General features: G+C 56.5%; 53 protein-coding genes, 1 tRNA gene, 1 rRNA gene and 1 riboswitch (1 of these 56 cut by a window edge). Of the genes, 22 read left to right on the forward strand and 33 right to left on the reverse strand.

Annotated features, from left to right (window positions below; genetic code table 11):
- A 5S ribosomal RNA gene (gene rrf, locus WG934_RS06460) occupies positions 1–80 on the forward strand; the annotation flags it as partial.
- A gap of 155 nt (positions 81–235) precedes the next feature.
- On the forward strand, positions 236–1,369 hold the full coding sequence (locus tag WG934_RS06465) for an alpha/beta hydrolase (protein WP_339989270.1): 1,134 nt from the start codon (positions 236–238) through the stop codon (positions 1,367–1,369).
- Positions 1,370–1,381: 12 nt separating this feature from the next.
- Here the strand turns inward: WG934_RS06465 and WG934_RS06470 are convergent, their stop codons facing one another.
- The 3 genes from WG934_RS06470 to WG934_RS06480 are packed head-to-tail and all read right to left on the reverse strand — an operon-like array spanning position 1,382 to position 6,193.
- A complete protein-coding gene (locus WG934_RS06470) occupies positions 1,382–2,020 on the reverse strand; it encodes a DUF3239 domain-containing protein (RefSeq protein WP_339989272.1) in 639 nt (212 codons plus the stop codon).
- 43 nt (positions 2,021–2,063) lie between these two features.
- Positions 2,064–3,743, reverse strand: coding sequence for a DNA repair helicase XPB (locus WG934_RS06475; protein ID WP_339989274.1), 1,680 nt, complete (start codon positions 3,741–3,743; stop codon positions 2,064–2,066).
- 53 nt (positions 3,744–3,796) lie between these two features.
- Positions 3,797–6,193, reverse strand: coding sequence for a helicase-associated domain-containing protein (locus WG934_RS06480; RefSeq protein ID WP_339989276.1), 2,397 nt, complete (start codon positions 6,191–6,193; stop codon positions 3,797–3,799).
- A 65-nt stretch (positions 6,194–6,258) separates the two neighbouring features.
- On the opposite strand from WG934_RS06480, the gene WG934_RS06485 reads away from it, so the two are divergent.
- Positions 6,259–6,450, forward strand: a complete 192-nt coding sequence (locus WG934_RS06485) for a hypothetical protein (RefSeq protein WP_339978909.1) — start codon at positions 6,259–6,261, stop codon at positions 6,448–6,450.
- 234 nt (positions 6,451–6,684) lie between these two features.
- On the opposite strand, the gene WG934_RS06490 is transcribed toward WG934_RS06485, so the two are convergent.
- The gene (locus WG934_RS06490; RefSeq protein ID WP_339989277.1) at positions 6,685–7,389 is read right to left on the reverse strand and encodes a resuscitation-promoting factor Rpf1 domain-containing protein; all 705 of its coding nucleotides are present in this window, start codon (positions 7,387–7,389) and stop codon (positions 6,685–6,687) included.
- Between the two features lie 18 nt (positions 7,390–7,407).
- A riboswitch (cyclic di-AMP (ydaO/yuaA leader) is annotated at positions 7,408–7,603 on the reverse strand.
- A gap of 490 nt (positions 7,604–8,093) precedes the next feature.
- Between WG934_RS06490 and WG934_RS06495 the strand changes: the two genes are divergently transcribed.
- Complete coding sequence (locus tag WG934_RS06495; RefSeq protein ID WP_339989278.1) at positions 8,094–8,528, forward strand: cold-shock protein; 435 nt, start codon at positions 8,094–8,096, stop codon at positions 8,526–8,528.
- Positions 8,529–8,603: 75 nt separating this feature from the next.
- Here WG934_RS06495 and WG934_RS06500 read toward each other — a convergent pair whose 3' ends face one another.
- Both WG934_RS06500 and WG934_RS06505 read right to left on the reverse strand, forming a co-directional pair.
- Complete coding sequence (locus WG934_RS06500) at positions 8,604–9,134, reverse strand: DUF2771 family protein (RefSeq protein WP_339978917.1); 531 nt, start codon at positions 9,132–9,134, stop codon at positions 8,604–8,606.
- A gap of 68 nt (positions 9,135–9,202) precedes the next feature.
- On the reverse strand, positions 9,203–10,111 hold the full coding sequence (locus tag WG934_RS06505) for a glutaminyl-peptide cyclotransferase (protein WP_339989280.1): 909 nt from the start codon (positions 10,109–10,111) through the stop codon (positions 9,203–9,205).
- A gap of 23 nt (positions 10,112–10,134) precedes the next feature.
- Here WG934_RS06505 and WG934_RS06510 point away from each other — a divergent pair, with 23 nt between their 5' ends.
- The 3 genes from WG934_RS06510 to WG934_RS06520 all read left to right on the forward strand — a co-directional run bounded on the left by WG934_RS06510 (position 10,135) and on the right by WG934_RS06520 (position 13,405).
- Positions 10,135–10,863: a DUF3027 domain-containing protein gene (locus tag WG934_RS06510; RefSeq protein WP_339989282.1), complete on the forward strand. Its 729-nt coding sequence runs from the start codon at positions 10,135–10,137 to the stop codon at positions 10,861–10,863.
- Positions 10,864–11,026: 163 nt separating this feature from the next.
- Complete coding sequence (locus WG934_RS06515) at positions 11,027–12,544, forward strand: NCS2 family permease (protein WP_339989283.1); 1,518 nt, start codon at positions 11,027–11,029, stop codon at positions 12,542–12,544.
- Between the two features lie 9 nt (positions 12,545–12,553).
- Complete coding sequence (locus WG934_RS06520; RefSeq protein ID WP_339978925.1) at positions 12,554–13,405, forward strand: TrmH family RNA methyltransferase; 852 nt, start codon at positions 12,554–12,556, stop codon at positions 13,403–13,405.
- A gap of 3 nt (positions 13,406–13,408) precedes the next feature.
- Here WG934_RS06520 and WG934_RS06525 read toward each other — a convergent pair whose 3' ends face one another.
- The 3 genes from WG934_RS06525 to serC all read right to left on the reverse strand — a co-directional run bounded on the left by WG934_RS06525 (position 13,409) and on the right by serC (position 16,782).
- Complete coding sequence (locus WG934_RS06525) at positions 13,409–14,299, reverse strand: DUF6928 family protein (protein ID WP_339989285.1); 891 nt, start codon at positions 14,297–14,299, stop codon at positions 13,409–13,411.
- A 14-nt stretch (positions 14,300–14,313) separates the two neighbouring features.
- On the reverse strand, positions 14,314–15,507 hold the full coding sequence (gene sepH / locus WG934_RS06530; protein ID WP_339989286.1) for a septation protein SepH: 1,194 nt from the start codon (positions 15,505–15,507) through the stop codon (positions 14,314–14,316).
- A 138-nt stretch (positions 15,508–15,645) separates the two neighbouring features.
- Entirely contained in the window at positions 15,646–16,782 is a 1,137-nt protein-coding gene (gene serC / locus WG934_RS06535) for a phosphoserine transaminase (RefSeq protein WP_339989288.1), read from the reverse strand.
- A 669-nt stretch (positions 16,783–17,451) separates the two neighbouring features.
- Here serC and WG934_RS06540 point away from each other — a divergent pair.
- Together WG934_RS06540 and WG934_RS06545 are read left to right on the forward strand one after the other, a co-directional pair.
- The gene (locus WG934_RS06540) at positions 17,452–18,747 is read left to right on the forward strand and encodes a citrate synthase (protein WP_339978935.1); all 1,296 of its coding nucleotides are present in this window, start codon (positions 17,452–17,454) and stop codon (positions 18,745–18,747) included.
- Positions 18,748–18,963: 216 nt separating this feature from the next.
- Positions 18,964–19,323 (forward strand): FKBP-type peptidyl-prolyl cis-trans isomerase, encoded by a 360-nt coding sequence (locus tag WG934_RS06545; RefSeq protein WP_339978937.1) that lies wholly within the window; start codon positions 18,964–18,966, stop codon positions 19,321–19,323.
- Positions 19,324–19,419: 96 nt separating this feature from the next.
- Here the strand turns inward: WG934_RS06545 and WG934_RS06550 are convergent, their stop codons facing one another.
- Positions 19,420–20,910 carry a carboxyl transferase domain-containing protein gene (locus tag WG934_RS06550; protein ID WP_339989290.1) on the reverse strand — a complete coding sequence of 497 codons (1,491 nt, stop codon included), beginning with the start codon at positions 20,908–20,910 and terminating at the stop codon, positions 19,420–19,422.
- 108 nt (positions 20,911–21,018) lie between these two features.
- On the opposite strand from WG934_RS06550, the gene WG934_RS06555 reads away from it, so the two are divergent.
- Together WG934_RS06555 and WG934_RS06560 are read left to right on the forward strand one after the other, a co-directional pair.
- Positions 21,019–21,966, forward strand: coding sequence for a nucleoside hydrolase (locus WG934_RS06555; protein ID WP_339989291.1), 948 nt, complete (start codon positions 21,019–21,021; stop codon positions 21,964–21,966).
- Complete coding sequence (locus WG934_RS06560; protein WP_339989293.1) at positions 21,967–22,971, forward strand: ribokinase; 1,005 nt, start codon at positions 21,967–21,969, stop codon at positions 22,969–22,971.
- A gap of 15 nt (positions 22,972–22,986) precedes the next feature.
- Here the strand turns inward: WG934_RS06560 and WG934_RS06565 are convergent, their stop codons facing one another.
- The 4 genes from WG934_RS06565 to WG934_RS06580 are packed head-to-tail and all read right to left on the reverse strand — an operon-like array spanning position 22,987 to position 26,175.
- Positions 22,987–24,318, reverse strand: a complete 1,332-nt coding sequence (locus WG934_RS06565) for an ABC transporter permease (protein ID WP_339989296.1) — start codon at positions 24,316–24,318, stop codon at positions 22,987–22,989.
- A complete protein-coding gene (locus WG934_RS06570; RefSeq protein WP_339989297.1) occupies positions 24,315–25,238 on the reverse strand; it encodes an ABC transporter ATP-binding protein in 924 nt (307 codons plus the stop codon). Before WG934_RS06570 ends, WG934_RS06565 begins: the two co-directional genes overlap by 4 nt.
- A 34-nt stretch (positions 25,239–25,272) precedes the next feature.
- On the reverse strand, positions 25,273–25,842 hold the full coding sequence (locus tag WG934_RS06575; RefSeq protein WP_339978950.1) for a hypothetical protein: 570 nt from the start codon (positions 25,840–25,842) through the stop codon (positions 25,273–25,275).
- 3 nt (positions 25,843–25,845) lie between these two features.
- The gene (locus WG934_RS06580) at positions 25,846–26,175 is read right to left on the reverse strand and encodes a helix-turn-helix transcriptional regulator (protein WP_445228211.1); all 330 of its coding nucleotides are present in this window, start codon (positions 26,173–26,175) and stop codon (positions 25,846–25,848) included.
- 118 nt (positions 26,176–26,293) lie between these two features.
- Between WG934_RS06580 and WG934_RS06585 the strand changes: the two genes are divergently transcribed.
- The 4 genes from WG934_RS06585 (at position 26,294) to WG934_RS06600 (ending at position 31,919) form a co-directional block, all read left to right on the forward strand.
- Positions 26,294–27,067 carry an enoyl-CoA hydratase gene (locus WG934_RS06585; protein ID WP_339989300.1) on the forward strand — a complete coding sequence of 258 codons (774 nt, stop codon included), beginning with the start codon at positions 26,294–26,296 and terminating at the stop codon, positions 27,065–27,067.
- Positions 27,006–29,576 carry an HAD-IC family P-type ATPase gene (locus WG934_RS06590; RefSeq protein WP_339989622.1) on the forward strand — a complete coding sequence of 857 codons (2,571 nt, stop codon included), beginning with the start codon at positions 27,006–27,008 and terminating at the stop codon, positions 29,574–29,576. Before WG934_RS06585 ends, WG934_RS06590 begins: the two co-directional genes overlap by 62 nt.
- 310 nt (positions 29,577–29,886) lie before the next feature.
- On the forward strand, positions 29,887–30,264 hold the full coding sequence (locus tag WG934_RS06595; RefSeq protein WP_339978959.1) for a DUF485 domain-containing protein: 378 nt from the start codon (positions 29,887–29,889) through the stop codon (positions 30,262–30,264).
- A gap of 2 nt (positions 30,265–30,266) precedes the next feature.
- Positions 30,267–31,919, forward strand: coding sequence for a solute symporter family protein (locus WG934_RS06600; RefSeq protein ID WP_339978961.1), 1,653 nt, complete (start codon positions 30,267–30,269; stop codon positions 31,917–31,919).
- A gap of 13 nt (positions 31,920–31,932) precedes the next feature.
- On the opposite strand, the gene WG934_RS06605 is transcribed toward WG934_RS06600, so the two are convergent.
- Positions 31,933–32,076 carry a hypothetical protein gene (locus tag WG934_RS06605; RefSeq protein ID WP_339978963.1) on the reverse strand — a complete coding sequence of 48 codons (144 nt, stop codon included), beginning with the start codon at positions 32,074–32,076 and terminating at the stop codon, positions 31,933–31,935.
- Positions 32,077–32,133: 57 nt separating this feature from the next.
- Between WG934_RS06605 and gcvT the strand changes: the two genes are divergently transcribed.
- Complete coding sequence (gene gcvT, locus WG934_RS06610) at positions 32,134–33,312, forward strand: glycine cleavage system aminomethyltransferase GcvT (protein ID WP_339978965.1); 1,179 nt, start codon at positions 32,134–32,136, stop codon at positions 33,310–33,312.
- Between the two features lie 74 nt (positions 33,313–33,386).
- On the opposite strand, the gene WG934_RS06615 is transcribed toward gcvT, so the two are convergent.
- The 4 genes from WG934_RS06615 to WG934_RS06630 form a co-directional block, all read right to left on the reverse strand.
- Positions 33,387–34,148: a hypothetical protein gene (locus WG934_RS06615; protein WP_339989302.1), complete on the reverse strand. Its 762-nt coding sequence runs from the start codon at positions 34,146–34,148 to the stop codon at positions 33,387–33,389.
- Positions 34,149–34,352: 204 nt separating this feature from the next.
- Complete coding sequence (locus tag WG934_RS06620; RefSeq protein WP_339978970.1) at positions 34,353–34,688, reverse strand: hypothetical protein; 336 nt, start codon at positions 34,686–34,688, stop codon at positions 34,353–34,355.
- 199 nt (positions 34,689–34,887) lie between these two features.
- On the reverse strand, positions 34,888–35,751 hold the full coding sequence (gene ygiD, locus WG934_RS06625) for a 4,5-DOPA dioxygenase extradiol (RefSeq protein ID WP_339978972.1): 864 nt from the start codon (positions 35,749–35,751) through the stop codon (positions 34,888–34,890).
- Between the two features lie 270 nt (positions 35,752–36,021).
- Positions 36,022–36,094: transfer RNA gene (locus tag WG934_RS06630), tRNA-Arg, on the reverse strand.
- A 208-nt stretch (positions 36,095–36,302) separates the two neighbouring features.
- Here WG934_RS06630 and cobF point away from each other — a divergent pair.
- Positions 36,303–37,061, forward strand: coding sequence for a precorrin-6A synthase (deacetylating) (gene cobF / locus WG934_RS06635; protein ID WP_339989303.1), 759 nt, complete (start codon positions 36,303–36,305; stop codon positions 37,059–37,061).
- Positions 37,062–37,094: 33 nt separating this feature from the next.
- Here cobF and glpK read toward each other — a convergent pair whose 3' ends face one another.
- From glpK to WG934_RS06660, 5 genes are all read right to left on the reverse strand, one after another.
- Positions 37,095–38,612 carry a glycerol kinase GlpK gene (gene glpK, locus WG934_RS06640; RefSeq protein ID WP_445228223.1) on the reverse strand — a complete coding sequence of 506 codons (1,518 nt, stop codon included), beginning with the start codon at positions 38,610–38,612 and terminating at the stop codon, positions 37,095–37,097.
- A 60-nt stretch (positions 38,613–38,672) separates the two neighbouring features.
- Positions 38,673–39,056: a hypothetical protein gene (locus WG934_RS06645; protein ID WP_339979080.1), complete on the reverse strand. Its 384-nt coding sequence runs from the start codon at positions 39,054–39,056 to the stop codon at positions 38,673–38,675.
- Between the two features lie 115 nt (positions 39,057–39,171).
- The gene (locus tag WG934_RS06650) at positions 39,172–40,989 is read right to left on the reverse strand and encodes an acetyl/propionyl/methylcrotonyl-CoA carboxylase subunit alpha (protein ID WP_339979083.1); all 1,818 of its coding nucleotides are present in this window, start codon (positions 40,987–40,989) and stop codon (positions 39,172–39,174) included.
- Positions 40,990–41,293: 304 nt separating this feature from the next.
- A complete protein-coding gene (locus WG934_RS06655) occupies positions 41,294–42,220 on the reverse strand; it encodes a sulfurtransferase (RefSeq protein ID WP_339989305.1) in 927 nt (308 codons plus the stop codon).
- 113 nt (positions 42,221–42,333) lie between these two features.
- Positions 42,334–42,684, reverse strand: a complete 351-nt coding sequence (locus tag WG934_RS06660) for a hypothetical protein (RefSeq protein ID WP_339979088.1) — start codon at positions 42,682–42,684, stop codon at positions 42,334–42,336.
- A gap of 380 nt (positions 42,685–43,064) precedes the next feature.
- Between WG934_RS06660 and WG934_RS06665 the strand changes: the two genes are divergently transcribed.
- Positions 43,065–44,123 (forward strand): Cj0069 family protein, encoded by a 1,059-nt coding sequence (locus WG934_RS06665; RefSeq protein WP_339979091.1) that lies wholly within the window; start codon positions 43,065–43,067, stop codon positions 44,121–44,123.
- A 183-nt stretch (positions 44,124–44,306) separates the two neighbouring features.
- Here WG934_RS06665 and WG934_RS06670 read toward each other — a convergent pair whose 3' ends face one another.
- From WG934_RS06670 to WG934_RS06700, 7 genes are all read right to left on the reverse strand, one after another.
- A complete protein-coding gene (locus WG934_RS06670; RefSeq protein WP_339979093.1) occupies positions 44,307–45,026 on the reverse strand; it encodes a nucleoside triphosphate pyrophosphatase in 720 nt (239 codons plus the stop codon).
- Positions 45,027–45,089: 63 nt separating this feature from the next.
- A complete protein-coding gene (locus WG934_RS06675; RefSeq protein ID WP_339989307.1) occupies positions 45,090–45,860 on the reverse strand; it encodes an ABC transporter ATP-binding protein in 771 nt (256 codons plus the stop codon).
- Positions 45,857–46,873 carry a FecCD family ABC transporter permease gene (locus WG934_RS06680; RefSeq protein ID WP_339989309.1) on the reverse strand — a complete coding sequence of 339 codons (1,017 nt, stop codon included), beginning with the start codon at positions 46,871–46,873 and terminating at the stop codon, positions 45,857–45,859. The genes WG934_RS06675 and WG934_RS06680 overlap by 4 nt, the downstream gene beginning before the upstream one ends.
- A gap of 55 nt (positions 46,874–46,928) precedes the next feature.
- Positions 46,929–47,852 (reverse strand): ABC transporter substrate-binding protein, encoded by a 924-nt coding sequence (locus tag WG934_RS06685; RefSeq protein ID WP_339979100.1) that lies wholly within the window; start codon positions 47,850–47,852, stop codon positions 46,929–46,931.
- A gap of 127 nt (positions 47,853–47,979) precedes the next feature.
- Positions 47,980–48,246, reverse strand: coding sequence for an acyl-CoA carboxylase subunit epsilon (locus tag WG934_RS06690; RefSeq protein ID WP_339989311.1), 267 nt, complete (start codon positions 48,244–48,246; stop codon positions 47,980–47,982).
- Positions 48,243–49,871, reverse strand: a complete 1,629-nt coding sequence (locus tag WG934_RS06695) for an acyl-CoA carboxylase subunit beta (protein ID WP_339989313.1) — start codon at positions 49,869–49,871, stop codon at positions 48,243–48,245. Before WG934_RS06695 ends, WG934_RS06690 begins: the two co-directional genes overlap by 4 nt.
- Positions 49,872–49,975: 104 nt before the next feature.
- Positions 49,976–51,571, reverse strand: a complete 1,596-nt coding sequence (locus WG934_RS06700; RefSeq protein WP_445228224.1) for an acyl-CoA carboxylase subunit beta — start codon at positions 51,569–51,571, stop codon at positions 49,976–49,978.
- Between the two features lie 207 nt (positions 51,572–51,778).
- Here WG934_RS06700 and WG934_RS06705 point away from each other — a divergent pair, with 207 nt between their 5' ends.
- The 4 genes from WG934_RS06705 to purE all read left to right on the forward strand — a co-directional run bounded on the left by WG934_RS06705 (position 51,779) and on the right by purE (position 55,052).
- The gene (locus tag WG934_RS06705) at positions 51,779–52,639 is read left to right on the forward strand and encodes a biotin--[acetyl-CoA-carboxylase] ligase (protein WP_339979110.1); all 861 of its coding nucleotides are present in this window, start codon (positions 51,779–51,781) and stop codon (positions 52,637–52,639) included.
- Positions 52,639–53,100, forward strand: coding sequence for a hypothetical protein (locus WG934_RS06710; protein WP_339979112.1), 462 nt, complete (start codon positions 52,639–52,641; stop codon positions 53,098–53,100). Before WG934_RS06705 ends, WG934_RS06710 begins: the two co-directional genes overlap by 1 nt.
- An 87-nt stretch (positions 53,101–53,187) precedes the next feature.
- Complete coding sequence (locus WG934_RS06715; RefSeq protein ID WP_445228212.1) at positions 53,188–54,459, forward strand: 5-(carboxyamino)imidazole ribonucleotide synthase; 1,272 nt, start codon at positions 53,188–53,190, stop codon at positions 54,457–54,459.
- Positions 54,460–54,527: 68 nt separating this feature from the next.
- Complete coding sequence (gene purE / locus WG934_RS06720) at positions 54,528–55,052, forward strand: 5-(carboxyamino)imidazole ribonucleotide mutase (RefSeq protein WP_339979116.1); 525 nt, start codon at positions 54,528–54,530, stop codon at positions 55,050–55,052.
- 6 nt (positions 55,053–55,058) lie between these two features.
- On the opposite strand, the gene WG934_RS06725 is transcribed toward purE, so the two are convergent.
- Both WG934_RS06725 and WG934_RS06730 read right to left on the reverse strand, forming a co-directional pair.
- Entirely contained in the window at positions 55,059–56,669 is a 1,611-nt protein-coding gene (locus WG934_RS06725) for an FMN-binding glutamate synthase family protein (RefSeq protein ID WP_339989317.1), read from the reverse strand.
- A gap of 85 nt (positions 56,670–56,754) precedes the next feature.
- Positions 56,755–56,923 carry the end of a TIGR03089 family protein gene (locus WG934_RS06730; protein ID WP_339989318.1) on the reverse strand. Its footprint extends 557 nt past the window's final position, so only the last 169 of its 726 coding nucleotides appear in the window; the start codon falls outside the window, past its right edge; its stop codon occupies positions 56,755–56,757.

The following is a 56,923-nucleotide window of genomic DNA, read 5'->3' on the forward strand; positions in this document are numbered from 1 at the left end:
TTCCGAACCCGGAAGCTAAGTCTGCCTGCGCCGATGGTACTGCACTCGGGAGGGTGTGGGAGAGTAGGTCGCTGCCGGCATTGTTTTTGTGGGGGTCTGGTCCTTGTGGGCTGGGCCCCCTTTTTTTTGTGTGGCTACTCGAACACACAAGCGAAGGCTGTAGTAGTGGCCTGCCTTGTTGGTGATTGCTGCCTGGTGGGTTAGCCGTGATAAGTGGTATGGCAGTATGTACCGTATGAATCAGCCGACTAGCACTACTGGCTTCACTCCGGTGACCACGGATGAAGGCAAGCTTCAGCAGCTCATTGAGTATCTTGAAGAGCATGTGCCCGCTTATCGTTTTATGTCGACTCCAGTGCCGTGGCAGGGCAGTGAAGACGAAGTTCGTGTAGCGCGAGCGGAAGCGAATACTCGAGCCGCTCGTTTGCCGGACGCTATTGTTCACGCGTCAATGCTGGTTCTTGGTGCTGGAGTGAACCACACGCTGCCCTTCGTCGCATTCGCAGACCCCGCGAGCCTCGTTTTCGACGAGACGACGATCGCAGGAGTTCCGGTGACGGTGTATGTCCCCACAGCTGCTTCTGGGGCGGTCGTGGTTGCTGCACATGGTGGTGCTTGGTGGATGGGTAATGGCGTGCTCAGGGAGAATTCTTTTGGCCCTGACTGCGCTGCACTCGCAGAACGTTCCGGTGCGGTGGTCGTCGATGTTGACTACCGTTTGGCTCCTGAACATCCGATGCCAGCGGCCGCAGAAGACGTCAGCGCGGTAGTAAATGAACTGCGCAATGCTGCCTCTGGCTCAGCAGAGTTCCCAGCTGTCTTTCCTGAGGAAGTTCGGGTTCGGACCAACTTGGACGACATTGTCCTTTGGGGTGTGTCTTCTGGCGGGCATACGTGTGTCCGAGCACTTGATTTCATTACTGGCGAGTTGCCGGTCCTTGCGCTCACAGCGCCAGCGTTGGATCTCACTGGCTACTCAGAGGAGCTGTTGACTGCTGTTTTTGGCACTACCGACGCTATCGATCCAACTGTGTCGCCCGTACGACGCACTATCCCGCAGGGACTTCAGGTCTTGGTACAGCTCGGCAGCAAGGACGATACTGTCCGTGGTGGTGCCGAGTTCGCTGAGTTGGTCAATGCACATGGCGGTAGTGCGATGGTCGAGACATACCTGGCAACTCATCTAGTCGCTGTACCTGCGGTTCAGCGTGATCGCATCACAGATCTTGCGCGCTTCATTGTGAAGGTTACGCAGACAGAGCGGGAGCTTCCCGACGTCGCGGTAGGCGAATACGACAAAGAAGCGATCGACAAGGCCAATGAAGATTCGTGGGACTGGTCCCAGCAGGCTGGTCGCTACTCCAACTAATCCGGGAGACTGCTAGTCAATAATTAGTAGATCGTGCTTCGTCGCGCGGATATCTGGAACGCGGTCGAGATTGTTCTGCAGCAGCATCCAGTCGGCGTGTGCGATAGTTCGTTCAGCTTCCCGCACAACCTTGGTGTCGCGTGTGCCCCAAGCGATTGGCACGGGCGTGACCTGGTCAAATGAAGCCGAATTCTCCTGGTGATTGCCGCCTACAGCCACCGCTGGCACTCGAGCCCCACGACGACGCGGAACGCCTGAAACTTTCGTGACAGTCCTTAGGGTCAGTGCTCGCTGCGGAGTTCCCCAATTCTGATCCTTGCGCGTATCGACGAGCGCCATGAGCGTCATCGTCCGTGGCTCAACTTCTGCGATCACAGCAGGGCATAGTGGCGACTCGTCGTAAAGCTGTTGAGGTGCGGTGACTGCGGAGCCGAGCTTGACTGATACGAAGAGGTAGAAGACACCGACGACGATCAGGAAGATGGCGAGGTACAGGGTCCATCCGGCACTGCCGAGCCACAACATCACTCCGGCTGCAATGAGGAGTAGTATCGAAAAGACGATGCCCGAAGTTTTGAGTCGACGGCCGTCGCGGTAGTACTCGTTGTTTTCCTTGTTGTGGTTTTCATCAACGGGAAAAGTAAAGCTCATTGTGCTGAGTGTCCTTGGTAGGTCAGTGCTGATAGTTCGACGTCTAAGAGAGTTCGTCGCCGGGAAGCGTGGGGCCAAGCAGCTCGTCGGCATCGACGATGCGATACGCGTAGCCCTGCTCTGCGAGGAAACGCTGCCTGTGTGCCGCATATTCAGTATCCAGGGTATCCCGCGTCACCACTGAATAGAAGATTGCGCCACCGCCGTCGGCCTTCGGCCGGAGCAACCGTCCGAGGCGCTGTGCTTCCTCCTGGCGAGAGCCGAAGGTTCCAGACACCTGGACTGCGACGGATGCTTCAGGAAGGTCGATGGAGAAATTTGCGACCTTACTGACGACGAGAGTTGTTAATTCTCCACTGCGGAACTGATTGAAAAGCTTCTCGCGCTTGGCGTTGGGAGTCTTGCCATCGATGACCGGTGCGTTTAGTGCTTCGCCGAGTTCTTCAAGTTGGTCAAGGTACGCGCCAATGACAAGTGTGGGTTCGCCCTTGTGGCGCTCCAAGATCTTCGTGACCACGGGGATCTTCGTCGGTGTGGTGGCAGCCAGGCGGTACTTGTCATTTGCTTCGGCGACGGCGTAGACCATGCGCTCGGCCTCTGTTGCAGTGACGCGGACTTCGATGCAATCGGCGGGAGCGATCCAGCCTTGGGCTTCGATGTCTTTCCACGGAGCGTCGTAACGCTTTGGCCCGATTAGGCTGAAGACGTCGCCTTCGCGGCCGTCCTCGCGAACCAAGGTGGCGGTCAGACCGAGGCGTCGACGCGACTGCAGATCTGCGCTCATGCGGAAAACTGGGGCAGGGAGAAGGTGGACTTCGTCGTAGATGATGAGGCCCCAGTCGCGGGAATCGAAAAGTTCGAGGGCACGGAACTCGCCCTTGGTTTTGCGCGTGACCACTTGGTAGGTCGCGATGGTGACCGGACGGATTTCCTTGCGTTCGCCCGAGTACTCGCCGATTTCGTCTTCGCTTAGCGACGTACGCTTGAGCAGCTCATCGCGCCACTGACGTCCAGCGACAGTATTAGTGACCAGGATCAGCGTCGTGCGCTGTGCATCGACCATGGCAGCAGCGCCGACGATGGTTTTGCCCGCACCACAGGGCAAGACAACGACACCAGAGCCACCTTCCCGGAAGGAATCCGCTGCGTGACGCTGGTAGTCGCGGAGCTCCCACACGTCACCGTTGCCGTCCCACGAGATGGAGTGTGCCTCGCCGTCGACGTATCCGGCGGTGTCGCGGGCTGGCCAGCCAACCTTCAGCAGTTCCTGCTTGATGCGTCCTCGTTCGGAAGGGTGGACGGTCCACGTATCGTCGTCGATCTGCTCGCCGAGCATCGGGCGAATTTTCTTGTGACGAGTCACTTCAGTCAGCACGGCAGGATCCGTCGACTCCAGCACAAGGCCGTGAGCCGGATGCTTGAGCAAGGTCAAGCGTCCGTAGCGGTCCATGGTTTCTGCGACGTCGACAAGTAGAGGCTGCGGAACCGGGAACCTGGAGTAGGTTTCGAGTACATCGACGACTTGCTCCGCATCGTGACCAGCAGCGCGGGCGTTCCACAGCGCCAGCGGTGTGATTCGGTAAGTGTGGATGTGCTCGGGAGCGCGCTCCAGTTCAGCGAACGGCGCAAGCGCGGCACGGGCAGCCTCGGCTTCAGCGTGATCGATTTCCAGCAGGACAGTCTTGTCCGATTGCACAATGAGTGGACCAGTGCCGAAAGCCATAAGCCACCAAACCTCTCTAATAGAGCCAAAACTCCATTATGGCCTGCTTCGGGCTAATCGTCTAACACGACTTCTGTTACTCGGTGCAGCAGGAAGCGTAAAACTTGGCCGGTTGCCGGATCGATCGCGTCGACTTGCCCACCGGATACGGTAGCGGGGCGCACTTTACGACGTCCCTTGTGCCCATTTCGATCCACGTAACCGATAGTGACATCACGGCCAGCTCGGCATGCTCGCTGCAGAAGCGATAGGGCAGCGGCGCCGCTTGCAGGATCGTCGTCCATGTCGATCCGAGTGGATGGATCACTATCTTTCGCTCGGTCGCCCGCTCGCATTGATTCGAGAGCTTGGCTGACACGACCGGCGTCGGTAACTGTTTCTGGTCGTGCTGCGGGACGTCGAGGGGCATCTGACGTGCGGAAAGGTTCCGGCGACAAGTCTAGTGCTGCGCCAAGAGCGTCTTCGGCGGTGGCGGAATGCCCCGCATCGCGAAGTGCATTCATGACTTGAACGAGCGGCGCTTGCGAGACTGCAACAGTATCTGCAATGAGTCGTAGACCAAATTGCGTGGCGACGGGTGTCGACATGATGTTGGCGAGCACAGCTGGGTCATCACACCGTATATAACTGGCTGCAGGGCCACCGCGAACGAGGCCGTGTCGGCGCGCAACGTCATCGATCAAATAGGTGATGGATTGGGGCACATCGCTGAGCGAGCGTTGCGCCAGGAAATCCTGGATATCGCGGGCTGCCACTCCGGAATCTAGCGCTCTGCGAACGGAGGTTTCGGTCACTCTGTAGACGCTGGCAAGTCCCGGAGATTCCAAATCAGCGAAGGACTCAAGCATGGTGGCAAGAGCGGGTGCTGCGGGTCCTGGTACCAAAATGGTGAGATCTGCCTGCGCCATGATGCTCTCGGTCGGCGCCGGTAACAATGGGGCTAGTGTGTCCGCAACATCATCAGCTGAACTACCTACAGCGACTCTACCTGCCGAAGTCACCGCAACGGCATCTCCTTGCACGACAACGAGGCCAAGGGCTGCTAGGTCGTCGAGGGCAGCGTCGAGAAGCTCGGTCGCTGTGCGTGCTGCCAGAATCGGACGTTGGGTGGCAAAGACCGTTCGGAAGTCAGCGACGGCGGAACTCGGTGCTGTGCCGTCAATGGCTGGGCATGCCTGTACGAGTACATCGAGGATTGCGTGGCGCAGTGGTGGCAGCGTTGATAAGCGGGCGTGGGCTGACAACAGCGCAATTTTCTTACCATCGGGACCCGGGGTACCAACGAGCCATGGGGCGAAATCGTGGCGCAACCACGCCTGAATGAGCAGTGCCCACCGCTGCGCAGCTGTCGCTTCGAAGAACTCATCGGTAGCTGCCATAGGAGTGAAGTAGTCGCCACCAGTGTCATTGGGTGGCAGCGGATGAGGCGTGCCGACGGTGGCCAATAAAGCAGCCTCCGCGTAGGACATGGCGCGGGAGAGCTCTGCTTCCGAACAACCAATATCGGATAGGAGGCTGCGATGCTCGCGAACCCCGATCACTCCGTCTTTCAGCGTTGGCGACGGATCATGGCTGAGCCGAGTCAATAGGTCTGCTGTTATGCGCAACAACTCGAGAACGTTACCGGCAGCTCGGCCATCGATATCGCGAATCGGAGTTGTGTCGGGCGTACTCGGGCGCAGAATGACGGGCACATCGGGGATCGCAGCACCACGCATGACTGCTCGCACACGAGAAGGCAGCCGAACAGTTGACGAGTCGACGCGTTCTAACAATCCGTTCGCAATGAGTCGAGGTACCGGCAACGACGGATCCGCATCGGGGTCGGCATCTTTGGTGGTACCGAGTCCGCCAGCTTCGGCCAGCGTGGTGAGGAGTCGAGATTGCTTGGTGTCGACGTCGTCAAGTAGAGCCCGAATAGTGGCGACCGAAGGCGCACCTGGAGTGGGTAGAATCGACCACCCTGGTGGTAGCGAACTGGAAATCTCGTCGACCAGCATCAACTGGTCTTCGAAGGGGAGTGGCTTCTTTCGCGAGGACTTTCCGACAAACGTGCCACCACCACCTGGTCCATTGCCGTAGACAACACCGAGCTGACGAAGCTCGTCTGCAGCAGCCCTGATATGGGTCGCGGTAGGTCGCTGGTTACGATCGATCTTGGCCTTTTCTAAGGAGTCGCCGATGTTCTCGATGATTGTAGACATCGCGACGGGGTCGAGTTCAGCGCCGGCGCTTGCTGCTGCTTCAATGACCGCGAGCTGCAGTGCCGTAAGTTCGGGCAACATGCGCATGATGGACGCACGAAGCTGTAGCCGAGCAGCAAGGACATCCGTGGAACGCGGAGGCGGGGAGACCGCATCCGGTCGCTTATGCAGCAACTCAATGAGGAATCGATCGGGGCGATCTTCCAACCATTGGCGGAATTGAGGGAAGGGGGTGATTTCGGTCATGACAACCCCCACCTTAGTGAGTAGAAAACGTGACTGTGCGTCGACTTTCTGAGAGAATCAAATCTATGGCTAACGTTCAGAAGAAAAACCAGTACGTCGATGCAGGCTGGCCACAGGATCTCGAGCCTGGACAGCATGCGGTTACAGAGCTCATTGCAAAGCACGCTGGTGCGGACTCTCCATTTGGCTCCATTGAGTTCCCAGTTCCTGCAGAGGATCTGCATTACGTGCACCCAACCACGATTATTAACAAGTAGTCGCTGACGTCACGTTAGCGCTTTAGTGTGCTGATGACCGCGCAGGTCCTGGTGGGCGTGCGCGGCTTTCGCCTTTCCAAAACCGATCTATAATTGATCGCATCGGCCTGAATGGCGCCAGCTGGACTGCGCTAGCTGGTTGGCGCAAACAAGAAACCGCCCTGCACTCCATTGTTGGAGTAGGGCGGCTTCTTTGTAGGTATTCGTCAGTGCAACACTGGCGACCTTCCAAACTTAGAAAGGCAAGCCTGGGATAGCTGGCATTGCTGGAACCTGTGGGGTGTCGAAGCCCATTGCAGGCAGCTGAGGCATTGCTGGCATTGCTGGAACCTGTGGGGTGCCACCGTAGCCGTTGATTGCGATGTTGAAGAAGTTGGTGATCTCGGCTGGAACTGGCATACCAGCTGCGTTTGCAACGCCCTGGACCTCGTTCATGATCGCCTGCAGGTCGCCAGCGGTAGCTGCGCGGGACATACGATCAATGACACGCTGGATCGAAGCCGGGTCGGTCAGGTTGATGCCAGCAGCTGCGTTATTGGAACCAGTAGATGGGGTAACGCCGTTGACTGGCTTTGGACGCTCGGTTGGGCCGGAAGAGAGGCCGAGACGCTGGGAGCAAGCAGGCCATGCGTTCCAACCCTGGGACGCTAGAACCTTTTCAGCAACCCAGATCTGCTGATCCTTGGTTGCACGGTCAGCGGTTGGAGCGAACTCGCCACCGCCGAAGCCGGTCCAGGTGCTTGGGCTGAACTGCAGGCCACCGTAGTAGCCGTTGCCGGTGTTGATGTGCCAGTTGCCACCGGACTCGCACTGGGCCAGGCGCTCCCAGTCGGAGTAAGGAGCAGCGGATGCTGCTGGTGCGAATGCAGCGGCGCCGAAGCCAACTGCGAGGCCTGCGATGGCGACCTTTGCTGCGGTGTTCTTGGTGTTGCGAGCCATGATGGAATGTCCCTCTCGTTGTACTTTTGGTGTCGCCGTCGGGGTTAGCTGTCGGATTCGGGCGGAAGGATTGCCCGGCGGACGGATGTCCGGCCTCACCCCAAGGATGCAAGCGCAATACGAGTTCAACGATGTGCTTGTCCAACAAAAGCCACAGGCGAGCTGTTGCTTTGTGGTTTCCCCGACCCCGTTCTTCGATCAGGATGTCCCTGTGAAATTGTGTGGCGTAGCAGTGTGTTTAGTGTCGCCCAGAACGGGGTTTGGCGAAATGCGACCACGCTGCCATGCGCTTCGTAACAGCACGGTAGCGGTTTGTAACGGAATAGTCACGCTAAATCGCCGAGAGAAGATTTATTACTAAAAGTGATAACGTTGGCCGAACTTCCTATAATCCCAGGGTGAATCCGCCGATGAAAACAGAGTGGCACATGTGAATTACCCCTAAAGTGGTGAAGTTCACGTTATAAAGTCGTTATCAGCCCGTGAGTTCCCGAATTCCCAATAGTTCTTCAGTGTCTGGGCAGTGGCGAGGCCGTCGAAAAGTGTTTATCTAAACGGATGCTGTACACTTGTATTCTTTAACAATTATCAATTGTCGCTCGTGACCAGGCGCGAACAGTCGGCTAGTACTAGAAACTATTGCTAGTGCCGATGGCTCCATTGAAAGTGCGCGACAATCGAGTGATGAAGAAAGGTGATGTCACGTGCCGATCGGCAAAATGAAGTGGTACGACAAAGACCGTGGCTTCGGCTTTGTTTCAAATCCAGATGGCGAAGACGTGTACGTCGGCCATGCGGTCTTGCCGGAGGGCGTAGAAGAGCTCCACCAAGGCCAGCGTATCGAGTACGACTACGCAGATGGTCGGCCAGGCCCGCAGGCATTGCGCATCAGCGTTCTCTCCGAGCCACCGCGTCGCGGTGGACGTGGGCGAGGAGGTCAGGGCGGTCGAGGTCAAGGTGCCCGCAAGCCAGTGAAGCGACACAGCCCGAGCGAGCTCAATGGAATGATCTCGGACATGATTTCGATGCTGGAAAACACAGTCCAGCATGATTTGAAGTCAGGGCGCTACCCGGATCGTAAGCACGGCCATCAGGTTGCAGAAGTCCTGCGCGCAGTGGCGCGGGAGCTTGATGCATAAACTCTGAAGGGCCCTGAGGTCCTTGAGATCTGTTTAGTCCGAGCTAGCAGTTATTGGCACGCAATTGCTTTGCCGCTACATTGCCGCCGAGTCGTTGACGATTGACCACGTAATTCCGTAGGTCGTCTCTTCGCCGGCGGCATTTTTGCCAACGACAGCAGTAGAAACTTCAACAACACCAAGTGGCGTGCGTTCGCCATTGACAGAGGTAGAGCCAGCGATAGTCTCGTTCATGGCCTCGCCAGGTTCCTTCACGGACTCGGAGTTCACAGACTCATCCGAGAAAAATCGCTGTACAGTCCACTTACCTGAACCGACCTCTTTGCCCACATTCAGTTCGCCTGTTTCTTCCAAGCCCAACTTGATGTGCGCTGCATTTGCTTCGGTGACGGTACACGCATCCTGTTCGAATAGGTCGCACACACGGTATGGTTTGACGACGACGTCCTCGTCGCCCTTCTTCCATTCGATGGTGAGAGCGTTCGGGTCTTCAATAGCGCGATCACTGAATTTGTCGACAGCGATGACGATGACAGTAATGATCAATCCGACACCAAGGATAAGCCCAATCAGCTGGAGGGCTTTCTTCCTGTTCTTACGTGCCATCGTGGATGCTCCTTGAAGATTGCTTGCGTGTTCGCTGTACCCTACCCGGGGCAGGTCTCTAGGTGAGCTTAGCGCTTCTGCCGGGGAACGAATTCCACCTGGTACAACGTTGGCCAATACTTGCCGGTTACAAGAAAAGTTCCGGTGCCCCGGTAGTCGGCGATGCCGTTCAGCACGTCGGCTCGTGCGCGTGCTTCGGTAGGTAGCTGGTTAACCAGTTCCGTCGCATCAGCTTCACCGGTGACGTGCCCGGTTGCAGGGTCAATCCGCAGAATCGTGTTCGTCTGCCAGACATTCGCCCATACTTCTGGCCCACGAGAACCCTGGACACATTCCAACTCGTTCAATGCAGTGGCCGGAGTTTCTCCATTAGTGACATCAACTCCACCGGTGACACCGAACGTGTCAGGATCGCGGAATTGTAGATGGCCACTCCCATCAGACATCACCAATTTGTCTTGGAATGCACAGATGCCCCAGCCTTCGCCGTCGTAACGCACGCGACGCTGTTCTTGCAACGTTGCGACATCCCGTGCAATAGCGACATTCTCGCGCCAGGTCAATTGCCAGACAGTGTCATCGGCAATCGTGATGCCCTCGCCAAATAACCCTGGTTCGAGCTTGTGTTGCTCCGACTTCGTGCCGGGCGTTGCGCCATTGCTCGGCCAATTCTTAACGCGGTAGATCTCGGATTCGTTATACATGCCCGTACCAACGACGAGGTTGAAATCCTTGTCCAGCTCCAGCCCCTGCGTAAAAGCACGCGGGTCCGAAGGATGCTTTGCGACGATTCGGACATCAAATTGAGTTGGTTGACCAGGCAACGGGTCGTCGGCAGCTGAGGAGTCGTCAGCATCACCGCAACTTGTCATCGCTGTCGTACTTGTGGCAAGAGCCAGACAAGCGAACAGGGTGCGCTTGTTGACGCGAAAATGGCTTGACATGCCTGCAGGAGCGACCAACGTCTGGAGGTTCATACCTATCACTCTAGGATGGCAGTGTGACTGACAATCGACGACGTTCACAGAATCGGCAACGCCGCGATGGTGCTGCAGGCGGGCGAGTGGTAGCCGGCAAGGCCATGGAAGTAGCTCGCGAGGCTATTGAAGACCTCGGCGAAGGCCCCGCAGGCGAGCACGTAGGCGTGGCTATGACGTCTCCTGGCGTCGCGGTGCACCGTTTCCAACCGAATCTTCCTGGGTACCGGGGTTGGGAATGGCACGTCGTGGTGGCCGTGGCTGAGGGGTCGAAGTACATCACCGTCAGTGAAGTTGCGTTGGTTCCCGGTGACACTGCGCTGCAGGCACCGGAGTGGATTCCGTATGAGGATCGCGTTCGGCCGGGAGACTTAGGACCCCGTGATCTCATGCCACCAGCACCTGACGACGAGCGGTTGACCCCAGGCGAACCAAATGTTCGCGAGCTTACCGAGCAGGGCAAGAGAGCTGCCGATGCTCGCTGGAAGTCCGGGGAAACTGGACCTCATAGCGAATTCGCAGTCAATTCGCTCCTAAATTGTGGCTCCTGTGCATTCCATATTCCGTTGTCCGGAACACTAGGCCGGGATTGGGGCGTATGCGTGAACGAGTGGGCTTTCGACGGTTCTGTTGTCCATCATGGTCACGGCTGTGGTGCGCATTCCGCCACACCTGAAGTCGTTGGCCACGGCGTGCCAGATAAGCAGGCATTCGATGATCAAGAGATTGTCGAACGGACGGAACTCAATTAAAAGGCTGAATATCTCGACTCGGCACGCCTCCGCCACCGGCTAAGTTTTGCTCTACCCCGGGTATGGGCTGCAAAATTGGTAATGCACGGCTTTCCCGTCACTCGATTCATTTTTGTCGAGTGCATTGCGGAAGCCCGATTTGCTCGCCTGTAGGGAGAAAAATATGAGCCGAGATTCTGTTCCAGAATCACAACAAGCACCAGCCACTGCGGTGGCTGACACTGCACAGAAAGATCCATCTTCCGTCAGTGCGGTCGATCGATTTTTCAAGATCACAGAGCGTGGATCGTCTGTAGTCACCGAGGTCCGTGGCGGCGTCGTCACGTTCTTCGCAATGGCGTACATCATCCTGCTGAACCCGATCATTCTTGGCAATATCGCAGACCATACGGGCGCGACCCTGGGGATGTCCCGCGTTGCAGCGGTCACTGCGTTCGCCGCCGGTGTTCTCACCATTGCCTTTGGTGTTTTTGCTCGTTACCCGTTCGGTATTGCTGCTGGTCTTGGCATCAATACCTTGGTTGCCGTGACCTTTGTTACCAACGAAGGATTGTCGTGGCCTGAAGCCATGGGCCTCGTGGTGCTCGACGGCATCATCATTGTTGCGTTGGCCGTTTCCGGTTTCCGAACTGCAGTGTTCAACGCCATTCCACCTTCAATGAAGGCAGCTCTTACTGTCGGCATTGGCATGTTCATTGCCATGATCGGACTTGTCGACGGCGGACTGGTACGCCGCATCCCCGATGCAGCGCAGACTACTGTTCCAGTACAGCTCGGCATTGGCGGGCAGATTGCCTCCTGGCCAACGGCCGTCTTCGTGCTCGGCATTTTGATCTGTGGCGCTCTGGTCGTCCTTCGTGTTCCTGGTGGCTTGTTCATCGGCATTGTCGTGAACACGATCATTGCGCTGATTGTGGAAGCCATTGTGAAGGCTGGTCCGTCAATGGTGGACGGTAAGCCATCGCCAACTGGCTGGAACTTGGCTGTGCCGACTACCCCGGACGGAGTAGGCGGGCTCCCGGATCTCTCGCTCATTGGCAAGTTTGATCTCTTTGGTGCTTTCATCAACGTCGGCGTCATCGGTGCGACGATGCTGCTATTCACCCTCGTCCTGGCGAACTTCTTCGATGCTATGGGCACGATGACCGGCCTGGGCAAGCAAGCTGGTTTGGCGGACGAAAACGGCGTTTTGCCGGATATGAAGCGCGCTCTTGTTGTCGAAGGCTTTGGTGCGGTAGTCGGTGGTGCTGTGTCCGGTTCGTCAAACACGGTTTACGTTGACTCCGCAGCGGGTATTGCTGACGGTGCCCGTACCGGCCTTGCCAACATTGTCACTGGCGTGCTGTTCCTGCTGGCTATGTTCTTCACACCGCTGTACGAGATCGTTCCTATCGAAGCTGCTGCGCCAGTTCTCGTTATCGTTGGCGCGATGATGATGGCTCAGATTAAGGACATCGACCTCAATCGCTTTGACATCGCGCTGCCAGCATTCCTGACGATCGTCGTCATGCCATTCACGTACTCCATCGCTAATGGTATCGGCGTTGGCTTCATTACCTACGCAGTGATGGCTATGTTCTCTGGCCGTGCGAAGCAAGTACACCCACTGATGTGGGTCGTTGCATTGCTGTTTGTTGTGTACTTCGTTGCCGATCCGATTATGAATCTGCTTGGCGCATAGTATTTCGGTATGACCGAAACCTTCCGCTTCACCCAGATTCCCGAAGCTTCCGATCCTCGTTTGGATGACATTCGAAATCTGAATCACTCTGACTCCCGCCCGGACCTTCCCGGCGGGAAGGGGTTGGTGATTGCGGAAGGTTTTCTTGTTGTGCCACGCCTCATCGAATCCCGATTCCCTCTCCGCGCGATTTTTGGCACCGCGCCAAAGCTTCAGAAGCTTTACGACGAACTCAGTTCGCAACAACTCACCATTGCTACGACGGTGCCGTGGTACGAGATCACCAGGCAGACGATGGCGGAGGCAGCGGGCTTCGACATGCATCGCGGACTGCTGGCTACCGCTGACCGCGCACCAGAAATGACGGTCGCGGAGGTGGTTAATGACGCCCGAACACTGTTGGTACTGGAAGGCGTCGGTGACCACGAAAACATCGGGTCTCTGTTCCGCAATGCCGCAGGCATGGGCGTCGATGGTGTGTTGTTTGGTGCAGCCTGCGCGGATCCGCTGTATCGGCGAAGCGTACGGGTATCCATGGGGCACGTCTTGCGCACTCCGTTTGCCACGCTTCCTGGTCGTACGACAACATGGCAGCACAGCCTCGACGGCTTGAAGGACGAAGGTTTTCGCGTAGTGTCCATGACTCCGGGCGATGGTGCAGTGCCGCTGTGGCAGGCCATGGAGGCAGAAAAAGTTGCCATTTTGGTTGGCGCTGAAGGACCTGGGCTCACGGAGCACGCCATGCGTGCCACTGATGTCCGCGCCCGTATCCCCATGCAGCCAGGTACAGATAGCCTCAACGTCGCTACAGCCGCTGCTATCGCCTTTTACGAGCGCCTTCGGGTCGTCGAAAGTAGCTAACGCTTAGCGACGGTTACGTCGCTGCAGCAGCCCCCAGGCCTTGGCCGAGAGTGTCTTGACTCCGTGAATAGCATTGACACCTAAACGCGCCGTGTCACGACCTAACCGGGAGAATCCGCGAGTGACAATTTCCGGCGCATTTCGATCATCGACGAGGTCGTGGACTTCGTAGTCGTCGTAATCCGTGACATCGTCTGGCTGCTGCGGGGTCACAGCGTTCACGCGTGCTCGCCGGGGTGGGGGAGGCGGGATGTCCTTCACCTTGCGGCCATCGACTGCGAATGCACTGACCGGGATATCCGGTGCCTGGGCGGTGGGGTCGAAGCCCAGCCATGATGAAATGACAGCTTGTGCCATGTCGATTGGTGCGAATGGCAAGCGCACGCCTCGATCAATGTCGAACTCCGGCGATTGCAGATACGCCTCGTCTTGCGGGGTTCGTCGGCCTGCCCAAAAGTCACCCTCGACTGGATCGGGCAAGCCTTCGTCTTCGACAATTTTGTACGGTGTCGCGGAGAAAGCACGCTTCAGCACGCCTGCTCGCCAATGTGCGAACGCGCCGAAACCAGAAACCGGGTCTTCTGCGGTGACAAACACGTCTGTCGCAGCTATGCCACGCAGGTAGCGCTGTGGGAGGTCGGAGATCTTCGCGACGTCGTCAAGTACGGTTTGAACTACTGCAAGCCCGTCGAAACCCCCGATATAAAACTCATGCGGGCCGGCATGTGCGGACCGGTTCAGCGGGAAATCGCCGATCGGGGTCAGCGTGATGCGAGGATCGAGCAGAGCTAGGTATTTGCGACCGAAACCACGGTCGTGACCAGGCTCAGCGTTCACCACCGCTAGAGGGTCAGCGGAGCTGACAAACCACAGAGTCACCACGAGAGGGCGCATTTTCGTGGAAGCTCCTACTTCTTAGGTTCTTTAGGTCGAACGCCCAGCAGAACATCTTCCCAGGACGGCATGACCGTCTTACGACGACGCTTCGGGTGCTCTCCTTCATCTGGATGCTGGAGGAAGCTATCGAGATCGTCGTCATCGTTCGAATCGGCGTGGCCCTGTGCAGACTGAGCAGCATCGCCGAATCGAGTCTGGGCGGTATTGCTAGACGGGATGTGGGTTGGCTCGCCATCATGGTCAGCGCTCTTGTCGCCGGCTGGGTCGGTGTCATTGGCGACCGGACGAATCCACGTGCTTGGCAGACGCTGCGGAGATGACAGATTGTCCTGTCCAACCGCACTATTCTGACGACGTGTGAAGTCAGGATCCACCAGCTCAGCAGCTAGCTCGTTGCGAGAAACCGTCAGTGCGTGTGAACCATCCGCCTGGTAGCTCCACTCTGCGAGATTCTCCGTGTGCCCGACATTCCAGGCGACCGAGACGATCCACTGTCCGGTCGGATCGCGACGTGCATCCCACTTCGCATCGGACAATTCTTGTCCTCGAGCAGCAAAAGCCGTCGCCAAGATCTCCCACAGCGTGAGTTTCGCCGGTCCATCCGAACGACGAGGACGAGACTGCTTGCCTAGTTCCGCGATACGGGCACGCTCCGCCAGCACAGGGTGCGCAAAAGGCTCGATCTTCTTTGCAGCCATGCCACTGAACTCGACGAGTTCCTCAACGGTTGCGCCGCCACGAATACGTTCCTGAATCTCACGTGGACGCAAAATTACGCGTGGTTCTGGCGTTCGAGGCGGCAATGGCTTTGCGACGGGAGCCTTCGGTGCAGCAGCCTCAACTGTGGCTTCATTATCCGAGTCATCGTCAGCTGCGGTATTGGTATCTGTCGCCACGTCTCCCACAGGGCTGTCTGCTTCAGGTTCTGCCTCTGCGACGGCATCGTGGCCGGCAGTTGCATCGCTTGCATCTGTTGCGTCGGTTGCGTCAGCATCGAGGAATGCTTGAGCGCTATCTTCGGCGGACTTGACCTCAGGAGTTACCGGGTTGGCCGAGTCTGCATTTTCAGCAACGGTGTTGGCGAGGGTGGCACGGAGGTCGTCGGTAAGTGGAAGCCGGAACTGTTCAGTTCCGTCACCGTCAACAGGGGTGAGAATCAACTCCCCGGACTCACCGCCGTCCTTGACGAGCTTGAGCTCCCGCATGCGAAAACCTCCTACAGGAATGGCGGACATTAATACCTTCATGCTAAACGACAACACCCCCAGCACGCGTACATCTTGACAATGTGGCGTGTGTGGGGGTGTGGAGACGGAAAAGTCGTGGAAAAGACCTAACTGTTTCTACTTAGCTGCGTGGCCGTTGTCCAGAATCCAGTCGATCGCGCCGGTCAGCTTCTGGATGTCAGATGGCTCGATTGCTGGGAACATGCCGATACGCAGCTGGTTGCGACCCAGCTTGCGGTACGGCTCGGTGTCGAGGATGCCGTTAGCGCGCAAGATCTTTGCGATAACTGCAGCGTCGATGTCATCGTTGAAGTCGATGGTGCCGACGACGAGGGAACGCTTGGCAGCATCTGCGACGAATGGAGTAGCCTCAGCGCGCTGTTCAGCCCACTTGTACAGAGTCGACGAAGACTCCGTGGTGCGTGCCACCATGCCATCGAGGCCACCATTCTCGTTCATCCACTTGACCTGGTTAGCCAGCATCAGCATCGTGCCGACGGCTGGAGTGTTGTAAGTCTGGTTCTTGCGAGAATTGTCGACTGCGGTCTGCAAGTTCAGGAATGCAGGGATGAAGCGGTCAGACGAATTGATCTTCTCAATGCGCTCGATAGCTGCTGGAGACATCGCTGCCAACCAGATGCCACCGTCGGAGGCAAAGCACTTCTGCGGCGAGAAGTAGTAAACGTCAGCCTGCGACATATCGACTGGAAGGCCACCTGCGCCGGAGGTTGCGTCGATAGCTACGAGCTGACCGTCCGAACCCTCTGGGCGAGTAACTGGAACCATTGCGCCAGTCGACGTCTCGTTGTGAGCCCAGCCAATGAGGTCTACGCCCTCTTCGCCAGCGACTACTGCTGGAGCGTCGCCTGGCTCGCCTGAAATAACCTGTGGTGCATCAAGCCAAGGAGCCTGGCTGGCGGCCTTAGCGAACTTCGAGGAGAACTCGCCATAAGAAAGGTGTGCGGACTTCTTTTCGATCAGGCCAAAGGTTGCTGCATCCCAGAATGCCGTAGCGCCACCGAGGGAGAGCACGATCTCGTATCCCTCTGGGAGCTGAAATAGCTCGGAAAGACCCTCGCGTACTTCGCCCACAACGTTCTTTACAGCTGGCTGACGGTGGGACGTACCCATGACGGAAATGCCGCCGTCGACGACGGCCTGGATCTGAGGAGCGCGAACCTTAGAAGGACCGCAACCAAAGCGTCCATCAGAAGGGATGAATTCTTCGGGGAGAGCAGGGAACTGATCGCTCATGAGGTGCAACCTTTCGGTGGAAAGCAGTTGACTCCGACTTTAACCCCCCTCGTTTCAGGTTGGTCAGCAGGGTTCCTTTAACGATTCCCCCCGCTTCTCCCCCGTTTTTTCATGTTTGCAACGTTTTGTTGTGAGTTAGCTCATTTTGTGAAGTTTGCAAATCTTGGCCGTTTCTTAAAATGTCCAGGGGAAAGTAGCGGATTTGAAGGGGGATCCTGTGGGTCGACTGGGGGAGGAGACCGAAAATGGGTGAATTAATTACAATTTTTCAAATATGTTTGTTTCTGAACAGTTGGCAATCTGGGGCACGTCCAAAAAGTTGCGATATCCGGGGAAAATAACAATGTTGACCGGCGGTTGAGGCGTGGATAGGGTGGGGGTTGGACCTGGTTTTCCTTAGTGTGACGCGTCGCATTTTCGGTGCGATTTGGGGGTGGGGGTGTTGCGCCCCTCACACTCTTTGCTAGAGTGTGCCCTAATCCACTGCTGTCGGTTGAGATGTTCTCGGCCGGGCTCTAGTGTGAAGCGGGCGAAGATTATTCGCATCGGGCAAGATTTCACTGGGGTGCTGTTACTGCAAAAGAGTTTGCGGGGGCAGCCTGGGCCGTGGCCGGTATCAAATCCGGATGGTCTCATCGACACGAATTAATTGACATCGAAAGGGAAGTTGTGGCTACTGAAAACGACAAGGCCGTACTCCATTACCCTGGCGGCGAGTTCGAAATGGACATCGTCAAGGCAACTGAGGGCAACGACGGTATTGCACTGGGCAAGCTCCTCCAGGAAACCGGTCTTACCACCTTCGACCCTGGTTACGTAGCTACCGGTTCTACCGAATCGAAGATCTGCTACATCGACGGTGCCAATGGCATTCTGCGCTACCGCGGTTACCCAATTGAGCAGCTGGCAGAAAAGGCAACCTTCAATGAGGTTTCCTACCTTCTTATCAACGGTCACCTGCCAACCAAGGCTGAGCTCGAAGAGTTCAACTACGACATTCGTCACCACACCTTGCTGGACGAAGACTTCCGTAGCGCGTTCCACATTTTCCCTCGTAACGCTCACCCAATGCAGACCTTGGCATCCTCGGTGAACATTCTGGCTTCCTACTACCAGGATGACCTCGACCCATTGGATCCAGAGAAGCGCGCACTTGCTGCTTCGCGTCTGATGGCAAAGGTCCCAATGCTGGCTGCATACGCTTACCGTGCATCCAAGGGTGAGCCTTACATGTACCCAGATAACAAGCTGAATGCTCGTCAGAACTTCCTTCGTATGATGTTCGGTTACCCAACCGAAGAGTACGAGGTTGATCCAGTGATCGTTGATGCACTGGACAAGCTGCTCATTCTGCACGCTGATCACGAGCAGAACTGCTCCACCTCGACCGTTCGCATGGTTGCATCTTCCGGTGCTTCGATGTTCGTCTCCATTGCTGCTGGCATCAACGCCCTGTCCGGCCCACTGCACGGTGGTGCTAACCAGGCTGTTCTGGAGATGTTGGAAGACATCTACGAGAACCACAATGGCGATGCAACCGAGTTCATGAACCGCGTGAAGAACAAGGAGCCAGGCGTTCGCCTCATGGGCTTCGGTCACCGCGTGTACAAGTCCTACGACCCACGTGCAGCTATCGCAAAGAAGACGGCTCACGAGGTTCTCGCACACCTCGGTGGCGACGACCTGCTGGATCTGGCTATGAAGCTCGAAGAGATCGCTCTTGCAGACGACTACTTCGTGTCCCGTAAGCTCTACCCGAACGTTGACTTCTACACCGGCCTGATCTACCGCGCGATGGGCTTCCCAACGGACTTCTTCACCGTCCTGTTCGCACTGGGTCGTCTCCCCGGCTGGATCGCTCACTTCAACGAGCAGGTCACCGACCCAGCATCGAAGATCAACCGTCCTCGCCAGATTTACACCGGTGAGACCGAGCGCGATTTCGTTCCTCGCGAGGAGCGCTAATCCGTGGCTAGCAGCTTGCTAGTGAATTGAGGCCATAAGCGTCTGAACTGCCACAACGGTGTGGTAGCGCAGACGCTTTTGCTTTTTGCCGACATCCACGGTGAAGGCGCGAGCCTTGTTCTTGTCACCACAAAACCTAGGTCAAAGCTGCACACGCTACTGTTGTTTGCCTAATATCGAAGAGATAGACCAACCTCACTTCAAGGAGAGACAATAATGTCGAAGCCTGAACTTGGCCCAAAGTCCGGTCCCGCCCCAACAGAATTGGTTATCAACGACATCACCGTGGGTGATGGAGCAGAAGCTACCCCAGGTGCACGAGTTGAGGTCCACTACGTCGGTGTTGATTTCGAAACCGGCGCAGAGTTTGACTCTTCCTGGAACCGCGGTCAGTCCATCGAATTCCCACTGAATGGCCTTATTGCTGGCTGGCAGGAAGGAATTCCAGGTATGAAGGTTGGCGGTCGTCGCGAGCTGATTTGCCCACCAGAGAAGGCATACGGCCCAGCTGGGGCTGGCCACTTCCTGTCCGGCAAGACCCTGGTATTCGTTATCGACCTGCTGGATGTCAAGTAACAGCTACGCAGCGTTTCGCTATCGAGCGATCAATCGATAGGAAAGGCACCTTCTCCGCCATCGGAGAAGGTGCCTTTGTTGTTGGAGGAGTATTGATTAGGCGTCGTCGCCGAGCGCGAAACTACGGTAATGAGCAAAACGCTGGTCGCGACCGACCCGCTCAGGTGCAGTTTCGAGTGTCCAAAGAGCATGCTCGATGGCTTGGAGAGCGCGGTTTGGTAGCGCTTGGAGATCGCTCGGTTCTTCGATGATCTGGTCAATGACACCGGTGGTGAGCAGCGCTTCGGCAGAAACGCCCTGCTCTTCCATCATCTCTGGAGCATGGTCGGTATCGCGATAGATAATGGCAGACGCGCCCTCCGGAGGAAGCGGAGACAACCAGGCATCATGCATAGCCATTGCGCGGTCGGCAGGAAGCAGTGCTAGTGCACCTCCGCCGCAGCCTTGGCCAAGGATGAGGGACACGGTAGGTACCCTAACGTCGAGAAGCGTGGTCAGGGTACGAGCGATCTCACCCGCCATTGCGTTCTCCTCTGCGTACTGAGTCAATTCGGCGCCTGCAGTATCAATGACGGTGACGACGGGAATCGCCAAACTTTCCGCTAAGCGAATTGCTCGCTGAGCGAAACGAAGCGATGATGGACCCATCGGATCCTGCCCGAGAGGTGGCTGGTTATGTCGATCTTGCGCAATGAGGATAACGGGGCGCTCACCGATGCGCGCAAGACGAGCTTGAATGGCTAGGCCACGGTGGCCATCGCCCGTCCCGGACAGTGGCACAGAACGATCGATGAGTGCCTCAATAATGGCGCCGCCACCTGGGCGGGCCACATCCCGGGTGCGGAGGATTGCTTCCCAGGTATCTCGACCTTCGAGTTCCACCACTGCAACTGGCTTTGGTTCGGATGGTTCCTTGTTAGTGGTCAGAATATCGATGGTTCTGCGAACTGAGCCACGGAGCTCTTCTGGTGAGATCACGCCGTCGATAATTCCGTGCTCAAACAAGTTCTCGGAGGTCTGGACACCGTCGGGCATTGGCACGCCAGTGGTCAATTCAACGACACGGGGGCCGAGAAAACCTAGCAGTGCTTCTGGTTCTGCGAAGGTGAAGTGTCCCGAGGAACCCCATGACGCCATCACGCCACCCGTGGTGGGGTTTCGCAGGTACACGAGGAACGGCAAGTGCTCGTCCTTGTGACGCGCAACTGCCGTCGTAATGGACACCATCATTGCGAAAGCTGGTGTGCCTTCCTGCATTCGAGTGCCACCGGATGTAGGGGAAATGAGAAGCGGTAGGCGTTCCCTCGTCGCGCGTTCAATACCGTGAATAATCCGACGCGCGGTCGCTGCGCCGATAGAGCCGCCGAGGAAACTAAACTCCGAACAAATGAACGCAACGCGCTTGCCTTTGACAGTGCCTTCACCAGTCAAGACGGCTTCGTCAACACCAGTCTTCTGCATTGCGCGGTCAAGCGCCGCACGGTATTCGGCGCTGATATCGCCATGCTCTGGTGGCGTATCCCAACTGATGTAGGAGTCGTGATCGAGGACCGAATGGATGAGTTCCTTGGCGCTTGTGCGTGACATGCCTCCAGGTTAGAAGAGAATCAGTTAATGCGCGTTATCGGGGGTTTCGGGAGCGCAACTACCGTAAAGAGGTGGCGAACCTGGGGAGCGCTGTGAGACCCTGGGCACATGTCGAAGAAGGTAATCCTTGACCTCGATACCGGAATTGATGACTCGCTGGCGTTGGCGTATGCCGTGGGCTCGCCAGAGGTGGAACTCATTGGTGTCACCGGCACGTATGGCAATGTCCTTTTGTCGACGGGCGTCATCAACAATCTAGCGCTGCTCGATTTGTTTGGTCGCACGGATGTTCCTGTCTTCCCAGGTATCCCACACTCCAGCACAACCGACTCTTTCGAAGTCCTAGAAATCTCGTCGTTTATTCACGGCGAGAACGGACTCGGTGAAGTTGAGCTGCCAGCTCCCACGCGTCGACCAGAACCGACGATGGCGGTAGATTTCCTCATCGAATCTGTTCGCACGTATGGCGACGACCTGGTGATTGTCCCCACCGGTGCGCTGACGAACATAGCGGCAGCCGTCGCAAAGGATCCGTACTTCGCAGAGAATGCACACCTAGTAATGATGGGCGGTGCATTGACGGTTCCTGGCAATGTGAATCAGTGGACGGAAGCGAATATTAACCAGGATCCGGAAGCAGCAGATGTGGTGTTGCGGAACTGCGCTGACGTCACGATGGTTGGTTTGGATGTTTCTCTGCAAACACTCTTGACCTACAAAGAGACAGCGCAGTGGCGCCACGCAGGTTCGACCGCTGGCACTGCGCTGGCAGATATTGCCGACTATTACATTCGCGCTTACGAAACGACGGCTCCGCACCTGGGTGGTTGTGGTTTGCACGATCCACTTGCGGTGGCAGTTGCTGTTGACCCCACACTTATCGACGTCCTCCCGCACAACATCAAAGTCGATCTGGCGGGGCCTACCCGGGGGCGCACTATCGGTAATGAAGAGCGCCTGAATGATCCGATAAAGAACGTGAAAGTCGCGGTTCGAGTTGACGCTCATCGTTTCCTCATTGAGTTCATGAACCGTATTGGGAAAGTGGTGAAATAAGTGGACGTCGCGAAGCCTGATTCCGCCTCAATTGCGCGTGCACTGAAGCGAATTTCTTCCGCTGACAAGAAGGTATGCGTCGTCGGGTCGGCAAATGCCGATCTCACGGTCATCGTGGATCAGCTGCCACAGCCCGGTCAGACAATTTCCGGTGGCCCCTTGTCGGAGCTCCCAGGTGGGAAATCGGCGAATCAGGCGGTTACCGCGGGCTTGTTAGGAGCTACCGTCGAATTCGTCGGTGCCGTAGGGCAGGACACTAACGGTGACATGCTGTTGGAATCGCTTGGCGACGGAGGGGTTGATACCGACTTCGTCACGAGGGTGGAGACACCGACAGGTACGGCGATGATTGTTGTGGATTCGGCTGCAGAGAATTTCATTGTGCTGTCGCCAGGGGCGAATGGTGACGTTGATGCCGACATGGTGCGTCGTAACGCAGCGGCATTTGACGGCGCTGGCGTTTTGGGACTGTGTTTGGAAGTCGACGATGCAGCGGTGTTGGAAGCCGCCCGGATCGCGCAGGACAACGGCATTCCGGTTGTGTTCAACTTGTCGCCGATTCGGGATGTATCGGACGAATTCCTGAGTCATGTCGATGTACTCATTGTCAATGAACATGAACTTGCCGCGGTGGTAGGCGAGGATGTGGCGACTGCGGCAGTGGATCACGGTGAGTGGTCACAGGCCGCGCAGGCGCTTCGTGGTGACCACGGAATTGCCAATGCAGTGGTGACTGTCGGTAGCCAGGGTTCGGTGGTGTTGTCTGATGACGGTGAGACGATCGTGCCGCCTGTGCCCATCACGGTGAAGGACACAACTGGTTGCGGTGACTCCTATATGGGCACGCTATTGGCATGTCTAGCAGCGGATATGCAGGTCACCGATGCTGCGCAGTTGGCGGCAGTGGTGTCGGCCTATGCTGCCACGGGGACAGGTGCGCAGCGTTCCTACGGAAATGCCGAGGACATTCAACGATTTGTTGAAAGCCTCGGCAAGGAGAACTAGCAGGGTGGATTTGCGCTAGCTCTTTTGTCGCACGAGAGCCTTGGTCCAGGTGACGCGTGCTCCGGTATGTAGAACGTTCTGAGGGTAGATGCGTGCTGCCATGAAGAGAACAATGATGCAGGCAATAATGAGGATGCCTGCAGCACCCAGAACTTCGAGGGCACTCATATTTCCGACAGCGTATTGCAATGGCGCAGTGGTAATTGAAACCGGTGGGATCCAAGCGAGAACTCGCATGACTGTCGAATCCAGGAATTGCCAGCCAAACGCCGGGATGTAGATGGTGAGGATGGACAGCAACAACACCGGGGTCTGCGCACCTTGGAAGTCCTCCATACGGCTAACCAGTGATCCAGCCATGGCATACAACGCGGCAAAGAAGAAATATCCGAAGATATAGAACGGAATGAGAAGCCCGACGGCTCCCCATGGGATTTCGAAGTCCTTCGCAATTCCCGTCGCAAGGATTGCTACGACACCCCCGAAGAGGATCACGATCAGCATGATCATGCCGGCGATACCAGCGCCGAGGAGTTTGCCGGTGAGCAGATGCAGTGGACGGATAGTAGCCAGCATGATTTCAACGACGCGCGAGGACTTTTCCTCGACGACCGATTGCGCAACTGCTCCGCCGAACATCATGATGCCCATGTAAATCAATCCGATGCCAATGCCGACAACAAGAATCGCGGTGTAATCGATCTCCTTCGATTCGTCGAATACCTTCACATCAATCTGGCCACTGGTAGTTGCGTTCAATACCGCTACAGGATCGCCGCCCTGCTTCGTAATCTCTTCAAACTGCAGTTGGTTCGCTAGAGATTCCTGCAGCATGCCCGGCAGCCATACTGGGGCATCAGCGTTGATCAGCGTCCACGATTGAGGAGTCGCGCCGGGCACGAGAGCAGCGATTGCTTCTTCTTTTTCCAACAAGTCACGAGCGGCTGCTTCGTCGGCAACTGGTGTGAGCTTGATTGGTGACATAGTCATGCCGAAAGCAGCACCGAACTGGGCTGCTGGACCAGCTGCAGCATCCATTTCGGATTCATCCTTCGTTGACTCCTTCGATTTCGCTGCTTGTTCCGCTTGCGCTGCCTGCTTAGTAATCTCCTCGACAGACTGTGCAAAAGGAGCCTCCCCAACAACGGCGACAACCTTTTCCTCGGCAGGGCCGTCGTCACGCGTGAGGTAGGCAGCGACTAAGACACCGCCGACAACGAGCAGCAGGGTTAGCAGCATCGTGATGATGGTGCCCTTCTTCATCAGGTTTCCGCGGAGTTCTCGCTTGGTTACCAGCGAGATTGCGCCCATTGCGGTGTATCCGTCGGCAGATTCGTGGCGTGTCATGACTGAACTACCTCCTGGTACAGCTCGGTCAATGGGACATTGACTGGGCCAAATGAATGAACACGACCAAAGGAGCGAGCCGTGTCGAGCAAAACTTGATCGGTATCAGTTGGGGCGTCATCAGCAAGCGTGACGACGGTCGCGCCATGCTTGTTAATCTCCGAATGCGTGATGCCAGGCAGTGATTCAGCCCAGCCGGCAGGGGCAGCGTCCACGGTGATGCTGAACATGCGTGGACCAATTGCGCGGAGCTCATCAACGGTCCCTTCTGCCAGCATCTTTCCGTCACGAATGATGCCGACGCGGTCGCACAAGCGCTCTACCAAATCGAGCTGGTGAGATGAGAACACGACTGGAATACCGCGATCTGCAAATTGCTTGAGCACCTTAGACATGACGTTCACAGCGATGGGGTCTAGGCCGGAGAACGGCTCGTCGAGAACCAGGATCTTTGGGTCGTGCACCAGTGCTGCCGCAAGCTGCACGCGCTGTTGGTTGCCGAGCGATAGGGTGTCAACCTTGTCGTCTCGACGATCTGTGAGATTGAAGGTGGCGAGTAGCTCATCGACGCGTGAGGATGCAGTTTCCTGATCCATGCCATGAAGTCGGGCAAAATAGATGAGCTGGTCTGCAACCTTTTCCTTTGGGTACAAGCCTCGCTCTTCTGGCATGTACCCAATGGTGCGCCGAAGAGTATCGTTCATTGGCTCGTCGCCGATGCGTACTTCTCCGCCATCGCTGGAGAGTACTCCGAGGGCGATGCGCATAGTTGTGGTTTTACCGGAACCGTTACCTCCGACGAAACCGTAGATTTCGCCTGGTTGGACCGTGAATGACATGCCGTCGAGAACTTTGAGTTCTCCATACGACTTCTTTAACCCGTTGATGATGAGCGGGGCAGAGCGTTCCGAGAAGGGCATGGTGGGCCTCCTTTCGAGTTTCGACATGAGGTTTTCAGTCGATGTCTGTGAGATTCCACGCGATAACTGCCGTGGGGAGTGACGTGATGGTGAGAAAAACAGGAGTAGCGAAAATGCCTACGAGGTAAGGGACTTCCGCAGCCCAGTCCGGACGGACATCCATGAGCCAGACTCCGAAAAAGATGAGCAGGAGCAATCCTGTAAGCCCGAGAAAAAGGCTAACGCGATAAGTAAAGCTCCGCAGTCCCTCTACCTGCTTGCGCTCATATTCATCGAGGCATGCAACAGGCGCGCTATCGATCATGTCGACGGTGATATTGAGCATGATCCACACGACCATGATGGCGAAGGTGCCAAGCATCCACGGCAGCCCAAGCCAAGGCTGGGCGGAGTCAGAGAGAACTCCGACTGCAATGAGTACTGCCGCAAAAAACATGAAGATGACACCAGTTGTCCACAATTTGACGAGCAGACGCCGGCGAGGCTGATTGCGAAAACTGGGCAGCCAGGACGCCGTCTGTGCGCGGCGCTTTAAAAAGTTGCGCTCACGGCGCTGTTCCATTCGTGTGAATACGGTTTCGATGGTGCGGTTAGGGGTGCTCATGGTCTATTCGCCTTCGCTTCCAGTAGGGCTGCGGTACAAGGTTGATGACATGGGCGTGAACTCTTCACGAGAGAACACTGCTTCGACAGGCAATTCGAACACTTCGCATATTCGGAAAGCGAGATCGAGGCTCGGGTAGTGATCTCCGCGTTCGAGCGCACCGATGGTTTGTCGGTTTACCTTCACCAGTTCCGCGAGCTGAACTCGACTCATAGCGTGCTCAGCCCGCAACACGGCGATTCGGTTGTAAATCGGACGTTCTGGAGAATTCTTCGGTGGGCTCACACTATCAAGTGTTGCATAAACCCAACAGATTGACAATGTTCCTGACATAACGTTTTGATTACTTGTGTTCACCTGTGGAATGACTGCACGCGACATTGCCAAAAAGTGGGTAGTGGGTGAGGGAACGTCAGTTCGTCGTCAAGATCCGCCCGGTAGCGTATGGAACATGAGCGAAAACGAGATCAGCGAAAACCAGACCGTCGCAGAAACCCGGATTGAAGCGGATGGTCCGATTCTGACTATCACCATCGATCGCGACCACAAGCGAAACTCCCTGACAGCCGATGTTTGTGCGTCGATCGCGGACGCCGTCGAAAAGGCTCCGGAGCGGGAAGAGAATCGCGTCATCGTGATTCGCGGTGAAGGGCGTGCATTCTGTGCTGGCGCTGATCTGTCGGGTTCACACAGCAATGGCGATTTCCATGTGCAGCTTAAGCGCATGCTGAATGCGATCCAGGATTGTCCACTGGTCGTCATCGCTGATGTGCAGGGTGCTGCCGTGGGCGCAGGTATGCAGCTGTCGATGGCCTCTGACCTGCGTGTGGTCGGTGAGCGTGGCTGGTTCATGATTCCACCGGTCAAGCTCGGTATCGCTGTTGACGCGTGGACGATTCGTCGTACCCGTGTGCTTGTCGGTGGTGCGCGTGCGCGCACCATTCTCTTGGCTGCTGAGCGCGTTGACCTGAAGGAAGCTGTCTCTTGCGGTCTCGCTTCCTTCGTTGGAGACTCGCAGAAAACCTTAGAAGTTGCCCGCAATATTGCGTCGTACGCACCACTGAGCCTGGCGTATCACAAGCTGGTTCTGAACGATGACGAAACCAACTTGGATCCGAAGCCGGAGCAGCAAGCGCTCTATGAGCAGGTCTGGGCATCAGAAGATGCAGCTGAAGCTACTAAGGCACGCGCAGAAAAGCGTGACCCGGTGTTCCGAGGAAAGTAGTTCGGCGGTTTCCCACGTGAGCTCCCGCACTTTCGTCGACACACCTGATGACGACACCGCTTATACAACCCCGTCCTGCGGGCTGACTTCAGCAGAGGTTCAGCAAAGGATTAAGGACGGACACGTTAACGAACTGCCGCCGACGTCCGGGCGAACCGTCGGCCAGATCATTCGTGCCAATGTGTTTACGAGGATCAATGCGATCTTGGCGGTGTTGTTGTCAATCGTGTTGTTCACAGGCTCGTGGATCAACGGTGCGTTCGGCCTGCTCATTATTGCGAACTCCATCATCGGCATCATCCAGGAGCTTCGCGCCAAAAGGATCTTGGATAAATTGTCCATCGTTGGCCGAGCTCGGCCACTGGTGATTCGGGATGGCAAGTCCGCAGCAGAAGTCGATAGGGAAGACGTCGTTGTCGATGACCTCATCCAACTGGGGCCGGGCGATCAGGTAGTCGTCGACGGTATCGTGCGCAGCGCGCGTGGCTTGGATGTTGATGAGTCCCCGCTGACCGGCGAATCTGCCCCGGTTCACAAATCTGTCGGCGATCCGGTCTATTCCGGCACGCACGTCACGTCGGGAGCAGGAACGTATCAGGCGACGAAAGTCGGTTCGAACGCCTACGCCGCGAAACTCGCTGCCGAAGCTAGCAAATTCACGCTGACTGACTCTGAACTTTTTCGTGGCATCAACAAGATCCTGAAAGTCATTACCTGGATTCTCATTCCCGTCGGTGCGCTCACTATATATACGCAGTTGTTCCGTGCGGGCAATGATCTGAACGATGCTCTTCTCGGCATGGTTGCGTCCCTGGTCCCCATGATTCCTGAAGGTCTCGTACTCATGACCACCATCGCCTTCGCTATCGGCGTGGTTCGGCTGGGAAAACGTCGCGTTCTTGTCAATGAGCTTCCCGCCATCGAAGGTCTAGCTCGTGTCGACATCGTTTGCGCTGACAAGACCGGAACTCTCACCGAAAATTCCATGCATTTGGGGGAGGTATTGCTTCTCGACGATTCGTCGTCACGCATGCCACACATAGATATGGAAGAAGCGTTGGAGGCGCTCGCGGCGGTCAATGGTGCGGATGAGAGGCCGAACCTGACTGGTGTTGCCATTGCTGAGGGGCTAGCAGAACGAGGAATTGAGCGCCCGGATTGGGTGCTGGTGGATCAAGTGTTCTTCACTTCGGAAAGGAAGTGGGCTGGAGCCAGTTTCGATTGTGGGACCTGGGTGCTGGGTGCGCCTGATGTCTTGGTTAGTCCAGGAGCACAGGGTGCGGATGAGGCCGATCGTCTGATGCAGCAGGGGCTGCGAGTGCTGTTGCTTGCGCAATCGGATCGCGCAGTTAGTGAGATTGATGTTTCGGTCGATACTGCTCATATTCGCCCAGTTGCGTTGGTGGTGTTGAAGCAGACTATTCGTCCAGATGCTGAAGAGACGATTCGATACTTCTGGGAAGAAGATGTCGAGGTCAAAGTCATTTCTGGAGACAACGCGGCCAGTGTTGGCGCTGTCGGCCGTGAACTAGGCATTCCTGGTGCTGACCACCCCACGGATGCGCGTGCTTTGCCACCGGCGCACCTGGGCGAGGTTAGCGAAACTGGCGGGGCGACTGAAACATCGCAGGGCGGACTCAACCCAGAGTTCGCCGACGCGATCAATGCAGGTGCTGTTTTTGGTCGCGTCACGGCGGAACAGAAGCGGACAATGGTGTCGGCACTGAAAGATCGCGGTCACGTGGTTGCGATGACTGGCGATGGTGTTAATGATGTTCTCGCACTGAAAGACGCAAACATTGGTGTCGCCATGGGAGCCGGTGCGCCTGCAACGCGATCGGTAGCGCAACTGGTGCTGCTGGACAATGAGTTTGCTGTCCTGCCTCATGTTGTCGCCGAGGGGCGTCGTGTGATCGGCAATATTGAACGCGTCGCAAACTTATTTCTTACTAAGACGATCTACTCGGTGGTGTTGGCGCTCGCAGTCGGTCTTATTGGCTATGAATATCCGTTTCAGCCGATTCACGTAACTGTGACGGGCTGGTTCACCATCGGAATTCCTGCGTTTATTCTTTCGTTAGCGCCGAATCACGAACGTGCTCGCCCTGGTTTTGCAACGAGGGTGTTCAGGCTTGCACTGCCTGCGGGCCTCGTCGTAGGGCTGTTTACGTTCGGTTTTTGGCTCTGGGTTTACCCGGGAGCAGGCGGTGCTGATTCTGTCGTGGGCCCGGCAGCGACAGCGACGTTGGTCGTCTTGATTATGACGGCGTTTTGGGTCTTGGCCGTGGTCTCTCGGCCATATCAGTGGTGGAAGATCGCGTTGCTAGCAACGGCTATCAGCGCTTATTGCATCATCTTCCTGGTGTCACCGATTGCGACTGCACTGCAGTTGTATCCACTGCCAATGTCATTGCTGGTGCCAGCGCTACTCACTGGCGTTACTGGCGCATCGGTCATTGAAATGATTTGGCAATGGGGTCGAATTCGTGCGCTGCGCGACCCGTCGTAACAGCTTTTGCCACACAGGTAACACATTCAGTTAACCGCAATTAACTGTTTGCCTACCCCTATGGGGGTAACCGTGTTAGTTTGTGATTTTCCGGGTGAGCAGGACTTATGTGTGTTCTGTGAACTTCCTTAACGTCACCTGTAGCGAAGTAGTTAACAACCCTGGTGTGTTGCATGTAACTTTATGCCCGAACATCAATCAATGTGGTGTGCAGCACACCGCCTTGAACATGTGAGGTGTTTCATTAACTGCCCGAGATATCGAGCGGTTAACAATTATCCATAACTGCTACTCCGGAAAGGGGCACCCCGTGTCCGCAACTCCTGCGCCGGCCAGCCGGCACAAGCCCACCGCGGCTGAGTACCGTTACGTCGAAGACAGCGCTCAGTTCGTTGAACTGCGCAAGACCTTTCGTAACTTCACCATCCCACTGACTATTGCGGGTCTGGTGTGGTACGTCGGCTTCGTACTCGTCGCTACGTTCATGCCTGATCTCATGGCGACTTCTGTGTTTGGTTCTGTGAACCTGGGTATCCTCCTGGGAATCGCACAGTTCATCACCACGTTCGCTATTACCTGGTGGTACATCAGCTTCGCTAACAACAAGCTTGAGCCACTTCAGTCCGAAATTCGCGATGCCATGGAAACTGGCGCAATCGCGGAGAAGCTCTCGAAGGGCGGTAAGTAAAAATGCGTGACATCGCTTTGTTGGCCCAAGAGGGCGAGGGTGTTGGCAACCCGGTTCTGAACATTGCCATTTTCGTAGCCTTTATCGTTGTTACGATGGTTATCGTGACCCGTGTTGGTAAGGGTGGCAATAAGGGTGCATCTGATTTCTACACCGGTGGTGCACAGTTCTCCGGTACTCAGAATGGCCTGGCAATTGCTGGTGACTACCTGTCGGCAGCTTCCTTCCTCGGTATCGTCGGCGCAATTGCGCTGACCGGTTACGACGGATTCCTTTACTCCATCGGCTTCTTCGTTGCGTGGTTGGTTGCACTTCTGCTCGTAGCGGAACCATTGCGTAACGTCGGTAAGTTCACGATGGCTGACGTGCTGTCCTTCCGTTTGAAGCAGAAGCCAGTCCGTACCGCTGCTGCTATCTCCACGCTGGCAGTGACCCTGTTCTACCTGATTGCTCAGATGGCGGGCGCTGGCTCGCTTGTTGCTGTTCTTCTGAACATCACGGACAGCACTCAGCAGGCAATTGTTGTTGCTGTAGTGGGCATCATCATGGTTGCTTACGTTCTGGTTGGTGGCATGAAGGGCACCACCTATGTTCAGATGATTAAGGCAGTGCTCCTCGTGGGCGCAGTCATCCTCATGGCAATCGTCGTGTTCTTCAAGGTCAAGGGTGGCATGTCTACGCTGTTCGACGCAGCAGTTGCTACCCACCAGGGTTCTGCAGCAATGGCGGAGTCCGGCTACCAGGCAAAGGACATCCTGGCTCCGGGCTTGAAGTACGGTGCAACTCTGACCTCGAAGATTGACTTCCTGTCGCTGGGTCTTGCTCTGGTTCTTGGTACTGCTGGTCTGCCACACGTTCTCATGCGCTTCTACACCGTGCCAACGGCTAAAGAAGCACGAAAGTCTGTTACCTGGGCAATCATCTTGATCGGTGGCTTCTACCTGCTGACCCTGATCCTCGGCTACGGTGCTGCTGCGCTGGTTGGTCCGGACCGCATCCTTGCAGCTCCAGGTGGCGCTAACGCTGCTGCTCCGCTGCTGGCATTCGAACTCGGTGGCTCCATCGCAATGGCAGTGATCTCCGCAGTTGCATTCGCAACCGTTCTGGCTGTTGTTGCTGGTCTTGCAATCACTGCATCTGCTTCCGTTGGCCAGGACCTCTACCAGGCTGTTATCCGTAACGGTGAGGCAACTGAAGAAGAGCAGGTTCGCGTTTCCCGTATCACTGTTGTGGTACTAGGTATTGCAGCGATCGTGCTTGGCATCCTGGCGATGAGCCAGAACGTCGCCTTCCTGGTTGCACTTGCATTCGCAGTTGCTGCTTCCGCAAACCTGCCAACGATTCTGCTGTCGCTGTTCTGGCGTCGCTTCAACACGACGGGTGCAGTTGCATCGATGTACACCGGTGTCATCGTGGCCCTGGTTCTGATCGTTCTGTCCCCGGCAGTGTCTGGTTCCGAATCGTCCATGATTCCAGGCGCGGACTTCTCGCTATTCCCGCTGTCTAACCCAGGCATCGTGTCGATCCCACTTGCATTCCTCGCAGGCATCATCGGCTCGTTCGTCGGCAAGCCAGACCACATGGAAGACCTCGCTGCAGAGATGGAAGTTCGTTCCCTCACCGGTGTTGGTACCGAAGCAGCAGTCGACCACTAAGGCTGGCGAAAATTTAATAAACACCCACATGCTGTAGATCGCACTCGCCGCCACACGAGTCGGCTGCGAGTGGGTCTGTATTGACGCCCCGCTTGGCCGGCATGATTCTTTCCATATCGAAAGGAATCATGTCAGCAAGCGGGGCGTTATCGTTCATGGCGGGATAGAGTGGGATGCCGAAAGGCATTCACTAGAGGAGGAAGTTCAGATACCCATGACTGACGCACAAAAGGTGTCCGCATCTGAGGAGCCTCGCCGTAGCGTTCTGCACGACGAGCACGTGGCTCTTGGTGCCGAGATGCGCAACATTGGTGGTTACTTGGTTCCTATGAAGTACTCGTCGGAACTGCAAGAACACTGTGCAGTTCGCGAGGCGGTCGGTGTCTTCGACCTGTCATTGATGGGCGTTATTAAGGTCACAGGCCCAGATGCTCCGTCATTCTTGGCGCACACGCTGATCTCTGCGATTAAGCCACTTGCCCTGGGTAAAGCCAAGTACACAATGATCGTTCAGGAAGACGGTGGCATCATCGATGACCTGATCATTTACCGTCTGGGTGTCGAAGAGTTCATGCTTGTCCAGAATGCTGGCAACTTCGATGATGTTCTGGCGACCTTGCGTGAGCGCGTCGGTGGCTACGACGTTTCCATCGAAGATGGCTCGCGAACTAACTCCGTGATTGCAATTCAGGGGCCGAAGGCTGCGAAGTTGATGCGTCGCGTGGTGCCACAGGATTCGCACGCAACCCTGGATGCACTGCGGTACTACTCCTGTACTCACCTCGAAGTGGCAGGCGTCGAAATGATCGTTGCTCGCACCGGCTACACGGGCGAGGATGGCTTTGAAGTTTTCCCTCCAGTTGATCAGGCCGTCAGCGTATGGCGTGCACTTCTCGCTGCTGGCGGAGACTTCGACAGCCCAGAGGATGCAGCTGATAATGGCAAGCCACTTGGAGTCTTGCCATGCGGTCTTGCCTGCCGTGACACGCTTCGTCTCGAGGCCGGCATGCCACTCTACGGTTACGAACTGACTCGTGATCGCACCCCGCTGGAAGCAGGCTTGAAGTCTGTGATGGGCCCAACGAAGGGGCACTTCATTGGTCGTAACGCTCTGTTCAACAAGCCTGATCCGCAGGAGACTCTCGTCGGAGTGAAGATCTCCGGCGATGTTGATGCTGCATCCGGTGCTGAGCTGCGCAACGCTGATGGTGAGAAGGTGGGCGCAATTACCTCGTCGAAGGTATCGCCAACTTTGGAATACCCAATTGGTTTTGCGTATGTGTCTCGATGGGAGTCGTCGGCAGGTACCGAGCTCAAGGTCACCATCAATGACAAGGAAGAAACCGCTACCGTTGTGCCAACCCCGTTCTACAACCGGAAGTTGCGCAAGTAGTTCTTACTGACAGTTCGTACTGAAGAACGCAGCAGAAAGGCCCAGTAGGTGAAACTACTGGGCCTTATGGCGTTCTATGAAGTTTTTCGCGACGGGGCGAATTCTACCGCTGACTGCTGGCCAGCCTGCTTCTTCGCCTGGCCTGGTGCCACAGGGCTCATCGGCTGGTTGGTTTCCGGAGCGAACAACGGAGCGCTTACTGGAGACTCAATTTCTGCAGAGTCCCTATTGTCATCGCTGTTGCCGGTGTCAGGTTTCACGCCGTTGTTGTCCCCATTGTTTCCATTGCCGTTATCACGCCCGTTGCCATTTCCTGGGCGATCATCGGAGTCATTCGTATCCGTTGGCGCGCTGGTAGATGGTGTCTCTGGCGGAATCGGGGAGTACGGCGCATCCGCATCTTCTGGCGATGAGCCCGGCGCCTGTGGCACCAATGTCGATGCGTCTTCTGCCACCGACCACACTGGCGCTCCCGCTACGAGTCGACACTGCAAGTACTGGCCGCTGACTGCGCGGCTACGTTCGCCTTCTTGCCCCGGGCAGGACTGTCCAATTCGTGGAATGCCCGCACCGCTTTGCGACGGTGCCGGCGAGGGCTTCTCGTCTTCGTGTTCCTCAGCTGCGGTGGAGATTGCAGAGTCGTCGGAAAGCTTTTCCGATGATGGCTGTGAGCTTTCGGAGCGAGTAGAAGTGCTAACAGAATCTGACGTTGAGGTCTTAGTGGAATTCTCGGTAATGCTGCCGTTACCGAAGCTGCCACAACCTGTAAGAAGCATGCCAGCGCACATGGTGACGATGGCAATGCGTGATGCAGTGCCACGGTGTGTGAGCGCCATGAGCGAGCTTCCTTCCTGCCTGAAACTAATCAGCAGGGCTGAATAATAACAGGCTTGAGCGTTACTTATCCAGCGAGTGCGTCACATATGCAAAAATCCTCGTGCGAAAGCCTTCACACGAGGATACTTCTGTGTTATTCAGTCCCAGTAGTTCACTTTTCTTTTGAAGCGTCGTTTTCTGGGACTTATTCAGCTAATGCAGTCTTAGACGATGCCGTCCATGCGACGATTGCTGCGCTCCCGCTCGGCAGCGGCTTCTTCCTTCAGCTTGTCTGCGATCTTCTCGAGCTCTACGTCGAAAACATCGTCGCGGTCCTTCAGCGACATGTTGCCGTCGATCTCGCCCAAGTTGGCAGCGAAACGCTGGTTAAGGAACAGGTTGCACGCTGCAACGAGCTGCTTAGCGTCGTAGAAGTTCAGCAGCAGGATGGTTTCGTTATTCTCATCCTGGAGGGAAAGGCGCAGCGAACCGTCGATATCAACGAGGCGTGCGAAAACCTTTCGTCCTTCAAGATCGGTGAAAGTTGGCTTCAGGGACATAAGGTGTCCTTTCATTGCAGGTTGCGACAGTGGGCGAAAACAGAATCGCCGTTACTTCGAGGTTAGTCGCATTTGGTCAAGCAGGTTTTGTAGCCGAACACTGTAACCCCTCATTGGGGGATATTGGCGGTGTTATCAGTGCAAATGCTGCATGACCGGGCATTTTCGATGTTTGGGCACCTTTCATCTGGGGTCGTTTTTAGTCGAAAAGGCCGTAGCTTGTCATCGATAGCGATCCCATCGTGCGCGCGTAGTTGAACACTTCTGGCTTCTTGTCGCTCATCGTTGTGGCTCCTGCGATATGCAGCGCTGGCAAGAAGTGGTCGGGGGTCGGGACTGCCCGCTGGAAGTAGGCATGTTCGGTGAGGGAGGGGATTGACGACGGGTCGTCGTGAAGTAGATCGTGGAATGATTCGTCGAATGCGTCGGCCCACTTCTCGCCTGCAGGTTGCTTCCAATTGACAGCGGAGAGGTTGTGGACGACGTTGCCGGAGCCGAGGATGAGGATGCCTTGGTCGCGAAGTGCGTTCAGGCGGGTGGCGAGTGCTAGGTGTTCGTCCATGGAAGCCGTCGCGTCTACGGATAGCTGGATGACGGGCACATTGGCCTCAGGGAATAGGTGGACCAGCACGGACCAGGTGCCGTGGTCGAGACCCCAGCTGGCTTCGTCGGGAAGTACTGCTGTGGGTTTTGCAATCTCGGTAACAGCTTCGGCGAACGCGGGGGCGCCGGGGGCCGGGTAGTTAATGGCTGAAAGTTCGGGTGGGAAACCCCAGAAGTCATGGATTGTCTTGGGGGTGTGCATCGCGGTGACAGCGGTGCCCTTTGTGTACCAGTGTGCAGAAACTGCGAGGATTGCCTTGGGGGTTCCGTGCTCCCGACGAATGCGTTCACCGAGCTTTCGCCAGGTCGTAGTGAATTCGTTGACCTGCAGCGCGTTCATTGGGGAGCCGTGGCCGATAAAGAGGCTTGGCTGACGTGGGTTAATGATGGTGGAGTCTGAGGGGTATGCGGAGCTCTGGACTGGGTTGGAAGAGTTACCGATTGCTTCATTGGTTGACATGTCAACAATGATAGTTGGTAGTGCCGGTAAAAGCTAGTGGGGTGGCGGGGGTTGGGCAGATTCACGTCTGAAGGGCTGATTATCAGGGTTGGAGATCCCCAAAGAGGGGAAGGCGAGCAAGCAATAGTCAGCGCAAGCGAGAACAACCGGTGTCGACCTGTAGGAGCATTGTTGGACCCACGAGTACCGGCTGAATGCGAGCACCGGCTGAAAAATTTGATTTGGAACGTGGCGACAAAAGCGTCGAAGGAATCCGAACCTTATTAGTTGTGCCCCAGAGAGGAATCGAACCTCCGACACCGGCTTTAGGAGAGCCGTGCTCTATCCACTGAGCTACTAGGGCTAGGTTTCGTTGCGCAACCAAGTCGCGCAACTTGGTCGCTCCTCGCAACCACGTTGCCTGTGCAACAACACGCTTACTTTAGCGCACTTTCAAACGCCCACGAAAAGCGCCCCGACGGCGTTCCTCCACAGCCACTCCGAGCACTGCCAGCACCCGCAGCCACTCCCACTAGAACCCGCGCCTCCACCCAGAATCTAGAATGAACACCATGCGGAAACTGAAGGTCATCGGTATCGGCGCGGGCTCACCAGCGCACGTCACTCTTGAAGCAATCGACGCGCTCCAACAGTGTTCAGTCGTATTTGCCCTGGACAAGGGCGCGACCAAGCATGATCTTCTCGACGCCCGCCGCGTCATCATCAACACCCACGCGCCACATGTCCGCTTGGTCACCGTCCCCGACCCACCTCGCGATCGCAATCCGCAGGAATACGGCACCGAAGTCCGCGATTGGCACGAAGCCCGCGCCGTTTTGCTCAAGCAGGCCATCGAAACGGAGCTTTGCGACGACTCCTCAAGCACCAACGCCACCGGCGCATTCCTCGTGTGGGGCGATCCCTCCTTATACGACTCCACGCTGCGCATCATCGAGCGCATGCGCAATCACGGGCTGGAGGTAGACATTGACGTCATCCCCGGAATCACTGCAATTCAAGCCCTGACGGCAGCGCACGCAGCGACGCTCAACCGCATTGGCAAGCCGGTGCTGGTGACGACGGGACGTCGTCTAGCGGAAGCCCCGGAAAACACAGATCGCGTCGTCATGCTGGATGGTGGGGCAGCGTGGTTGGAGCACGCACGGCCAGAGGAAGAGATTCTGTGGGGCGCGTACCTTGGCACAGAAAAGGAAGTACTGCGCAGAGGTCGGATTGGCGACATTGGTACGGAAATCGCCGAGCTCAAGCAGCAGCTGCGCGCCGAACACGGCTGGATTATGGATATCTACCTGCTGCGCTCGGTGGACTAGCACTGGCAGGCTAGGCGCACCATACCGCGCCCGCTAATCCACCCAGTCGAGCGTGCGCTCGACAGCCTTATTCCACTCGCCGAACAGCCGATCGCGTTCCTCAGCAGCCATGTCTGGCGTAAAGGTGCAATCTTCCTTCCACATAGCGCGAATATCAGCTGTCGATGTCCACACACCAACAGTCAATCCGGCAGCGTACGCAGCTCCGAGAGCAGTCGTTTCCGTCACCGCGGAGCGAGTCACAGGTACGCCCAATATATCGGCTTGGAACTGCATCAAGAGGTTGTTGGGGACCATGCCGCCGTCGACACGCAGAGTGGTCAGTGGCACACCGGAGTCGGCGTTCATAGACTCCACGACCTCGCGAGTCTGATACGCAGTGGCTTCCAGCGCAGCACGGGCGAAATGACCCTTATTTACAAAGCGCGTTAGACCCGCAATCACACCGCGAGCATCTGGGCGCCAGTGCGGCGCCAACAACCCGGAAAACGCCGGCACGATGTAGCAACCGCCGTTGTCGTCGACGGTCTTAGCCAAGTCTTCGACTTCGGGAGCAGTAGAAATGATGCCCAGATTATCGCGGAGCCACTGCACCAGCGAACCAGTAACTGCGATGGATCCCTCTAGCGCGTAGACCGGAAGTTCGTCACCAACGCGGTAGGCGACCGTCGTAATCAAGCCATTATCCGATCGCTGTGGAACTGTACCGGTGTTCAGCAAGAGGAAGTTGCCCGTGCCATAGGTGTTCTTCGCCTCGCCAGGCTCCAAGCACGCCTGGCCAAACGTTGCTGCCTGCTGGTCGCCCAGAATGCCACCGATAGGCACACCTGTCAGCGCTCCTTGCCAACGCACTTTCCCCAAGTATTGAGAGGAGCTGACAATGGCAGGCAGCATCGACATGGGAATACCCATGGCCTCGCACAGCTGCTCGTCCCACTCCAAGGTTTCGAGGTTCATCAGCATCGTTCGGGACGCATTGGTCACGTCGGTGACATGCAGAGCGCGACCGTCGCGACGCGTGAGATTCCACGTCAACCACGTATCAACCGTGCCAAACAGCAGCTCGCCAGCCTCCGCAGCTTCGCGGGCACCCTCGACATTCTCCAGAATCCACGTGATTTTCGGGCCGGAGAAATACGTCGAAATAGGCAGGCCAGTAACCCGCTGCACTCGCTCTGCGCCCACTGACTCTTCTAGCCGCGTACAGATCTCCGACGTGCGCGTATCCTGCCACACAATCGCGTTGTACACCGGCTTGCCTGTGTCCTTATGCCACACGATCGTGGTCTCACGCTGGTTGGTAATACCCAGCGCAGCGATATCCTGAGCCGTCCAATCCGAATTCGCCATCACATCGGCAACAACCCGTCGCGTATTCCGCCAAATCTCCTTGGCATCATGCTCAACCCAGCCGGGCTTCGGCATTATCTGCCGATGCTCCATCTGACTAGACCCACGCTTACGCCCCTCCCGATCAAACAGGATGCACCGCGTCGAGGTTGTCCCTTGGTCAATCGCCGCGACAATCGAGCTGCCACGCGGATTGAACAACGCGCGAGCTTGCGCGTCGAATTCTTTCTTGAACTGGCTAGGAATCCTCACGAAATCAGCCTACCCAGCGAACTCATCCGCAACCCACCGGCTCACGGTTCCGCGTGCCGTCTCCACGGCATCGCCAACCGTTACTGGCACAAGCGTGTCATCGTCGCCTGGCAGCACACGATCCAGGTCACCGTTCGGGGTAATCGCTATGTCCGTGGTTCCATCTGCGTTACGCGTGACGACGACCTCCGCCACCAATTCAATATTCGTCTGTTCAGACAGCGCCCACCGAAAGACAGTACCGTCAGACCAATCTTGCTCAGCCTGAGCAAAGTACTCGTCCGAGATTTCGCGACCGTAGATGTTAGAGAGTACTGGTGCATCATCGACGCGGTCGTCGTGACGCAGTTGACGCAGGTAGAAGCGGCCAGAGTTGAGGTCGAATGGCTCCATAGCGGATGTCCTTTCGTGGGAGGAAGGGAAGTGGATAGAAGTAAAACCGGCCAGCACGCGATGCGTACTGGCCGGTTTTACAAAAGGTGCTCAGCGATGAGCTGTGCGGGATGATTTACTTGATTTCCATCAAGACATCGCCCTTGCCGACGCCAGCGCCAGCTTCAGCGGACAGGCCGGTGACGGTACCGGACTTGTGAGCCTTAACAGGGTTCTCCATCTTCATAGCCTCGAGAACAACAACGGTGTCGCCCTCATTGACCTCAGCGCCCTCTTCGACGTTGACCTTGATGACGGTGCCCTGCATTGGAGCGACCACTGCGTCACCGGAAGCAGCCTTCTTGCCGCCACCTGCGCGCTTCTTCTTGGACTTCTTCTTAGCGCCACCAGCGCCACCACCCAGTGCCAGGTCGCCTGGGAGAGCAACCTCTACGCGACGGCCATCGATCTCGACGACAACCTTCTGGGATGGAACTGCCTCGTCCTCTTCAACATCGGAGTCGCCAGCGTATGGAGCGATTGGGTTATCCCACTCTTCTTCGATCCACTTGGTGTAGACATCGAACTTCTCGCCGTCACCAACGAATGCTGGGTTCTCAACGATGTGAGCGTGGAATGGAATGACCGTAGCCAGACCCTCAACCTTGTACTCAGCCAGTGCACGTGCGGAACGGCGCAGAGCCTCGTCGCGGTCCTTACCCCAAACGATCAGCTTTGCCAGCATGGAGTCGAACTGACCACCAATGACATCGCCCTCGCGGATACCAGTGTCCATGCGGACACCTGGGCCGGATGGCTCGGAGTACTTGGTGATGGTGCCTGGAGCTGGCATGAAGTTCGAGCCCGCGTCTTCGCCGTTGATACGGAACTCGAAAGCGTGGCCGTGCAGCTCAGGGTCTTCCTTCAGGGACAGTTCCTTGCCTTCAGCAATGTTGAACTGCTCGCGAACAAGGTCGAGGCCCGTGATCTCTTCGGTTACTGGGTGCTCAACCTGGAGACGGGTGTTGACCTCGAGGAACGAGATGAGTCCGTCGGAGCCGACCAGGTACTCAACGGTGCCTGCACCGTAGTAGCCAGCTTCCTTACAGATAGCCTTTGCGGACTCGCGCAGACGCTGATCCTGCTCTTCGGTCAAGAATGGAGCTGGAGCTTCTTCGACGAGCTTCTGGAAGCGACGCTGCAGGGAGCAGTCACGAGTGGAAGCAACAATGACGTTGCCGTGCTTGTCAGCCAGAACCTGGCACTCAACGTGACGTGCCTTATCGAGGTAGCGCTCAACGAAGCACTCGCCACGGCCGAAAGCAGCCACAGCTTCACGCGTAGCGGACTCGTAAAGGTCAGCGACCTCGTCCATCTCGTAAGCAACCTTCATACCGCGACCGCCACCACCGAAAGCAGCCTTAATAGCGATAGGCAGGCCGTATTCTTCAGCGAACTTAACGACCTCAGCGGCGTCCTTGACAGGCTCCTTGGTGCCAGGAGCCATCGGTGCGTCAGCCTGCAGAGCAATGTGGCGGGCCGTAACCTTGTCGCCCAGTGCGCGGATGGACTCTGGAGATGGTCCGATCCAGATCAAACCAGCATTCTCGACAGCTTCAGCGAAGTCGCCGTTCTCAGACAGGAAGCCGTAGCCTGGGTGAATTGCGTTAGCGCCAGACTTCTTAGCTGCGTCCAGGATCTTGTCGAATACCAAGTAGGACTCGGCAGACGTCTGTCCGCCAAGCGCAAATGCCTCATCTGCCATCTCGACAAACGGAGCATTCGCATCCGGCTCAGCGTAGACAGCTACGGACGGAATGCCTGCATCTTTCGCTGCGCGAATGACGCGAACGGCAATTTCGCCACGGTTCGCAATGAGAACCTTCGTAATCTTTTCAGTGGTCTGCTCGGACACGAAATCCTCCAGTTTTTCGTGAGTTGCCGGGCGGCTCATCCGACCGGCAGTGGGGCGACAATCATCAAGGTTCTACGGTTTCAGCCAGTGACTCACGAATGAACGCGAGCTAACGTACGGCTAACACCGTGCAACCCAATACAAACTATTGTGTCATAGTTGCTGGAATTGCCTTTTGTCAGCCCCGTGTAGTCGGGGGTAGAAACTGCAGCTTGATCACCGTTCAAGCTTGGGGTTCTAGGGAAAAACCAGGGCATTGAGCATGGGCGAAAAGGAATTACCTGCATATTCAGTAGTTATTTCGTACACCTAATTTCCCCTTAAAGGGGGGATTCGGCGAAGGCTATTCAGCCGAGTTTAGGCGCGGTGGCTTGTTATGTGCGCTACTTAGCTCGCCAGGTTCGCTTCCCGTCGCAATTGGCGTGCGAATCATGTTGCCCCACTCGACCCACGATCCGTCGTAATTGCGCACGTTCTCCTTGCCGAGCAAGTAGCGCAAGACGAACCAGGTATGAGCGCTTCGCTCACCGATGCGGCAGTAGACAATCGCGTCGTCGTTAAGTTCGACATCCTTATAGATCGCCTGCAGCTCTTCCAGTGGGCGGAAGCGAGAGTTTGGATAGACTGCCTGATTCCATGGGACGTTCACAGCGGTGGGAATGTGTCCACCGCGGAGGACTCCCTCCTGTGGATAATCGACCATGTGGGTCCGGTTTCCCGCATATTCTTCGGGAGTTCGGACGTCGATAAGAGTGCCATTGCCGATCATGTCGTAAGTATCCGTTGCATATGCGCGGAGCATGTGATCGTTGCGCTCCACTACGGGGTAATCGGTGCGGGGGTACTCGGGGACCTCAAAGCTGGTGTCGCGTTCCTCGGTCATCCACGCATCGCGACCACCGTTGAGTAGGCGAACATCCGGATGTCCGAAGAGCTCGAACACCCACAGAGTGTATGCAGCCCACCAGTTGGACTTGTCGCCGTAAATCACGACGGTGTCGTCGCGTGAAATACCCTTCGAACGCATGAGCTCGGCGAAAGCTTCGGCGTCAATATAATCGCGAATGGTTTGATCGTTGAGGTCTCGGTGCCAGTCGATGCGAACCGCGCCTGGGATATGTCCGATGTCATACAACAACATGTCCTCGTCGGATTCCACCACTCGTAGCCCTGGCGTACCAAGTCGAGCTGCCAACCAGTTGCTAGAGACCAATCGCTCAGGATGTGCATATTGCGCAAACAATGGATGTGGATCGAACGGTGCGGGCATCGGTGCTCCTGACAAAACGAAAATGGTCGTAGCGGTATCAACTTCAGCTTACGGGGTTACGGAAACCACAGTAGAATGACACAGCACACATGCCTTCCGTAGCGACGGAACCGTTAGTTCAGTAACTGCAGAATCTCGTCCAGCTCATCTGCGCCACCAGTAAGGTAGGCGCGCCAGTCTTTCGATAGCTCTGCCGGGTTGCTCGCTTGCAACTTTTCTACCCACTCATTTCGGATCGACGACGCAATGTCTCGCTCCTGCGCGACCGATACATCTCCTTCTCGAGCTTGCCGGCGTAACGCTCGAACGAGTTCCCCCAATGCAGCGACTCGTCCTTCTGCCATTTTTCCGGCAGGGAAGCTGATGCCACTTTTTGCCAGCGCGCACGCAGACGCGCCACCTAATCCCTGCCACTGCTCGAGCGCAGCTTTACGACGATCCGTCGCCACAGAAATCAACGCCATTTGATGCTCGCTTTCGTCGGTCAGTTGAGTGACCTTCTCTCAGGACTTCCTTGGACTCAGTGTATGCCTCGGCGGGTATGTAGATGGGGAATCGGAATCGTCGCAAATAAGGTGCGCTATGGACACTAAATGAACGCGAAGTAAATCAAGGGAAAGTCCACAGGAACACCTGTAGGACACTTCTCACAATTGGGGGTGAATGAGGGCTTTTCCCCCAGCGACCTGCATATAAACAAGACTAAAATTTTCTTAAAGAGTCGCGGTTGAACCCCCTGGCTCGATACCACTGAACGTGGGGTAATGGCGTCCCTTCGACCCACCGAGAAATACAGAAGGTGCCATAAAACGCCCCGCTTTGCACTTGCAACAAAGGAGAACAAGTGAAGAAGAACATTGTAGTTTTCGAGGTCGAGGGCGGCTCGGACAAGTTTATTGACGGCCACCGCAAGGACACCATGCCAATTGTTAAGGCAATCCAGGAAAAGGGTTGGGGCGCCGAGGTTGTCTTCTACCGCCCAGAGTGGACTGACGCCCTGTACGAGTACGTCGCCGCTAACTTCGACGGTTACATCTCCCGCGTAAACCCAGGCAACATTCCTGGTGGCGAAAAGGGCTACTTTGGACTGCTGTCCAAGCTGTCCAACGAAGCGGGCCTGGTTGGTATGTCCACCCCAGAAGAGATGATGGCTTACGGTGCAAAGGATGCACTGGTCAAGCTCAAGGACACTGACCTTGTTCCAACTGACACCGCTGCATACTACGATGTTGAGACTTTCCACAACACCTTCCCAACCTCCGTCTCCTACGGCGAGCGTGTACTGAAGCAGAACCGTGGCTCCACGGGCTCCGGCATCTGGCGCGTTCAGCTCGAAGACAAGGAGCTGGCAGCTTCGGTTGTTCCAGGTACCGCACTGCCATTGGACACCAAGCTGCGCTGCACCGAAGCTGTCGACAACCACACAGAGATTCGCGAACTCGGCGACTTCATGGACTTCTGTGACCAGTACATCATCGGTGACAACGGCATGCTCGTGGATATGCGCTTCTGCCCACGCATTGTTGAAGGCGAAATCCGCATTCTCCTCGTTGGTCCACACCCAGTCTTCGTTGTCCACAAGAAGCCTGCTGCAGGTGGCGACAACTTCTCTGCAACCCTGTTCTCCGGTGCGAAGTACACCTACGACAAGCCAGAGGCATGGCAGGATCTCATCGACATGTTCGCTGAGGCTCGCCCAGTCATCGCTGAGAAGCTCGGTGGCGACAACATCCCTTTGATCTGGACCGCAGACTTCATGCTGGAAGATGGCGAGGACGGCGAAGACACCTACGTTCTCGGCGAGATCAACTGCTCGTGTGTTGGCTTTACCTCTGAGTTGGACATGGGCATTCAGGAACTGGTTGCTCAGGAAGCTATCCTGCGCTGCGAGAACAAGAAGTAACTCCTCTCACCACAGCTGGACTATAGCTGCCTAGCTGCGGTACCTCTCTAGAAGGAAAGCGCCGGCACACATGGTGTGCCGGCGCTTTTTCATGTGTACTAGCGGCCAGAGTGCGAAACCTCGCTCCGGGCGTTGTCCTAGCTTCTTTCGAGCTGCCCCGGGACTATCCCGAGCAAGCGTGAGCTAGCGATTCCAGAAGCTAGAAATGGGCATATCCCACATGTTCACGACCCGACGGATAAGAGGCAACGACAGCCCTAGAACACTCGATGGATCCCCATCGATGCTGTCGATGAACCAACCACCCAACGCCTCCAACGTAAAGGCACCCGCGCAGCCGAATGGTTCGCCAGTGCGAGCGTAGGCTGCGATGTCTGCGTCGCATGCCTGTCCAAAGCGGACAGTCGTGGATACAGCTTCGGTGTGTTGAGCAGTAATGCCCACGGCCGTTTTCTGGCCAGATGCCAGTGACGGTGCTCCCGACTGCGCTCCGGTTGATCCACCTTCTGGCGACAATCGCACAATGCAGTGCCCGGTGACCAACTCTGCAGCCCTGCCACGTTGCGCCTCCCACCTGCGAATTGTTTCCGATTCAGTGTGGGGCTTACCAGTGAGGTGACCGTCGAGAAGCAGCATGGAATCACACGCAATAACGACGGTTTCCTGCGTACACGCAGCCAAACCGGACACCACGGCTGCTGCCTTGGCTTCGGCAAGTGCGCAGACTGCGGACTTCGCGCTTTCGAACGATTCTGCAACGGTGTGGACAGTCGAAGCATCGGCGCATTGAGCGAGAATCGCATCTTCATCGACATCAGGTTTAATAACCTCTGGTTCAATACCACCGCCTCGCAACACCATGAGACGAGACGGCGACGAGGAAGCAAGGATGACGCGGTTCATGATCGTCCAGTTTAATGACTCACGTTTTGCTGTCGCGACCGGTGTAGCTCCACGGGAGAAGCGCTACTTACGTTTCGGAACGACGGTTGGGAAGCCTGACGACGTCGTCACCTGGACCTCAGCTCCATAAACAGAGTTGATCCGCTCTGCGGTCAAAACCTGGGTGGCAGAGCCTGTTGCGACCTTCTCACCAGATTGCATGAGCATCAGAGAATCACTGAACATGCCTGCAAAAGTTAGGTCATGCATTGCCGACATGATGGTGAGACCACGGGCAATCCGAACTCTATCCACCAGCTCCAGGACATCCTGAGCATTACCGATGTCGAGGGCAGATGTCGGCTCGTCGAGAAGCAGGACCTGAGGTTCCTGCGACAACGCGCGGGCTAAGGCAACACGCTGAACCTCGCCACCTGAGAGCTCAAGTAGTTGACGGTCGGCGAAATGCGACAGGTCGAGACTATCCAGAACGGAATCAGCAATCTCAGGGTGATGACCTCGATACGGGGCTCGACCGAGCCTGACGTAGTCGCGGACGATCATCCCCTCTGGCAGAACTGGGCGCTGTGGCATGAGCGCAACAGACTGTGCAAACGTTCGACGACGGGTGTCTTTCGGAGCGAGACCCGCAATCATTGCAGTCCCTGAATACGGGATCACCCCTGCCAAAGCTTGCAACAAGGTTGACTTGCCACAGCCATTCGGTCCGACGATACTCATCCAACTTCCCATGGGAACATCGATGGATAGCTCATGAACCGCATTCCGATGCGCGCGTGCATAACGGACCGACAATGACTCCGTGGTAATCGCTACGTCATGGTCGGGCTTCATGACCGTGACCTCCCATGCCTATGCAACAGGAATAAGAAGAACGGCGCGCCAAGTGCAGCGGTCACAACCCCCACCGGAATCTCCTCTGGAGCCAATGCAACCCGCGCGAAAATGTCTGCAACGGAGAGAAACGTAGCACCCCATAGTGCGGTCAAAGGCAGGAGTAGCACGTGGCCGGGGCCGACAATCAACCGGATTGTATGTGGAACGATAATGCCCACAAAACCGATCAGACCCGAAACGCTCACCGCAGCAGATGTCGCCAAGGTCGCAGCAACCACTAATGCGAAGCGAACCAACCGAGGATTCACACCCAGCGAACTGGCTTCCATGTCTCCGAGCGTCATGACATCCAGGAGCTTCGCCGCCACTAATATCGCTCCGACCCCTAAAACGGCTGGCACCACCATTGCGACAACTGATGACCACGTAGCTGTACCGAGCTGACCCAGCATCCAGCCGTAGACTCGTCGTAAGGTTTCGGAGTTCTTCTGCAGCAAGTACGACTGCACTGCATTCGCAAATGCAGCGACGGCAACACCTGCCAGCACAACGGTGAGCGGACCAGAGCGATCACCTGCCGACGAACCTGCAAGGTAGGTCGCCACGACCGCGAGTATACCGCCGAAAAAGCCAATCCACGGCACAGTTGCCGACGAGACCCCCAACATGATGCCCACGGTCACTGACAACGCTGCACCCGAGGACACACCAAGAAGGTACGGGTCGGCGAGAGGATTTCGGAAGACAGCCTGATAGGCCGCGCCCGCAATTGCGAGCGTCGCGCCAACAAGCGCTGCGAGAACCACTCTAGGCAAGCGGATGCTCCAGAAGATGGCGGCTTGACGATCCGTGAAAGACTCAGGATTACCCAGCAAGGGGTCGACAAAACCCTGAGTTAGCTCCGACAGGATACCCGTCACTGGAAGTGGAGCGGCACCGGCCATAATGCCAAAAACAAATGTGGCCAGCAGTGCAATCGTCGCAAGTGCGATAGAAAGCGCGTATTTCATGCAGATCCAGACTGTCTAGTGAGAAACGAGGCAGCTGCTAGTTCGACACGACAGCCTAAGTTGCAGGCGCAACTTCAGGGAGCTTAGCCTGCTCAGTCAGAATCTTGGACAAAGACTCAATGAACGTCGGTAGGGAAGGACCCCACCGGCTGGCCAGGTTGGCATCGATAGGGAAGACGTTGCCGTTCTTCACCGCATCCACCTCAGACCAACCAGGACGCGCCTTCACGTCATCCGGTGAGACGCCTCCGTCGGAACCAGCGTCCGCCAAGAAGATGAGCTCTGGATTCTCTGACACTACTTGTTCGTTACTGAGCTGCGGGTAGTCAGCGCCGTCTCCAGCGATGGAGGTCAGACCAAACAACCCGTAAATCTCGCCGAGGAACGTGCCATTACCCGCGGTGTACAACGTCGAATCCAGCTCGTGGAAGTACGACACCTCTGCGTTACGGACGCTTTCCGGCACGCGAGCAATGGCCTTCGTGATCCGGTCGTGCATCGTGCTTGTGACCTCGGCCGCTTCGTCGGTATGGCCCGTAGCCTCGCCGAGCATTCCAACCTGCTGGTACGCCTCGTCGATCGATGCCGCAGTTGGTGCGAGAATGACCTCTACGTTTGCGGACTCCAATGAGTCAGCAATTCCGTTGACGTCCTGAGCAATGATCACGAGATCGGGATCTTCCGCCAGCACTGCTTCGGCATTGGGATTAAATGCCGACAAGTCCGTGCGTGGAGCCTCTTTCGGGGTGTCCGACAAACTATCGACGGCAATAACTTGATCGCCCGCACCAATTGCGAACAACGTCTCGGTAGCGGTAGGTGAAAGCGAGACGATGCGAGACGGAGTTTTGGCCTTTGGCGATGGCTCCTCGGAACCACCTGCACCTGAACAACCTACCAACATGAGCGCCGTTGCCACCGCAGCTGCCACAAGCGGACGACGACCTCGATGGACTCGGTTGTGCGACAAGTGAATCATTCCTTCATAATAATGGGAGTATGCGAGATTTGAGCTAAAGAAAACGCCCCCACCATGTGGTGAGGGCGCATTCTTATGCGACCGACTGGAAGTAGTCGATTCGAGCTACATGCTCAACTACATGCGATTAGTAGTAAGCGACGTTGCGGAAAACCGCAGGGTTGTAGCTGCGAGTGTTGTTCTGGAAGCCGGAGCCCAGAGCGCCCCAGTCGTTGCGAGGACCCTTGTCGGTATCAGCGTTTGCAGCTGCGTTAGCCATACCGGCAAACAGGACTGCGAGAGTCGCAGTTTCTGCAGGCGTTGGGTTTCCCTTAACGACTGTGAAGAAAGGTGCCTTTGGCTTTTCTTCGGCAGCGGTGTCGGTGGTTGCTTCGGTTGCGTTGGTATCGGTCACAGCGGAATGTTCCCATGCTTCTTGGCTGGTACGTTGACGACCTTGTTCTCCAGGAGACGCAGGCCTTCGATGATCTGACCACGGGTCTCGCTTGGAGGAATAACCGCGTCCACAAAGCCGCGCTCTGCAGCCATGTATGGGTTAACCAAGGTCTCTTCGTACTCTGCTTCGTATTCCTTCTGAACAGCAAGAACGTCCTTGCCCTCAGCTGCAGCTTCCTTCAGTTCCTTGCGGTAGATGAAGCCGACAGCGCCGGAAGCACCCATGACAGCGATCTGAGCAGTTGGCCATGCCAGTGCGATATCTGCACCCATGTCCTTGGAGCCCATCACGCAGTATGCGCCACCGTAAGCCTTACGGGTAATGACGGTGATCTTCGGAACAGTAGCCTCAGAGTATGCGTACAGCAGCTTAGCGCCACGACGAATAATGCCGTCGTACTCCTGGTTGGTGCCTGGCAGGAAGCCTGGAACGTCAACCAGCATGATGATTGGAATGTTGAACGCGTCACAGGTGCGGACGAAGCGAGCAGCCTTCTCGGAAGCCTTGATGTCCAGGCAGCCTGCGAACTGAATTGGCTGGTTTGCAACGAAGCCAACCGAGCGACCTTCGACGCGACCGTAACCAATGACGATGTTCTGAGCGTAGTCTTCCTGGATCTCCAAGAAATCGCCATCGTCGGAGAGGCGGGTGATGACATCCTTGATGTCGTATGGCATGTTTGCCGAGTCCGGAATAAGCGTGTCCAGCTCGAGGTCCGTCTCAGTGATGTTGTCCTGGATGGAACCTTCCATGATGTCGGCTTCCATACGTGGAGCCTCAGCACGGTTGTTGGATGGCAGGTAGCCAACCAGCTCCTGGACGAACGACAATGCGTCCTCGTCGTCGGAAGCGGTGTAGTGAGAGGTACCGGAGGTTGCCATGTGGGTGGAAGCACCACCGAGCTCTTCCTGTGTTACTTCTTCGCCGGTGACGGTCTTGATGACGTCTGGGCCGGTGATGAACATCTTGGAAGTGCCGTCGACCATGATGATGAAGTCGGTCAACGCAGGCGAGTAAACGTGGCCACCTGCACAAGCACCCATGATCAAGGAGATCTGTGGGATAACGCCCGAAGCGAGGGTGTTACGGAGGAAGATCTGGGAGTAGAGACCGAGGGAGACAACGCCCTCCTGAATACGCGCGCCAGCGCCTTCGTTAATACCGATGATAGGAACACCGGTCTTAACAGCCATATCCATGATCTTTACGATCTTTTCACCGTAGACCTCACCGAGAGCACCACCGAAGATGGCGCCGTCCTGGGAGAAAACGCAGACCTTGCGTCCGTCGATGGTGCCGTAACCGGTTACAACACCGTCGGTTACTGGGCGCTTAGCGTCCAGACCGAAGTTCTTCGAACGGTGGCGAGCGAGAGCGTCAATTTCGACAAAAGAGCCATCATCAAGCAGGAACTCGATGCGCTCACGGGCAGTCATCTTGCCCTTGTCGTGAACGCGGTCGACTGCAGCCTGGCCCATAGGGGCCTGGGTCTCTGCCAGACGGGCGCGGAGGTCGGCCAGCTTGCCGGCCGTGGTGGTCTTGTCCGGCTCAGTGCCGGTTTGAGTATTTGCGGCGGTCGTCATGTTTATCAGTCTACGTTTCCGATTGTGGGGGCGAGAAACGGGGGCAATCACCGTTAACGAGGGGGGAGCGTCGGGGGGATTCGTTTTTCGCCCTGATTTTGAACCTACAAAGGCATGTTCCCGTGCTTACGCGCAGGCCAGGCCACTTTCTTAGTGGAAAGTAGTCGGAGGTTTTTTGCAATACGGATTCGGGTCTCTGATGGAAGAATTACTTCATCTATTAACCCCCGCTCGGCTGCGATGTATGGATTCAACATGTGATCTTCATACTCGCGCTCAAACTCGTCAATGAGTGGCTGAAGCTCACGGCCGTCTTCCATCGCCTTGCGGAGTTCCTTGCGGTGCAAGAAGCCGACTGCTCCGGCAGCGCCCATGACGGCGATCTGAGCGGTAGGCCATGCCAGGTTCAGGTCAGCGCCTAGGCCCTTGGAACCCATGACGCAGTATGCGCCACCGTAGGCCTTGCGCATGGTGACAGTGATCTTAGGTACGGATGCTTCTGCGTATGCGTACAGCAGTTTTGCGCCACGGCGAAGGATGCCTTGGTGCTCCTGCTCCGCACCGGGGAGGAAGCCAGGTACATCGACGAGGAGGACAAGTGGAATGTTGAATGCATCGCAGGTGCGGACGAAGCGCGCAGCCTTCTCAGATGCATCAATATCAAGGCAGCCAGCGTACGACATGGGCTGATTGGCGACATAGCCCACAACCTTGCCTTCAATGCGGCCGAAACCGATCACAACGTTGTGCGCGCGGGTTTCCTGAATTTCCATGAAGTCGCCATCGTCACAGATCGTGGTGATGACGTCGCGGACGTCGTAAGGCACCGAAGGGGTGTCGGGGATGATGGAGTCGAGGACGCGGTCCTCGTCAGTGATGGACTCGTCGAAGTCGGAGTCCCACGCTTCTGGGAGGCACTGATTATTGTCAGGCAGGTGATCGAGGAGATCGGTAACCCAGTCGAGAGCATCCTTCTCGTCGGTAGCCGTGTAATGAGTATTGCCAGCGAGATGCATGTGTGCGTCAGCGCCACCGAGCTCGCGTTGGGTGATTTCTTCGCCAGTGACCGTCTTGATGACATCCGGGCCTGTGACGAACATGCGTGACGACTCTTCGACCATGACCACGAAGTCGGTGAGTGCAGGGGAGTACGCGTTACCTCCGGCGCAGGCGCCGAAAATGATGGAGATCTGTGGCACAACGCCAGATGCGCGGACGTTGTGGTGGAAAGTCTGTGCAATGTAGTCAAGTGATACCGCACCGTCCTGGATGCGGGCACCTGCGCCTTCGTACATGCCGATGATCGGACGCTGCGTATCGACGGCCAGCTGCTGGAGCTTCACCATCTTTTCGCCGTAGACCTCGCCGAGTGCGCCACCAAAGACGGTGCCGTCCTGCGAGAAAACGCAAACCTCGCGACCATCAATGGTTCCCCAACCGGTGATGATGCCGTCAGTGACTGGTCGCTTATCGCTCATGCCGAAGTCGGTGGTGCGGTGGCGCGCGAGTGCGTCAATTTCGACGAATGAGCCTTCGTCGAGGAAGTAGTCGAGTCGTTCCCTGGCGGTCAGTCGATCGGCATCGTGAACCCTCTGCTGGGCTGCTGGGCCCATTGGCATCGCGGCTTCAGCGCGACGGCGGAGAAGATCCTCGTTCTTAGCTGCGGTTGTCGCAGGGGAATCCTTCCAAGCCTGCTGGATTGGGTGCGGTGCCGCAGAGCTCGTTGCTGTCGAGTGTCCGACTGGCTGAGCGTCTGCTCGATTGATGGTTCGCTGCTGACGCGATAAACGTGAGGGAATGGTCATGTTTTGTCAACATAGTGTTTTGAGGGCAAAAGATAAAGAATAGCGCCTGTGATCTACCTCACAGTTTCGGAAAGGTGCTGGATATCGGTAGGATTTGTTTCCATGGTCAACACACCGGTAAGCCCCCGCGAGAACCGTCCTGCTCGCGCACCCCTCAATCCTGAGCAGCTCATCGCGGCCACTCCCGCGTGGCGTCGGGTACACGTGAAGGAGTCCACGGGTTCTACAAACGCGGATGTACTTGCCATGCTTGACGACGACGCCCCAGACCGCATTGCCATCGTTGCGTCGAACCAGACTGCTGGACGCGGTCGACTGTCACGGGTATGGGAATCACCAGCCGGCGCGTCGCTGGCAATTTCAGTGCTGTTCAAACCTCAGCAGCTAGCAGCGGAGCAGTTGGGCTTACTGCCGTTGGTCAGTGGTCTTGCCGTTGTTGACATGATTGTGAATGAAGCTGGCATCCCCGCCTCCGATGTCGGATTGAAATGGCCGAACGATGTTCTCGTTCGTGGCCGTAAGATTTGCGGAATTTTGGTTGAGGCTGGATCTATCGATCCACCAGCACTTGTTCCTGGAATTGGTATCAATGTCGACCTGCTTGATGACGAACTGCCAGTCCCGCACGCAACTTCGCTCACCCTGGAAGGTGCGAAAAATGTGAACCGCACTGAACTGGCCGCAGCGCTGTTGAATGCGTTGGATCGTCGTGAGTATCAGTGGCGTATAGATACTGCCAGCCTCATGGCCGATTACCGATCGTGGTGTCGCACCATCGGCACTGAAGTGCGCGTCGAGTTGCCGGGCGGGAACTTTCTCACGGGTAAGGCCGTTGATGTACGTGACGACGGTGAATTAATTGTCACCGACAAAACTGGCACATCTCATGTAGTAGCTGCCGGTGATGTGCAACATTTGCGAAATGCTGAAGGTGGATATTCGTCGGGAGGCGGCGCGCGATAATGGCTTTTCCATGGGACGAAATCGATGATGATGAGGAAATACTGCTGGACACGAATCCGGTGTTCGGTCGACTGGTATGGCCACTGCTTGAATTGCTGGTGATCACCGGCATTGTTTGGCTGCTCATCGGCTTCATCGATAATCCCGGAGTCGCATCGAACGATTTCATGGCCATCCGAAACTTCCTACTCCTCGCCTGGATAGTGTTGGTCTTCTTTCGCGTCGCACGACCGTTACTTGCTTGGCTGGGCGAGCGCTTTGTACTCACTGACCGGCGCATTATCTTGCGACGAGGCCTGGTACGTCCACGAGTCGTAACTATTGACCTCCGTTCTATTAGAGGAATCGACAGGAACGGTACGGTGCTGTTGCTACGAACGAACCCCTTTGGACCGCCGATGGCGCTTCGTGACGTCCCGTCGACAAGAAAAGTCGCCAAAATGGTTGCTCGCATGACGTAGCCAAGCAAGAGGCAATCACTGGGGAAGTGTCTGTTGTCGCTTTCGCCGGTTCCAGAGATAGGGAGCCTAACCCTTATGATGAATACCGTGACTTCTGCTTCTTCTGGTGAAAACTCTGTGTCTGAGTCAACGTTCAATGGCAATCCTGCTGCACACGCGCCGGGTATGCCTGTCGTTGCTGTCATTGGCGACGGGCAGTTGGCTCGCATGATGCAAACCGAAACGATTGAACTGGGGCAGTCCGTTCGAGTACTGGCTGGTTCAATGGACTCTTCCGCAGCGCAGGTGTGTGCGGATGTGATCCTGGGGGATTACAAGAACTGGGACGATCTGCAGGCTGCAGTAGCTGGCGCAGATGCGGTGACATTCGATCACGAACATGTGCCAACAGAGTTCTTACATAAGCTCCAGGAACAGGGCGTTTCCGTGCAGCCTGGCCCGGATGCACTGATATACGCGCAGGACAAATTGCTCATGCGCGGCAAGCTGCAGATGATGGGCGCGCCAGTGCCGCCATTCGCAGCAATTGAATCCGTTGCGGATGCCGAGACGTTCGCTGACAAAGTCGGCGATGCCGTGTGCTTGAAGGCACGACGAGGCGGCTACGACGGTCATGGCGTGTGGTTTCCAGAGCGCGCAGAGTTGGCGGGGCTCGTCGAGAAGCTTCTTGCAGAAGGCGTTCCGCTGATGGCAGAAGAGAAGGTCAATCTCGTTCGCGAACTGTCTGCAATGTGCGCGCGTACTCCGTCCGGTGATGTGGCTGCGTGGCCAGTGCTCGAGTCGGTGCAGACGGACGGCATTTGTGTTGAGGCAGTCTGCCCTGCGCCGGGTCTAGACGACGATCTGGAAACCGCAGCACGGTCTTTGTCGACGAAGATCGCCGAAAAGCTTGGTGTCACGGGTGCCCTTGCTGTTGAACTTTTCGAAACTGTTGATGCAGACGGCGCACCCCAGATTTTCGTCAATGAACTGGCAATGCGCCCGCACAATACCGGTCACTGGACGCAAGACGGTTGCGTGACCAGCCAGTTTGAACAGCACATGCGCGCAGTCATGGATTATCCACTGGGTTCTGTCGAGACGACCGCAGCGGTAACAGTGATGGCCAACACCCTTGGCGCCGACACGGATCCGGCGATGCCGATGGCAGACCGTTTCGCAGCAGTGTGGCGTCGTTTCCCCCAGGTGAAAATCCACTGGTACGGCAAGGACTGGCGCGCCGGGCGAAAGCTAGGACACGTTAACGTGTGTGGCAACGATGACTCTGCAGAAGGAATTGCAGAGGTTCGTCGAATCGCAGCCCTGTCTGCAGGTTTTATTGTTAATGCTGTGTGGGCAGATGGACACGACGTCGCGTAGCATCAGCGAACCACGCCCCGAAATCTAACTAGTTCTTTCTCACTAGCTCTTATTTAGAGGAGTACATAATGGCAGATCAACTGAAAGATGCTCAGGGTCCGCTGGTAGGGCTCATCATGGGCAGCGATTCCGACTGGCCAACGATGGAACCAGCAGCCCAGGTTCTTGCCGAGTTCGGCATTCCTTTTGAAGTTGGCGTGGTGTCGGCACACCGTACGCCTGAGCGCATGATTGACTACGCGAAGTCTGCGGCAGGAAAGGGCTTGCGCGTCATTATCGCAGGAGCTGGCGGTGCAGCGCACCTGCCAGGCATGGTGGCCTCAGCCACGCCACTGCCTGTCATCGGTGTGCCGCGTGCACTGGAGAACCTCGAAGGTGTGGACTCCCTGTTGTCAATCGTGCAGATGCCAGGCGGCGTACCGGTGGCAACTGTTGGCGTTGGTGGCGCCAAGAATGCTGGTTTGCTGGCAGTTCGCATCTTGTCTGCTGGCTTCCCAGAGTTGGTCGCTGCAATGGAGAAGTACCAGGCTGACATGCGTGATGCTGTTCTTCAGAAGGACGAAGCCCTACGCCAGAAACTAATGGGCAACTAGCGAGCATTAGGCTTTCAGATACAGTTCCGGGTACCGAAAAGTATCCGGATCTGCTTGTTTCCACGTGAATGCCCAATTTGCGAATCGAGTGCCACGCAGCAGCTCGCCTGGTTCAAGCCAGTTGTATAGCTCTGAATAATCCTCGCCAACTTCCTCGCTAGTTCGACGCATCAGATGCGTCGGGCCGAGGGCTGCGAAGTCCTGTAATCCCATTGATCCAAGAATCTGAGCAGCTTCCTGCACCGTTGCCTCGTGATAATTAGCTACCCGACGAGCTTTGTCATCAACATCGAGTGCTTTCCAACGAGCTGGATCCTGGGTGGCTACTCCTACCGGGCATTCGTTTGTGTGGCACAGCTGAGACTGGATACAACCGGCGGCCATCATCATGCCGCGGGCAGAATTGACGAAGTCGGCGCCGATGCACATGCGTTTGATGACATCGAACCCAGTGATGATTTTGCCACTTGCGCCCAGTTTGATGCGATCACGGAGACCCGCGCCAACGAGTGCGTTGTGCACCAGCATGAGACCGTCGGAAAGCGGGAGGCCAACGCGGTCAGAATACTCCAGGGGTGCAGCACCCGTGCCACCTTCGGAACCGTCGACGATGATGAAGTCTGGTGTGATGTTCTCTTCAATCATCGCTTTGCACACCGCGAGGAACTCCACCTGTGAGCCCACGCAGAGCTTAAACCCAACTGGCTTGCCACCACTGAGCTGACGCATAGTGCCCATGAATCGAACTAGCTCACGTGGAGTGGAATATACGCGGTGATACGGCGGGCTCATGACACCCTTGCCAACTGGAACGTGACGAGTCGCCGCGATCTCTTCATTGACCTTGTCGCCAGGCAACATACCGCCAAGGCCAGGCTTTGCGCCTTGGCTGACCTTCAAGTAAGTTGCTTTGACCTGCGGGATTGCAGCCTTCTGGGCGAACAGCTCTGGATCAAAGTCGCCATCGTCGGTTCGCGCTCCGAAGTAACCCGAGCCCAGCTGCCAGTAAATGTCTGCGCCATGCTCCAAGTGATATGGACTGATTGCACCTTCGCCGGTGTCTTGGACGAATTTTCCCATCGCAGCGCCCTTGTTCATGGCCAGCACAGCGTTAGGAGACAAAGAGCCGAAGCTCATCGCCGAGATATTCATGATCGACGCATCATACGGTTGGGTGCAGTCGGGGCCGCCGATGCGAACGCGAGGGTTGACCAACACAGTGTGAGCGGGAGCCATTGAATGGCGCACATATTCGTATCCGGGTTGTGTGACATCCCGTTCTGTACCGAATGACTTCTTCGAGCTCAATCCCTTTGCCCGCTCGTACACGACAGTACGAGTATCCCGGTCAAATGGAGCACCGTCGAAGTTCCTCTCGACGAAGTACTGCTGCATTTCCGGACGGATTGCTTCCAGCAGATATCGAGCGTGTCCCAGAACTGGATAGTTACGCAAGAGGGAGTGCTTCTTCTGATTGAGGTCATAGATTGCGATGCAATCGAGAACGAGCACTAGCCCCATCAAAATCCACCACCAGGGACCTAGATCCCATACGGCCAGCGCCGCGATGATGTTGAGTACGGCCAGAATTGCCAGGATGTACGGACGAGTAATCACATTGCAATGGTATGTGCGAATTCGCGATGGAGAGGAGGAACAGAGGAAAACACAATGCCAGATCTATGTTTTCAGCTGAAAACAGTTACAAAACCACGGCTTTTTCTGCCTCCGCGATCGCCCGCAACCGATCTTCGTCTCCGCCCCGCACGATCACCGCAGAACCATCACGCATCCACGGCGCAAGTACTGATTGAGTCCAAGCTTCGGCGTTAAAGCCACGATCTCCGTCGACAAGCCAACCACGCGTTAGG

This window comes from Corynebacterium sp. H78, assembly GCF_037572275.1.
In the GTDB taxonomy this organism is placed as follows: Bacteria; Actinomycetota; Actinomycetes; order Mycobacteriales; family Mycobacteriaceae; genus Corynebacterium.

What these genes read in the sequence shown, in the direction of transcription:
- WG934_RS06550 (WP_339989290.1), bottom strand. Translation starts at nt 20,910, where the DNA reads ATGTCACGCACAAGCGCCAAGGAACTCATCCATTCGGTCCTCGATCAC.
- WG934_RS06615 (WP_339989302.1), bottom strand. Translation starts at nt 34,148, where the DNA reads ATGGCGCTCACACACCGTGGCACTGCATCACGCATTGCCATCGTCACC.
- WG934_RS06655 (WP_339989305.1), bottom strand. Translation starts at nt 42,220, where the DNA reads ATGCCCGCACCGTTCGATCCACATCCATTGTTTGCGCAATATGCACAT.
- WG934_RS06555 (WP_339989291.1), top strand. Translation starts at nt 21,019, where the DNA reads ATGTCGAAGAAGGTAATCCTTGACCTCGATACCGGAATTGATGACTCG.
- gcvT (WP_339978965.1), top strand. Translation starts at nt 32,134, where the DNA reads ATGACTGACGCACAAAAGGTGTCCGCATCTGAGGAGCCTCGCCGTAGC.
- WG934_RS06705 (WP_339979110.1), top strand. Translation starts at nt 51,779, where the DNA reads ATGGTCAACACACCGGTAAGCCCCCGCGAGAACCGTCCTGCTCGCGCA.
- WG934_RS06575 (WP_339978950.1), bottom strand. Translation starts at nt 25,842, where the DNA reads ATGAGCACCCCTAACCGCACCATCGAAACCGTATTCACACGAATGGAA.
- WG934_RS06545 (WP_339978937.1), top strand. Translation starts at nt 18,964, where the DNA reads ATGTCGAAGCCTGAACTTGGCCCAAAGTCCGGTCCCGCCCCAACAGAA.
- serC (WP_339989288.1), bottom strand. Translation starts at nt 16,782, where the DNA reads ATGAGCGATCAGTTCCCTGCTCTCCCCGAAGAATTCATCCCTTCTGAT.
- WG934_RS06570 (WP_339989297.1), bottom strand. Translation starts at nt 25,238, where the DNA reads ATGCCCTTCTCGGAACGCTCTGCCCCGCTCATCATCAACGGGTTAAAG.
- WG934_RS06480 (WP_339989276.1), bottom strand. Translation starts at nt 6,193, where the DNA reads ATGACCGAAATCACCCCCTTCCCTCAATTCCGCCAATGGTTGGAAGAT.
- ygiD (WP_339978972.1), bottom strand. Translation starts at nt 35,751, where the DNA reads ATGTCAACCAATGAAGCAATCGGTAACTCTTCCAACCCAGTCCAGAGC.
- WG934_RS06680 (WP_339989309.1), bottom strand. Translation starts at nt 46,873, where the DNA reads ATGAAATACGCGCTTTCTATCGCACTTGCGACGATTGCACTGCTGGCC.
- WG934_RS06620 (WP_339978970.1), bottom strand. Translation starts at nt 34,688, where the DNA reads ATGTCCCTGAAGCCAACTTTCACCGATCTTGAAGGACGAAAGGTTTTC.
- WG934_RS06585 (WP_339989300.1), top strand. Translation starts at nt 26,294, where the DNA reads ATGAGCGAAAACGAGATCAGCGAAAACCAGACCGTCGCAGAAACCCGG.
- WG934_RS06525 (WP_339989285.1), bottom strand. Translation starts at nt 14,299, where the DNA reads ATGCGCCCTCTCGTGGTGACTCTGTGGTTTGTCAGCTCCGCTGACCCT.
- WG934_RS06675 (WP_339989307.1), bottom strand. Translation starts at nt 45,860, where the DNA reads ATGAAGCCCGACCATGACGTAGCGATTACCACGGAGTCATTGTCGGTC.
- WG934_RS06565 (WP_339989296.1), bottom strand. Translation starts at nt 24,318, where the DNA reads ATGACACGCCACGAATCTGCCGACGGATACACCGCAATGGGCGCAATC.
- WG934_RS06470 (WP_339989272.1), bottom strand. Translation starts at nt 2,020, where the DNA reads ATGAGCTTTACTTTTCCCGTTGATGAAAACCACAACAAGGAAAACAAC.
- WG934_RS06485 (WP_339978909.1), top strand. Translation starts at nt 6,259, where the DNA reads ATGGCTAACGTTCAGAAGAAAAACCAGTACGTCGATGCAGGCTGGCCA.
- WG934_RS06685 (WP_339979100.1), bottom strand. Translation starts at nt 47,852, where the DNA reads ATGATTCACTTGTCGCACAACCGAGTCCATCGAGGTCGTCGTCCGCTT.
- WG934_RS06660 (WP_339979088.1), bottom strand. Translation starts at nt 42,684, where the DNA reads ATGGCGTTGATTTCTGTGGCGACGGATCGTCGTAAAGCTGCGCTCGAG.
- WG934_RS06500 (WP_339978917.1), bottom strand. Translation starts at nt 9,134, where the DNA reads ATGGCACGTAAGAACAGGAAGAAAGCCCTCCAGCTGATTGGGCTTATC.
- purE (WP_339979116.1), top strand. Translation starts at nt 54,528, where the DNA reads ATGGCAGATCAACTGAAAGATGCTCAGGGTCCGCTGGTAGGGCTCATC.
- WG934_RS06695 (WP_339989313.1), bottom strand. Translation starts at nt 49,871, where the DNA reads ATGACGACCGCCGCAAATACTCAAACCGGCACTGAGCCGGACAAGACC.
- WG934_RS06605 (WP_339978963.1), bottom strand. Translation starts at nt 32,076, where the DNA reads ATGAACGATAACGCCCCGCTTGCTGACATGATTCCTTTCGATATGGAA.
- WG934_RS06600 (WP_339978961.1), top strand. Translation starts at nt 30,267, where the DNA reads ATGCGTGACATCGCTTTGTTGGCCCAAGAGGGCGAGGGTGTTGGCAAC.
- WG934_RS06670 (WP_339979093.1), bottom strand. Translation starts at nt 45,026, where the DNA reads ATGAACCGCGTCATCCTTGCTTCCTCGTCGCCGTCTCGTCTCATGGTG.
- WG934_RS06465 (WP_339989270.1), top strand. Translation starts at nt 236, where the DNA reads ATGAATCAGCCGACTAGCACTACTGGCTTCACTCCGGTGACCACGGAT.
- WG934_RS06475 (WP_339989274.1), bottom strand. Translation starts at nt 3,743, where the DNA reads ATGGCTTTCGGCACTGGTCCACTCATTGTGCAATCGGACAAGACTGTC.
- WG934_RS06650 (WP_339979083.1), bottom strand. Translation starts at nt 40,989, where the DNA reads ATGAGCCGCCCGGCAACTCACGAAAAACTGGAGGATTTCGTGTCCGAG.
- WG934_RS06590 (WP_339989622.1), top strand. Translation starts at nt 27,006, where the DNA reads ATGCAGCTGAAGCTACTAAGGCACGCGCAGAAAAGCGTGACCCGGTGT.
- WG934_RS06580 (WP_445228211.1), bottom strand. Translation starts at nt 26,175, where the DNA reads ATGTCAGGAACATTGTCAATCTGTTGGGTTTATGCAACACTTGATAGT.
- WG934_RS06520 (WP_339978925.1), top strand. Translation starts at nt 12,554, where the DNA reads ATGACCGAAACCTTCCGCTTCACCCAGATTCCCGAAGCTTCCGATCCT.
- cobF (WP_339989303.1), top strand. Translation starts at nt 36,303, where the DNA reads ATGCGGAAACTGAAGGTCATCGGTATCGGCGCGGGCTCACCAGCGCAC.
- WG934_RS06490 (WP_339989277.1), bottom strand. Translation starts at nt 7,389, where the DNA reads ATGGCTCGCAACACCAAGAACACCGCAGCAAAGGTCGCCATCGCAGGC.
- WG934_RS06505 (WP_339989280.1), bottom strand. Translation starts at nt 10,111, where the DNA reads ATGAACCTCCAGACGTTGGTCGCTCCTGCAGGCATGTCAAGCCATTTT.
- WG934_RS06710 (WP_339979112.1), top strand. Translation starts at nt 52,639, where the DNA reads ATGGCTTTTCCATGGGACGAAATCGATGATGATGAGGAAATACTGCTG.
- sepH (WP_339989286.1), bottom strand. Translation starts at nt 15,507, where the DNA reads ATGCGGGAGCTCAAGCTCGTCAAGGACGGCGGTGAGTCCGGGGAGTTG.
- WG934_RS06515 (WP_339989283.1), top strand. Translation starts at nt 11,027, where the DNA reads ATGAGCCGAGATTCTGTTCCAGAATCACAACAAGCACCAGCCACTGCG.
- WG934_RS06645 (WP_339979080.1), bottom strand. Translation starts at nt 39,056, where the DNA reads ATGGAGCCATTCGACCTCAACTCTGGCCGCTTCTACCTGCGTCAACTG.